50 protein-coding genes (1 of these 50 only partly in view) are annotated in these 57,477 nt (G+C 59.3%); 29 read left to right on the forward strand and 21 right to left on the reverse strand.

All coding sequences use genetic code 11. From position 1 onward, the window contains the following. A partial coding sequence (locus QKB66_RS07330; protein ID WP_414252999.1) for a hypothetical protein occupies positions 1-184 on the reverse strand: 184 nt, incomplete at its 3' end. A gap of 937 nt (positions 185-1,121) precedes the next feature. Continuing rightward, positions 1,122-2,162 (reverse strand): pseudouridine synthase, encoded by a 1,041-nt coding sequence (locus tag QKB66_RS07335; RefSeq protein WP_248093788.1) that lies wholly within the window; start codon positions 2,160-2,162, stop codon positions 1,122-1,124. Here QKB66_RS07335 and QKB66_RS07340 point away from each other — a divergent pair. The 4 genes from QKB66_RS07340 (at position 2,110) to QKB66_RS07355 (ending at position 4,298) form a co-directional block, all read left to right on the forward strand. Beyond that, the gene (locus QKB66_RS07340) at positions 2,110-2,253 is read left to right on the forward strand and encodes a hypothetical protein (protein ID WP_248093790.1); all 144 of its coding nucleotides are present in this window, start codon (positions 2,110-2,112) and stop codon (positions 2,251-2,253) included. The two genes, QKB66_RS07335 and QKB66_RS07340, sit on opposite strands and share 53 nt — an antisense overlap. A 43-nt stretch (positions 2,254-2,296) precedes the next feature. After that, on the forward strand, positions 2,297-3,196 hold the full coding sequence (locus tag QKB66_RS07345) for a universal stress protein (protein WP_248093791.1): 900 nt from the start codon (positions 2,297-2,299) through the stop codon (positions 3,194-3,196). Positions 3,197-3,350: 154 nt separating this feature from the next. Then, the gene (locus tag QKB66_RS07350) at positions 3,351-3,614 is read left to right on the forward strand and encodes a GlsB/YeaQ/YmgE family stress response membrane protein (protein WP_248093793.1); all 264 of its coding nucleotides are present in this window, start codon (positions 3,351-3,353) and stop codon (positions 3,612-3,614) included. 75 nt (positions 3,615-3,689) lie between these two features. Further along, complete coding sequence (locus QKB66_RS07355) at positions 3,690-4,298, forward strand: TetR/AcrR family transcriptional regulator (protein WP_414253000.1); 609 nt, start codon at positions 3,690-3,692, stop codon at positions 4,296-4,298. Here QKB66_RS07355 and yidC read toward each other — a convergent pair. Then, entirely contained in the window at positions 4,255-5,229 is a 975-nt protein-coding gene (gene yidC / locus QKB66_RS07360; RefSeq protein WP_414253001.1) for a membrane protein insertase YidC, read from the reverse strand. The two genes, QKB66_RS07355 and yidC, sit on opposite strands and share 44 nt — an antisense overlap. Before the next feature lie 60 nt (positions 5,230-5,289). Here yidC and QKB66_RS07365 point away from each other — a divergent pair, with 60 nt between their 5' ends. Next, the gene (locus QKB66_RS07365) at positions 5,290-6,021 is read left to right on the forward strand and encodes a class E sortase (RefSeq protein WP_414253002.1); all 732 of its coding nucleotides are present in this window, start codon (positions 5,290-5,292) and stop codon (positions 6,019-6,021) included. Further along, a complete protein-coding gene (locus QKB66_RS07370; protein ID WP_096337096.1) occupies positions 6,022-6,174 on the forward strand; it encodes a hypothetical protein in 153 nt (50 codons plus the stop codon). On the opposite strand, the gene QKB66_RS07375 is transcribed toward QKB66_RS07370, so the two are convergent. Further along, complete coding sequence (locus QKB66_RS07375) at positions 6,171-6,710, reverse strand: DUF2020 domain-containing protein (protein WP_311518021.1); 540 nt, start codon at positions 6,708-6,710, stop codon at positions 6,171-6,173. The genes QKB66_RS07370 and QKB66_RS07375 overlap by 4 nt on opposite strands. Between QKB66_RS07375 and QKB66_RS07380 the strand changes: the two genes are divergently transcribed. Next, a complete protein-coding gene (locus QKB66_RS07380; RefSeq protein ID WP_311518023.1) occupies positions 6,709-7,881 on the forward strand; it encodes a sensor histidine kinase in 1,173 nt (390 codons plus the stop codon). The two genes, QKB66_RS07375 and QKB66_RS07380, sit on opposite strands and share 2 nt — an antisense overlap. A 42-nt stretch (positions 7,882-7,923) precedes the next feature. Then, positions 7,924-8,562, forward strand: coding sequence for a LuxR C-terminal-related transcriptional regulator (locus tag QKB66_RS07385; protein WP_061925116.1), 639 nt, complete (start codon positions 7,924-7,926; stop codon positions 8,560-8,562). Positions 8,563-8,675: 113 nt separating this feature from the next. Here QKB66_RS07385 and QKB66_RS07390 read toward each other — a convergent pair whose 3' ends face one another. Then, positions 8,676-9,308 (reverse strand): DUF6474 family protein, encoded by a 633-nt coding sequence (locus QKB66_RS07390; RefSeq protein WP_248093805.1) that lies wholly within the window; start codon positions 9,306-9,308, stop codon positions 8,676-8,678. A gap of 66 nt (positions 9,309-9,374) precedes the next feature. On the opposite strand from QKB66_RS07390, the gene QKB66_RS07395 reads away from it, so the two are divergent. Beyond that, positions 9,375-10,838, forward strand: a complete 1,464-nt coding sequence (locus tag QKB66_RS07395) for a TM0106 family RecB-like putative nuclease (RefSeq protein ID WP_414253003.1) — start codon at positions 9,375-9,377, stop codon at positions 10,836-10,838. A gap of 83 nt (positions 10,839-10,921) precedes the next feature. Here the strand turns inward: QKB66_RS07395 and QKB66_RS07400 are convergent, their stop codons facing one another. Beyond that, positions 10,922-12,202, reverse strand: a complete 1,281-nt coding sequence (locus QKB66_RS07400) for a copper oxidase (RefSeq protein ID WP_414253004.1) — start codon at positions 12,200-12,202, stop codon at positions 10,922-10,924. Further along, complete coding sequence (locus QKB66_RS07405; RefSeq protein WP_414253005.1) at positions 12,195-13,364, reverse strand: MFS transporter; 1,170 nt, start codon at positions 13,362-13,364, stop codon at positions 12,195-12,197. The genes QKB66_RS07400 and QKB66_RS07405 overlap by 8 nt, the downstream gene beginning before the upstream one ends. A 92-nt stretch (positions 13,365-13,456) precedes the next feature. On the opposite strand from QKB66_RS07405, the gene QKB66_RS07410 reads away from it, so the two are divergent. Further along, complete coding sequence (locus QKB66_RS07410) at positions 13,457-14,365, forward strand: LysR substrate-binding domain-containing protein (RefSeq protein WP_414253006.1); 909 nt, start codon at positions 13,457-13,459, stop codon at positions 14,363-14,365. Positions 14,366-14,460: 95 nt separating this feature from the next. On the opposite strand, the gene QKB66_RS07415 is transcribed toward QKB66_RS07410, so the two are convergent. Then, entirely contained in the window at positions 14,461-15,063 is a 603-nt protein-coding gene (locus QKB66_RS07415; protein WP_061925107.1) for a superoxide dismutase, read from the reverse strand. A gap of 197 nt (positions 15,064-15,260) precedes the next feature. Between QKB66_RS07415 and msrA the strand changes: the two genes are divergently transcribed. Further along, the gene (gene msrA / locus QKB66_RS07420) at positions 15,261-15,911 is read left to right on the forward strand and encodes a peptide-methionine (S)-S-oxide reductase MsrA (protein WP_248093818.1); all 651 of its coding nucleotides are present in this window, start codon (positions 15,261-15,263) and stop codon (positions 15,909-15,911) included. A 27-nt stretch (positions 15,912-15,938) separates the two neighbouring features. On the opposite strand, the gene QKB66_RS07425 is transcribed toward msrA, so the two are convergent. Beyond that, positions 15,939-17,786 carry an alpha/beta-hydrolase family protein gene (locus QKB66_RS07425; protein ID WP_414253007.1) on the reverse strand — a complete coding sequence of 616 codons (1,848 nt, stop codon included), beginning with the start codon at positions 17,784-17,786 and terminating at the stop codon, positions 15,939-15,941. Between the two features lie 130 nt (positions 17,787-17,916). Here QKB66_RS07425 and QKB66_RS07430 point away from each other — a divergent pair, with 130 nt between their 5' ends. The 3 genes from QKB66_RS07430 to QKB66_RS07440 are packed head-to-tail and all read left to right on the forward strand — an operon-like array spanning position 17,917 to position 20,504. Further along, positions 17,917-18,864 carry an L-lactate dehydrogenase gene (locus QKB66_RS07430; protein WP_061925105.1) on the forward strand — a complete coding sequence of 316 codons (948 nt, stop codon included), beginning with the start codon at positions 17,917-17,919 and terminating at the stop codon, positions 18,862-18,864. Beyond that, entirely contained in the window at positions 18,864-19,562 is a 699-nt protein-coding gene (locus QKB66_RS07435) for a glycerophosphodiester phosphodiesterase family protein (RefSeq protein WP_248093820.1), read from the forward strand. Before QKB66_RS07430 ends, QKB66_RS07435 begins: the two co-directional genes overlap by 1 nt. Before the next feature lie 21 nt (positions 19,563-19,583). Then, on the forward strand, positions 19,584-20,504 hold the full coding sequence (locus QKB66_RS07440; RefSeq protein ID WP_311518030.1) for a DUF5926 family protein: 921 nt from the start codon (positions 19,584-19,586) through the stop codon (positions 20,502-20,504). 118 nt (positions 20,505-20,622) lie between these two features. On the opposite strand, the gene QKB66_RS07445 is transcribed toward QKB66_RS07440, so the two are convergent. The 3 genes from QKB66_RS07445 to QKB66_RS07455 form a co-directional block, all read right to left on the reverse strand. After that, the gene (locus QKB66_RS07445) at positions 20,623-21,966 is read right to left on the reverse strand and encodes an LCP family protein (RefSeq protein WP_414253008.1); all 1,344 of its coding nucleotides are present in this window, start codon (positions 21,964-21,966) and stop codon (positions 20,623-20,625) included. 103 nt (positions 21,967-22,069) lie between these two features. Beyond that, positions 22,070-22,819, reverse strand: a complete 750-nt coding sequence (locus tag QKB66_RS07450; protein ID WP_414253009.1) for a CPBP family intramembrane glutamic endopeptidase — start codon at positions 22,817-22,819, stop codon at positions 22,070-22,072. After that, positions 22,816-23,964, reverse strand: coding sequence for an amidase (locus tag QKB66_RS07455; protein ID WP_414253010.1), 1,149 nt, complete (start codon positions 23,962-23,964; stop codon positions 22,816-22,818). Before QKB66_RS07455 ends, QKB66_RS07450 begins: the two co-directional genes overlap by 4 nt. 33 nt (positions 23,965-23,997) lie before the next feature. Here QKB66_RS07455 and pheA point away from each other — a divergent pair, with 33 nt between their 5' ends. After that, entirely contained in the window at positions 23,998-24,915 is a 918-nt protein-coding gene (gene pheA, locus QKB66_RS07460) for a prephenate dehydratase (RefSeq protein ID WP_248093830.1), read from the forward strand. Between the two features lie 11 nt (positions 24,916-24,926). Then, a complete protein-coding gene (locus QKB66_RS07465; protein ID WP_248093831.1) occupies positions 24,927-25,592 on the forward strand; it encodes a histidine phosphatase family protein in 666 nt (221 codons plus the stop codon). 12 nt (positions 25,593-25,604) lie between these two features. Here the strand turns inward: QKB66_RS07465 and QKB66_RS07470 are convergent, their stop codons facing one another. Genes QKB66_RS07470 through QKB66_RS07480 form a run of 3 tightly spaced genes read right to left on the reverse strand, consistent with a single transcriptional unit; the run spans position 25,605 to position 27,868 of the window. Continuing rightward, on the reverse strand, positions 25,605-25,952 hold the full coding sequence (locus QKB66_RS07470) for a metallopeptidase family protein (RefSeq protein WP_096337089.1): 348 nt from the start codon (positions 25,950-25,952) through the stop codon (positions 25,605-25,607). A 45-nt stretch (positions 25,953-25,997) separates the two neighbouring features. Beyond that, positions 25,998-27,089, reverse strand: coding sequence for a septum formation family protein (locus QKB66_RS07475; RefSeq protein ID WP_248093832.1), 1,092 nt, complete (start codon positions 27,087-27,089; stop codon positions 25,998-26,000). Between the two features lie 44 nt (positions 27,090-27,133). Next, on the reverse strand, positions 27,134-27,868 hold the full coding sequence (locus tag QKB66_RS07480; protein ID WP_248093833.1) for a GntR family transcriptional regulator: 735 nt from the start codon (positions 27,866-27,868) through the stop codon (positions 27,134-27,136). Between the two features lie 65 nt (positions 27,869-27,933). Here QKB66_RS07480 and serS point away from each other — a divergent pair, with 65 nt between their 5' ends. The 6 genes from serS to QKB66_RS07510 all read left to right on the forward strand — a co-directional run bounded on the left by serS (position 27,934) and on the right by QKB66_RS07510 (position 36,539). Next, a complete protein-coding gene (serS, locus tag QKB66_RS07485; protein ID WP_061925081.1) occupies positions 27,934-29,190 on the forward strand; it encodes a serine--tRNA ligase in 1,257 nt (418 codons plus the stop codon). A gap of 141 nt (positions 29,191-29,331) precedes the next feature. Beyond that, the gene (locus tag QKB66_RS07490; protein ID WP_248093834.1) at positions 29,332-31,152 is read left to right on the forward strand and encodes a lysophospholipid acyltransferase family protein; all 1,821 of its coding nucleotides are present in this window, start codon (positions 29,332-29,334) and stop codon (positions 31,150-31,152) included. A 355-nt stretch (positions 31,153-31,507) separates the two neighbouring features. Continuing rightward, positions 31,508-33,220 (forward strand): glycerol-3-phosphate dehydrogenase/oxidase, encoded by a 1,713-nt coding sequence (locus QKB66_RS07495; RefSeq protein ID WP_414253011.1) that lies wholly within the window; start codon positions 31,508-31,510, stop codon positions 33,218-33,220. Positions 33,221-33,247: 27 nt separating this feature from the next. Next, positions 33,248-33,988, forward strand: a complete 741-nt coding sequence (locus tag QKB66_RS07500; protein ID WP_311518041.1) for an MIP/aquaporin family protein — start codon at positions 33,248-33,250, stop codon at positions 33,986-33,988. Between the two features lie 45 nt (positions 33,989-34,033). Continuing rightward, complete coding sequence (glpK, locus tag QKB66_RS07505; protein ID WP_248093837.1) at positions 34,034-35,581, forward strand: glycerol kinase GlpK; 1,548 nt, start codon at positions 34,034-34,036, stop codon at positions 35,579-35,581. A gap of 121 nt (positions 35,582-35,702) precedes the next feature. After that, positions 35,703-36,539 carry a Cof-type HAD-IIB family hydrolase gene (locus QKB66_RS07510; protein WP_062036802.1) on the forward strand — a complete coding sequence of 279 codons (837 nt, stop codon included), beginning with the start codon at positions 35,703-35,705 and terminating at the stop codon, positions 36,537-36,539. 36 nt (positions 36,540-36,575) lie between these two features. On the opposite strand, the gene QKB66_RS07515 is transcribed toward QKB66_RS07510, so the two are convergent. Next, entirely contained in the window at positions 36,576-38,735 is a 2,160-nt protein-coding gene (locus QKB66_RS07515) for an N-acetylmuramoyl-L-alanine amidase (protein ID WP_414253012.1), read from the reverse strand. A gap of 204 nt (positions 38,736-38,939) precedes the next feature. On the opposite strand from QKB66_RS07515, the gene glf reads away from it, so the two are divergent. Both glf and QKB66_RS07525 read left to right on the forward strand, forming a co-directional pair. Next, complete coding sequence (gene glf / locus QKB66_RS07520; RefSeq protein WP_414253013.1) at positions 38,940-40,136, forward strand: UDP-galactopyranose mutase; 1,197 nt, start codon at positions 38,940-38,942, stop codon at positions 40,134-40,136. A gap of 275 nt (positions 40,137-40,411) precedes the next feature. Further along, positions 40,412-41,908 carry an ATP-binding protein gene (locus QKB66_RS07525; protein ID WP_414253014.1) on the forward strand — a complete coding sequence of 499 codons (1,497 nt, stop codon included), beginning with the start codon at positions 40,412-40,414 and terminating at the stop codon, positions 41,906-41,908. Here QKB66_RS07525 and QKB66_RS07530 read toward each other — a convergent pair. Genes QKB66_RS07530 through QKB66_RS07545 form a run of 4 tightly spaced genes read right to left on the reverse strand, consistent with a single transcriptional unit; the run spans position 41,905 to position 49,998 of the window. Then, the gene (locus QKB66_RS07530; protein ID WP_414253015.1) at positions 41,905-45,123 is read right to left on the reverse strand and encodes a type I restriction endonuclease subunit R; all 3,219 of its coding nucleotides are present in this window, start codon (positions 45,121-45,123) and stop codon (positions 41,905-41,907) included. The two genes, QKB66_RS07525 and QKB66_RS07530, sit on opposite strands and share 4 nt — an antisense overlap. A 39-nt stretch (positions 45,124-45,162) precedes the next feature. Then, a complete protein-coding gene (locus tag QKB66_RS07535; protein ID WP_414253016.1) occupies positions 45,163-46,320 on the reverse strand; it encodes a restriction endonuclease subunit S in 1,158 nt (385 codons plus the stop codon). Continuing rightward, positions 46,320-47,951, reverse strand: a complete 1,632-nt coding sequence (locus QKB66_RS07540) for a type I restriction-modification system subunit M (RefSeq protein ID WP_414253017.1) — start codon at positions 47,949-47,951, stop codon at positions 46,320-46,322. Before QKB66_RS07540 ends, QKB66_RS07535 begins: the two co-directional genes overlap by 1 nt. Positions 47,952-48,003: 52 nt before the next feature. Then, the gene (locus QKB66_RS07545) at positions 48,004-49,998 is read right to left on the reverse strand and encodes a helix-turn-helix transcriptional regulator (protein WP_414253018.1); all 1,995 of its coding nucleotides are present in this window, start codon (positions 49,996-49,998) and stop codon (positions 48,004-48,006) included. A gap of 523 nt (positions 49,999-50,521) precedes the next feature. On the opposite strand from QKB66_RS07545, the gene QKB66_RS07550 reads away from it, so the two are divergent. Continuing rightward, positions 50,522-51,064, forward strand: a complete 543-nt coding sequence (locus tag QKB66_RS07550) for a three-helix bundle dimerization domain-containing protein (protein WP_414253019.1) — start codon at positions 50,522-50,524, stop codon at positions 51,062-51,064. An 8-nt stretch (positions 51,065-51,072) separates the two neighbouring features. Here QKB66_RS07550 and QKB66_RS07555 read toward each other — a convergent pair whose 3' ends face one another. After that, positions 51,073-52,383 (reverse strand): hypothetical protein, encoded by a 1,311-nt coding sequence (locus QKB66_RS07555; RefSeq protein ID WP_414253020.1) that lies wholly within the window; start codon positions 52,381-52,383, stop codon positions 51,073-51,075. A 211-nt stretch (positions 52,384-52,594) separates the two neighbouring features. Between QKB66_RS07555 and QKB66_RS07560 the strand changes: the two genes are divergently transcribed. From QKB66_RS07560 to zomB, 4 genes are all read left to right on the forward strand, one after another. Then, the gene (locus QKB66_RS07560) at positions 52,595-54,574 is read left to right on the forward strand and encodes a glycosyltransferase (protein WP_414253021.1); all 1,980 of its coding nucleotides are present in this window, start codon (positions 52,595-52,597) and stop codon (positions 54,572-54,574) included. Beyond that, positions 54,564-55,091 (forward strand): phosphatase PAP2 family protein, encoded by a 528-nt coding sequence (locus tag QKB66_RS07565; protein WP_414253022.1) that lies wholly within the window; start codon positions 54,564-54,566, stop codon positions 55,089-55,091. Before QKB66_RS07560 ends, QKB66_RS07565 begins: the two co-directional genes overlap by 11 nt. Then, positions 55,088-56,083, forward strand: a complete 996-nt coding sequence (locus QKB66_RS07570; protein ID WP_061925046.1) for a decaprenyl-phosphate phosphoribosyltransferase — start codon at positions 55,088-55,090, stop codon at positions 56,081-56,083. Before QKB66_RS07565 ends, QKB66_RS07570 begins: the two co-directional genes overlap by 4 nt. A 110-nt stretch (positions 56,084-56,193) precedes the next feature. Beyond that, on the forward strand, positions 56,194-57,477 hold the 5' portion of the coding sequence (gene zomB, locus QKB66_RS07575; RefSeq protein WP_414253023.1) for a flagellar motor control protein ZomB. Its footprint extends 495 nt past the window's final position; 1,284 of the gene's 1,779 nt are visible here — the first part of the coding sequence; it begins with the start codon at positions 56,194-56,196; its stop codon lies beyond the right edge, outside the window.

The raw sequence follows: 57,477 nt of genomic DNA on the forward strand, positions 1-57,477 counted from the left end.
CCCCCGCTTGGTTAATGCCGATGAGATCATTTCCCAAGGCGCCTAGCTCTGGAGAAGCATAATACTTCATCTTTCGTCGCATAATTGTGACGGCACTTGGGCAATCAAGCTGGTTGTTATCGGCCTTGGATCCGGGAATCCATGATTCGAGATCTTGTGATCGCAGGGATACTTGCTGTGTCAATGATTCATGAAATCCGCACCGATTTTCCAATGGTGCTCCTGTTTGTACACCGACTTTTTGCCGGTTCCCTAAGGAATGCTCAATCCCTGCGTCTTTGCATGTCGTTTAGATTGCGCTTTTCGTTGTCCGGCTAGTCGAGACCCTTTCCGTGAGTAGTCCCATTCTGAGCCGGATGGGAATTGCGTTTCTATATTTGCATAGCTGTGTAATTGGTGATTGTCCGTCTTGTGAATGTGCAGGTAGAGACGGTTTCAACGATAACGGCGCCAGGCCGGACTGAACTATCGCTCGTGGGCGACGGTGTCGGTGACTGTTCCACTTCGGCATCCTTAGTCGCGGCTTAAGGCACAATTTCGAAAAGCTTCCTACGGATGGATCGCATGAAAGTAGACATTTCGCCGCCGAATTCAATATTGCGATTGCAGCCGTGGACTGGTTCATCCTTTGGTTGCGGCGATGAGTGGGGCACGGAGTTGCTATGGCGCTCATGGTGCCGGTTTAGTTTCGGGGGATCGTTCCTCACCGAGGTAAGTGGCCTTTTCAATTTTTGTCGTTTCGTTTGCGTTGCGGCTGCTCCGCTTTCATCGTCTGCGGAGGTTTCTGTCTTAGTCGTTCGGGGTGATCTTAGGCTGCGGACTATAACTCTAAGTCTGTGGTTAGTTCGTGGTTGCTGTAACGGGTCGTGCTTGTTTGGTGGATTGCTCGCGTCTGGGGTGACTGCTTTCTGGCCGGGTACAGGGCGCGAGAGCTTGAGCATGAATGCTCTATTGCGCTCTGTATTTTTATGTGGGCGCGACTTGGCTTTTGACAGTTTCGAATGCGGGTTGGCTGTTTTTATTTCTTTTCAGTTTAGTGGGTTGGGCAAACGATGAGTTTCTGGACTCTCGTGATTTTCCTGGTGAAAAGTTCGATGGGATCGACGTACGAATTACATCATTTATGGGTGCAAGAAATTATGGGCGACGAGTGGCAAATTTGAGGAGAACTCGCGAGGCTTGCCTGAGAGTGGATCGGTGAATGCGATGTGCGTGGCTGTCAGATGCATTGGGACGCGCATGTCCTCCGCGTCGGCGGGAAAGATGACGGGGTATACGGGGTCGCCGAGGATGGGTACGCCGGCTTGCCACATGTGGAGCCTTAGCTGATGGGTCTTACCCGTCTTTGGCTTGAGCGTGTAGCGGGCGAGTGGGGGTTGCTTGCCATGAATGCTTTCGTAAGCGGTGTTATCCACAGCCGTCACGTCGGCGAGGATGGTGATCGCGTTTACGGGGCCGTCCACAATGTGCCCTTGGATTTCACCAGGGGTCTTTTCGATGCGTGACTCCCACACGGTGCCCGCCGCAACGTCGGAAAGCGGGGCGATAGCCTCGTAAGTCTTTTGCACACGCCTTTCCGCAAATAGTGTCTGGTATGCGCCGCGTACGTCCTTCGTCTTTGTAAATACCAAGATTCCGGAAGTAAGTCGGTCGAGGCGATGTGCGGGTGAGAGTTCGTCGATTCCGGTCTTGCGGCGAATCTGAACAGTGGCCGTCTGGACGATGTGCTTGGCGCGCGGCATCGTAGCCATAAATGGCGGCTTGTCTACTACGAGCAGGTGCTCGTCTTCAAAGATGATCGGGATGTCATAGGGCACCGGTGTTTCGGGCGCCGGCATGCGGTAGAAGTACACGTCAGTGTCGGTGCTGAGCAGTGTTTTCGGGTGCAATACCGTTTGGTCGCGCAGAACTACCTCATTGTTGTCGAAGCGCGCCTGGAGCGCCGCCGCGTCGTCAAGCGGATTGCGGTGGCGCTGTGCTGTAATCACTTCTTCCAAAAATGCCCAGGCTGTAATTGGTCCGGCCGGTACGCGCACCCTAGTCGGATTCAGACCATCTTTAATTGGCAATGGACTGAACCCCTTGCGCATATGTACTAGTCTGTTTCCCATGGATTTTGACTCTCTTCTCGCACCGGTAATTGAATTTTTCTCCAACGGCATTGGCGCCGTAATCGCACAGATTGCGGAGTTCTTGTACTCCGTATTTTTCCCAGCTAATGCAGACGCTGCAACTACTGCGGAGATTGGTTAGTACGTACTAGACTGAGGGTATAACCAGCTGAAAGGAAATCATCATGGCCAAGGAAGACATTGTTGTTGTTGCCGTAGACGGTTCGGAAGCCTCCAAGAACGCTGTTCGTTGGGCTGCTAACACCGCAACCAAGCGCGGCATCCCACTGCGCATTGCCTCCAGCTACACCATGCCGCAATTCCTGTACGCAGAGGGCATGGTCCCTCCGAAGGAGCTCTTCGATGATCTGCAGGCAGAAACCCTCGAAAAGATCGAAGAAGGCCGCGCCATCGCTCATGAGGTTGCGCCGGATCTGAAGATCGGCCACACGGTGGCTGAAGGCTCCCCGATTGACATGCTGCTGGAAATGTCCAAGGACGTCACGATGATTGTCATGGGTTCCCGCGGTATGGGTGGCCTCTCCGGCATGGTGATGGGTTCCGTTTCTGCTTCCGTGGTTTCCCACGCTGCCTGCCCGGTTGTTGTGGTTCGTGAGAACAATAACGTCACCGAGCTGAACAAGTACGGTCCGGTTGTTGTTGGTGTCGATGGTTCTGAGGTTTCCCAGAAGGCTACCGCGTATGCCTTCAAGGAGGCAGATGCCCGTGGCGCTGAGCTCATCGCAGTTCACACTTGGATGGACATGCAGGTCCAGGCTTCCCTCGCTGGCCTCTCCGCAGCACAGGCTGAGTGGGCAGACGTGGAAAAGGAGCAGGCGGAACTGCTCAGTGAGCGCATCGCTTCCCTTCAGGAGGAGTACCCAGGCGTTCAGGTCAAGAAGGTTATTGCTCGTGACCGCCCGGTTCGTGCACTTACCGACGCCGCCGATGGCGCCCAGCTGCTCGTCGTTGGCTCCCACGGTCGCGGCGGCTTCAAGGGCATGCTGCTTGGCTCCACCTCCCGTGCGCTGCTGCAGTCGGCACCATGCCCGATGATGGTTGTGCGTCCGGATTCCGGAGAATAGGGCGTTAGTTTCTGGGGGTTTCCTGGCAATTGGCTAACGATTCATCAACGCTTCGAGGGGCGACCTGCGAAAACGCAGATCGTCCCTTTTGTATTTATTTTTTTGCTGGCACCATAGTGCTTGTAGCTGAAAGAACTAATAGAAGGAGATAGCTATGGGCATGGGCCTTGGATTTTTCGGTTCGATCATCGTCGGCATTATCGCTGGTTGGTTGGCAGAGAAGATTATGAAGCGTGATCACGGTCTGATGACTAACCTGATCGTTGGTATTTTGGGCGGCCTTTTGGGCGCGGGCATTATGTCCCTCATCGGCGGCAGCACCGGCAACAGCTGGATTCTGATGATTGTCGTTGCAACCCTCGGTGCTTGTTTGCTGCTGTGGATTGTCGGCCTGGTTACCAAGAAGTCTCCCAAGTAAACAACGCTAATTAGCGTACATACCGGTTTGTCTATATTGTATAGATGAACCGGTTTTGTCGTTTTAGGAGAGGATATGCCAGAAAAGAAATCGCGCAGGAACCGTCCGAGTCCGCGTAGCCGACTCCTCGAGTCCGCAACCAATCTTTTCACCACCGAAGGCATTCGCGTCATCGGTATTGACCGTATTCTCCGCGAGGCGGATGTGGCCAAGGCTTCCCTTTATTCCCTCTTTGGTTCTAAAGACGCCCTCGTCATTGCATATGTGGAGTCGCTTGATGAAAAGTATCGGGCCGATTGGGAAGCCCGTACCGCAAACATGACCGATCCGCACCAGAAGGTGCTGGCCTTCTTCGATAAAGCAATCGATGAACAGCCAGAAATCGAATTCCGCGGCTCCCACTTCCTAAACGCGGCGGGCGAATATCCACGCCCTGAAACCGATGCTGAACGCGGCATCGTGGCAGCCTGCGTAGAGCACCGCACCTGGGTGCACAACACCATGACTGCGCTGCTTACCGCAAAGAACGGCTATCCTTCTGCCACGCAGGCAAGCCAGCTGCTCATCTTCCTGGACGGCGGCATGGCAGGCGCGCGCCTTACCCGTGAGCTTTCACCGCTGAAGACCGCGCGCGAACTGGCTATTCAGCTTCTTTCTGCGCCTCCTGCTGACTATTCGATTTAAGCTGCTTGCGAGCCTCCGCCACGATGCGCATGTTTTCCTTGCGCTTCGCCTTAGCCTGTTTCTTTGCCTCCTTGCCGGAACGGGCTTTCTTTTTGCGCTTTTCTTCCTTGGAACGCCAGCGGCCGATGGTCTCACGGCGGAAGGCATGGACTTCCTCTGGTAGCGGGTAACGGCGGCGCAGGATTAGCTCATAAACCACTGTCTGGATGAGCGTGTAAAGATACGTCCAGCCCCAGTAGTAAATGATTGCCACCGGGATAGGTGCGTTCATTGCGGTGCTCCACAGCAGCCATGGCACCAAGAAGATGAGCAGGACCGTAAACCACAGCATGCGGCGGTTGAACTTCTTATCAAACTGCGTGGTCAGATAAGAGCGGTAAAGCGTGATGACCATGTTCAGAACGGTGAACAAAAGCGCTAGCACCAAGATGGGAATCACAAGTTCCTTGTGCTCACGGGCGAAATCCGTAATTGGTACTCCGTTGAGCAAAGTGGTGCGGAATGCCGCGACGTCTGCGGGATTTAAAAGGCCCACATGGTCGCTGTTGCCCTCGCGGGAGGCGCGCAAAACCACCTGGTAGAGGCCCAAGAACATCGGCATGATGATGAAGATGGGCAGGCAGCCTACCGCCGGGTTGAATTTGAATCGCTCACGCAGTTCCTTTTGCGCGGTGAGGATCTCCATCGCCTCTTCCACCGTGGTTGCCTCTTTGAGGCGGGCATCGAGAGCGACCTGCTCGGGGCGCATGAGCGCGCCAATGCGCCCCGACTTCACCGAAAGCCAATTCAGCGGTGCAATAAAGCTGCGGATTGTGATCACAAGGAAGACGATTGCTACCAACCACGCCAGCGAGCTATCGAGGAATTGGGCGAAAAGTATGTGCCACAACTTCATGATTCCGGAGACCGGGTACATGAATATTTCAAGCATAGTGATCCTTCGCAGGGTGCGGATAGGGCAGTATTACTGTACAGCGGTTAAGCTTAAGACATGAATAAGAATAGAGTGAGCACCGTCATCGGTGAGCTGTTGCTGACCGTTGGCGTCATCTTGCTTCTCTTTGCCTTTTATGAGGCCTACTGGACCAACCTTGAGTCCGGCCGCCTGCAGGAAAAAGCGAGCGAAAATCTGGAAACGCAGTGGCATAACCCGCGCGGAAAGCTCCAGCCCAAGCTGGGTGAGGCCTTTGCCCGGATGTATATCCCAACCTTCGGCTCGGATTTCCAATTCGCCATCGTCGAGGGCACGCAGGAAGAGGATCTGCTGCGCGGACCAGGTCGCTACACCGATAGTCAGATGCCGGGGGAACTCGGAAACTTCGCCGTCGCCGGCCACCGCGTGGGCAAGGGTGCCCCATTTAATGACTTGGCCAATCTCGAGACCTGCGATGCCATCGTGGTCGAGACCCAGTCGGAGTGGATAACCTACCGCGTGTTGCCAATCGACGGCGCGCCAGCTGATTGCTTTAGCCCTGAACAGAAGGCTAAGCCTGAGTACCAAGGTTTGAGCGGTCGGCATATCACGCTGCCTGGCGACGTCGGGGTCATCGCCCCGGTGCCAGGCTGGGAAACTCCGGTCGAGCAGGCATCGGAAGCCTTGCTGACCCTAACCACCTGTCATCCGCAATTTTCGAATGCGGAGCGCATGATTGTCCATGCCATGGAAGTCGCACATGAACCAAAGGTAGAGGGAAAGACCCCTGCCGTACTGGAGGAGAGCTAGATGTATCGCGCACTATGGAATCTTTTGCCAGGGCCCACCGCCGTTAAAGCGGTGCTGGCTCTCGCGATTGCGGTTGGCGTATTTTTCCTCCTGATGGAGGTTGTTTTCCCGTGGGTTTCGACGATGATGCCGTATAACGACGTGGCGGTTTAAAGGCCTAAGTTCTTAATCGCCTCTTGGGCGATGAGCTCAGCCTTCAAGGTCTGGAGCTGATTCGACCACACCAGCACGGCCTTGTTGTCCTTTTGCACGGCGTATACGGAATACGCTTCGTCGAAGACGCCGCGGCCGCCGGACCAGCCTGCGAACTCGGCTAGTTCCGTGGAATCGACCGGGGCGGCCCAATCCACCACGGCACGGGCCTGTTCAACGTCCGGCATCTCGCGGACTACGACCGTGGCCTGCGGGTCTTCCGGATAGGACCAGAAGATGCACGCGGGGGTGCTAAAGCGCTTGTCGACGGCCGTGCGGGTCATCCTTTGCCCATTCGTATCAGCTACCCACTGGGTATCGAGATAGGGGCAAGCTTCTTCGGCATTCGGCTCGGCGGTGGCATCGACGGGCAGGCCGTCTCCTGGAGCCGCGGAAGACGGCGCGGCGTCGTGAGGCGCGGGTGCGGTCTCCTGGGAGCTGCAGGCGCCGAGGGCGAGCGTGACGGCCAGAAGGCCGGACAGTAGGCTTTTGCGCATGATGTCCATAATAGACCAGCGCTCCTCAGAGACTGAGGCTTTGCGCAATGGTATTCATATCCTTACCGCGACCTTGCTCGTGGTGGCCATCTTCAGCACGGTGCGCCTGCCGTTGTGGCAGGCCGTGATTAACCTGTTGCTGCTGACGGCGTTTGCGGCAATTTACTTCGCAGGCTCGGTCTTTTTGGAGCAATGGCCAAAGGGCGTGCGATACCTATGGCTGGTGATTCTATCCGTCGTGTGGATGGCAGACATGTTCGTCGCTCCTGTTGCGATTTACCTGGTCTTCGCGCTGTTCTTTTTGTATCTCTACGTACTGGACCTGTACGTGGGCATAGTCTGCGTCATTGCGGCGACGGCGATTTCGGTGATCATGCAGATCCCGGGTGGGCTGACCTTCGGCGGTGTCATGGGACCTGCGGTCTCCGCGCTAGTGACGGTGGCCATCTATTACGCATTCCGAGCCTTGTCCCTGATGAATCGCGAGCTCATCGAGACGCGTTCGCAGCTGGCGGAATCGGAACGTGAAAGCGGCATGATCGCAGAGCGCCAGCGCATTGCCCACGAGATTCATGACACCCTAGCTCAGGGGCTTTCCTCCATCCAGATGCTGCTGCATGCGGCGGATCGGGACTTGGGGAAGGAAGACATCCAGCGAGCCCAGGAGCGCATCGAACTCGCGCGGCGAACTGCGGCCGATAACCTGCACGAAGCCCGTGCCATGATTGCGGCGCTCCAACCTCCCGCGCTGGCGGAGACCTCACTGGAGGCGGCGCTTAACCGCATGGCTGAGAATTTCGCGGCCACTAGCAGCGTGAACGTCGAGGTGGAGGCAGAAGGTGAAGAACTTAAGCTGCCGATGAAGGTAGAGGCGGCGCTTTTGCGTATCGCGCAGGGCGCGGTGGGCAACGTCGTCAAGCATGCGGGTGCCACCCGCGCGCGCATCACCGTGACTTATGCCCCGGACGAGGTGCGTGTCGACGTCGTGGATAACGGGCATGGCTTTGACGTAGCGAAGGTACAGGACCAGCCCGCGGGCCTGGGGCATATTGGGCTCAGCGCTATGAGCCGGCGCGCGGAGGAGCTTGGCGGTGAGGTCGTGGTGGAGTCAACACCAGGTTCCGGTACTGCGGTGTCAGTTAGTATGCCCTTGGGCGGCACGGTAGATTAAACTTTTGGATGATTGTCTCGACCACTTTAGGAGGAAGCGCGCGTGATTAGGGTCTTGTTGGCAGATGACCACGAGATCGTTCGCCTCGGGCTGCGATCCGTACTCGAAGGCGCTGAAGACATCGAGGTTGTAGGCGAGGTGGCAACTGCGGAGGCCGCGGTGTCCGCGGCACAGGCCGGCGGAATCGATGTCATTTTGATGGACTTGCGCTTCGGCGCCGGCGTGGAAGGCACGCGCGTGATGGGCGGTGCTGAGGCAACCGCAGCTATTCGATCCTCCATGGCGCATCCGCCGAAGGTTCTCGTGGTGACTAACTATGACACCGACGCCGATATTCTCGGCGCCATTGAGGCTGGCGCAGTGGGCTACCTGCTCAAGGACGCTCCGCCGAACGAGCTGCTCGCTGCCGTGCATTCCGCCGCAGATGGTGACTCGGCGCTTTCGCCGATCGTGGCAGATCGTTTGATGACCCGCGTGCGCACTCCGCGCACCTCATTGACCCCGCGAGAGCTAGAGGTGCTCAAGCTGGTGGCTGCCGGCGCTTCCAACCGTGAGATCGGCCAAGACCTCATGCTGTCTGAGGCAACCGTGAAGTCCCACCTGGTGCACATCTACGACAAGCTGGGCGTGCGCTCGCGTACCTCCGCTGTGGCGGCTGCTCGCGAGCAGGGCGTGCTGTAGAGCTTTCTCGGCCCTACCGCCCTTTTTAAGGTTCTTAATAGGGGGCCAAAACTTGGTTGAGCCCTAATAAAAAATAAAAAAGGCGGCGTGGAGAACTGCTCTGCTGATCGGCCTTATGCGGACAGGCGCTGCTGGATTTCAGCGGTGATGGTGTCGATCTCCGCGTTGATGGTCTTGTGTACGCGGCGACGCTGCTGGTCGGTCATGTACTCAGCATTGTCGATGGAAGAGTCAACCTCGTTGAGGCGCTCCTTCACGTCACGCTTGAAGCCGGCCGGGAGATCAGAATCCTTGAGGGTGTTACGGATGCCTGCGGTGCGAGCCTTTAAGGAAGCACCGTGGCCGGAGAATGCCGCCATCTGATCGGTGGTCAGGCCGGCCTTCTTAGCGCGTTTGGTCTCAATCTGGCCCTGTGCCGCAACGATGCCGCGGTAAACGAGCGGCAGCAGCAGTGGGGCAGCGGTGCGCAGGGCGCCGGCGTAACGCTTGACATTGTCCTTGTTAAGGCGGCCGTGCTTGAGCTTATCGAGCTCGAGCTGTGCCATCTTCTTTTCGTGCTTGCGGCGCTTCTTAAGGCCCTTCTCCTCGGACTTGATAAGCGCCTTTTCCTGCTTGGCCAGGATTTTCTGCTGGCGCTGCTGGGCCTTGGATGCTTCCTTAACCTCTGCCTTGACGCGGGTCTTAGCGGCCTTGACCTCGGCGCGTGCTTCGCGGCGAGCCTTCTTAATCTTCTTCACGATGCTCATAAATTTTTCCTTTACTTAATTGTCTGGGTTCAACTTTACCTTGCTGTTCTATTAAGCTCACCCGTTGTGAAGGATGTGCTTGGTGCTGCGGACCTCGTGGGGTGCCGCTATAGGCTGGTGCAGCGGCGTGCCCATCCGGAGATCCAGCCAACTGAGGCCTCCAAGGCCCGGGCCGAAAGGCACATGGCCGCTGTAGAAGCCGCGATGGCGAACCTGCCGGTCAAAGCTCCCGGCCGCTTCCGGCGCATCGACTTGGAAGGTGACGAGTGGGAGCGTTCTATGGCCACGCTAGAAGCGTTGGCTTATGGATACACGCACATCACGGGAGCCATTTTCGCCACCGACGAATGGAAGGTAGAAATAGACCTTCTGCTGCGTGAGGGTGAGGCCTATACGCCGATCATCGTCTCGAATCACCGCGTAGCGCGCCGTAACGAAAATGCGCGCACTTTGGCGGTGCCCACCCACAGGGTAGGCCTTAGTGAACCACTAGAGGAGCCTTATAAACTGCGGCATCATTCCGTCGACGGTTATCGTCTGGCATTTGCCGCGAGTGCGCTGGAGGACCTTGATCTAAATTCGGGCCGGGGCGGAGCGATTGGCCAGGATCGCTCGCGGGTATTTTTCACCGACACCGCACGTTTCGACGTCGCGAGTGCGTTGGCGCAGCCTTTGCCCACGGGTCCACGCCGCGTCAAAGAGTGCGCAACCTGCCGTTTCTGGAAGCTGTGCGAGCCTGAGCTGCGCGACCGCGACGACATTTCACTGTTCCTGCCGGGCGATCGCGCCAAGCCCTACCGCGAAAAGGGCATCGAGACGGTACAAGCGCTTATCGACGCCCAGTTGGGCGAGCCCTCCCAGCTAGCCAAGGCCTGGCGCGTGGGCGAGCCACTCTTGCGCCGCGATGAAACTCCACAGAGCGCTCAGCCCGGACTCACCGTGCCACGTGCCGACGTCGAAGTCGATGTGGACATGGAGGCCTACCTTGACCAGGGCGCTTATCTCTGGGGTGCTTGGTATGAAGGTGAGTACCACGCCTTCGTGACTTGGGAACCGCTCGGCGGGCGCGCTGAGGCCGCTAACTTCGCGGAGTTCTGGGAGTGGCTGATGGGCTTGCGCGCCCAGGCGCATGCCGCGGGCAAGACCTTCGCGGCCTATTGCTATTCCGCGCACGGTGAGAACCACTGGATGCGCATGTCCGCCAAGCGTTTTGGCGTCCCCCAGCTCGAAGAGGTCGAAGAGTTCATCGCCTCGCCCGAATGGGTCGACATGTTTGTCCACGTCAAGCGCAACTTTGTGGGACCTTACGGGCTCGGCCTTAAGACCGTGGCTCCCGTTGCCGGGTTTCAATGGCCCGAAGACTTCGACGGCGAAGAATCCGTCAACGCCCGCCGCGAAGCTTTGGCAGGGCATATGGAAGTTCGCCAGCAAATCCTTGATTACAATTCTGGCGACGTGCAGGCCACCCGTGCCGTGCGCGACTTCATCAGTGCTGGCGCGCCGGGCGTGCCTGCGCTTTCTAGTATCTAGCCTTTGGGGCTTTATCTATTCTCTCTAGCATCCTCCGATCCTGGATACGCCGGAACCGCCGCTGTAAGCGACGAGTCTGCGTACTAGAACAGCAGCAGTGGTGCCAGGATGGCAGCGCCTATGCCCAGCTGGTGCCACGGAATGGTGGTCTCCGGGGCAGGGCCCTCGGCCTTCTTCAGCAGCACTGCCTTTTGGGCTTTCACCGCGCGTACGATGAGCACCGGGTAAACCGCGAGGGAGCCGATGCACAAGAGGGCGGCGCACAGGGTGACCCAGACGGTCGTCGAAGACATCCAGATCGCCACGCCGCCGTTGATGAAGGTGGCACGCAGTAGCCCTAAGCGGTTGAGCTCTTGCAGGCCCGCACGGGTGGCTGCCGGGCCGCCGCCCATGGTGATGGGAAGCAGGTAGCTCATCACGCCAAAGAGGAGCTGCGCGGCAAAGCCCACCACCAGTCCAAGCGTGGGAATGCCGGGTTCAGGGTTAAAGAAGTGTTGCACGGTGTAGTAGGTCAGCGCGCCCACCAGCCAGAAGGCGGAGCACAGAACGGAGATCGAAGGGTAGTTCACCCGCCCGCGCGGATCCTTAGCCACGTTTAGTACGTTGGTGACCCATCCCTCAAGGCTTAAGACCCAGCCCACGCAGTAGACCGCGAGCCCGAACTCTGGGTGGTTAACAATGGTGCCGACCAAGGTGATGACAACGCCGAGCGCCAACAAAAGGAAGCTCGGGCACATGCGCTTGTTGACGCCCTTGGTGCGCCAGATTGACGGGAACAAGATGGTCAGCGAGCCGGCCGCGGCTAAGCCCACGAAGCCGGCGACGTTGGCCGTGACGTGGGCGATGAGCAGCTGTGGGTGAGCAGGATGCACCGAAAGCAGTGCGCCCAAAGCAGCGCCCACCGCGAGGAAGAAGGCGGAGGCGACGTAGGCGGCAATGACGGGGCGGAAGCGTTTGCCCTTGCTTCCACGCCACTGGCCGAACAAGGAAACACCATGCCAGGCAATCATCGCAGCAACTATCGTGGCGCCGACCTGGGTGAGTATCCAGTGCTGTGACCACGCATGCAGAAGTAATTGACCGATAAGCACCAGCACAATGCCCGCGTTGAGAGCATAGATGCGGGTGAGCTGGGCGGGCCGGGCGGAATCCGGCAGGCGGGTTTGCACGAATTTCTCAGAAAGGTGCTGGGACCACACCACGATGGAGTTGCTCAGAATGCCCAGCGTGAAGATGTGAATGAGCACCCAGCGCGCGTTCGGGATAAAAGTGTGGATAGCGCCTGCAACGATAAAGACCATCATCCAGATTGTCACGGGACGCGAGGCCCGGCGATGCCACGTGCGCGCTGACCATTTATCCATAAAACACGAGTTTATTCGTTTTTCTCAAGGTCAAAGTCAGACCTGTCAGTACTAGCGCCGCGCCGCCGTAACAGGCGATGAAGCCGGCCCAGGGCAGGGCGTCGAAAAGCAGGCCTGCCACCGCGCCTAGGACGGAAGAGCCGAAGTAATAGCAAAAGACGTACATGCTGGAGGCCTCCGCACGGTCATGGGTGGCCAGGTGTCCCACCCAGCCAGAAGCCGTGGAGTGCGCGGCAAAGAAACCGACCGTCAGCGCCACGATGCCCAGCAGAACTAGCGGAAGAGGCCCAGCGCAGGCAAAGATGCCGAGCGTGAAAAGAAGGCAGGAAGCAAAAAGCGTCTTTCCATGGCCGATCTGCTGTACCAGCCGGCCTGCGCGAGCCGAGGCCCACGTGCCGCTCAAGTAGAAAAGGAACACCGAACCCGCCAGCGCTGGCGCCAGGCCAAAGTGCTGGATGAGCCGGAATCCTAAGAAGTTGTACATCGAGACAAAGGTGCCCATCGCCAGAAATGCCACGAGGTATAGCTCCACCAGCTTGCGGTTTCGCAGATGGCCAACGATGGCGCGTAGCTCGTTGCCAAAGCGCAGTGCCTTAGGGGTGAAGTTGCGCTGTGCAGGCAGCAACAAGATGCAAACGAGGGCGAAAAACAACGAGACGCAGGCTGAGCCGAACAACGCCCAGCGCCAAGAGCTGAACTCCACGATGCCGGTGGGCACGAGGCGGCCGGTCAGCCCGCCGATGGAGGTGCCGGCGATGTAGAGGCCCATCGCGCGGGCGAGATCGGTGGCAGAAAGCTCTTCAGATAGCCAGGCCATAGCCGTGGCTGGGGCACCGGCAATCACTGCGCCCTGCAGGCCACGCAAAGTAATGAGCAATGCTGCGTTTGGGGCCAGCGGTACGACCAAGCCCAGCAGCGTCGCGCCCACCGCCGAGACGATGAGCAGGCGGCCGCGTCCGAATCGCTCCGAAAGGATGGAAGCGGGAATCACGCATAGTGCCAGCGCGCCAGTGGCCGCTGACACCGTCAGGGCGGCCTGCGTGGAGCTGAGCCCCATCTGTTCCACCAGCGTGGGCAGTAGGGCTTGGGTGGTGTAGAGACAGGAAAAGATCGCCAGCCCCACGAAGAGCATTGCGAGCATGGCGCGCCGGGTTCTAGTCATATAAACAGCATGCGTGGCGGCAATGCATGTGTAAAATGTCTGAAAATTAGAAACTTAATGCAGACGGCGCATATAGAAAAGTGGGTGCGGGAATGAACCTGGATGACGTTCGTGGCGTCGTCGCCGTTGCGGAGCTCGGACAGGTGGGCGCCGCGGCCGATGAGCTAGGCATTTCCCAGTCTGCGCTCACCCGCCGAGTGCAACGCATGGAGCGCGCGCTGGGGGCAAGTCTTTTCAACCGCGTGGGGCGCAGGCTGGTGCTCAATACCCGCGGTGAGGCATTCGTAGTGCACGCACGGAAGATGCTCGCCGCCGAGCGCGCCGGGCGGGATATGGTGGCCCGGCTCATGGACCCGGAACGCGGCACGGTTCGCTTAGGTTTCATGCATTCGCTGGGCACCTGGATGGTCCCTGACCTGGTCAAGGCTTATCGCGCACAGCATCCGAACGTGGATATTCGTCTGCATCAAGGCGCCGCGCAAGAGCTGGTTGGCCGCGTGCTCGCGGGCGAGTCTGACCTAGCGCTGGTGGGCCCGCAGCCTACTATGCCCGAAGCGGCGGAGCCGACAACTAGCGCACAGGTAGGTTGGCATCAGATCGAGAGGCAGCGGCTGGGGCTCGCCGTGCCCGAGGGGCACTGGGCCGCAGGCCGCGCGGAGGTAGGAATCGCCGAGTTCCGCGACGAACCCTTCATCGGCATGTTTCCCGGGTATGGCACGCGCATGCTTCTCGACGCCCTGGCAGACAGTGCAGGCTTTAGCCCACGGTTGGTCTTCGAGTCGATGGAGCTGACCACTGTGGCAGGACTCGTTGCCGCCGGCCTGGGCAGCGCGCTTCTGCCCCTCGATGACCCCTACCTGCAGGTGGGGAACCTCGTTCCGCTGCAGCCGCCCGCCTACCGCGAGCTTGGCCTCGTCTGGAGGCAAGGCGATGAGGCCCCGCCGGTCGCGCAGTTCCGCGACTTCATCGTGGAAGGGGCCTGGGCAAAAGGCAGGGTCTAACAAGGGCTCGAGAAGTAGGTGAAAACAAAAAGAAAACCGGCCTTCCTGCCAATCAAAGGCGGGTAAAGGCCGGTTCTAAAAGCGTTAATTAACGCTTACTTGGAAGCTGCAGCGAAGCGCTCAGCAACGTCATCCCAGTTGAATACGTTCCAGACTGCCTTGACGTAGTCAGCCTTCACGTTCTTGTACTGGAGGTAGAAAGCGTGCTCCCACATATCCAGCATGAGCAGCGGGGTGAAGTTGATGGAGGTGTTGCCCTGCTGATCGGTCAGCTGCTGAACGAGCAGGCGGCCAGCGATGTGGTCGTAGCCCAAGACAGCCCAGCCGGAGCCCTGCAGGCCAAGAGCCGCAGCGTTGAAGGCCTTCTGGAAAGCCTCGAAGGAACCGAAGTCACGGTTGATAGCCTCTGCCAGCTCGCCGGTTGGCTCGCCGCCACCGTTCGGGCCGAGGTTCTTCCAGAAGATGGAGTGGTTGGTGTGGCCACCCAGGTTGAAGGCCAGGTTCTTGTACAGAGCGCGCAGGCGGTCAGCGTTGCCCTCACCCTTAATCTCAGCGTCGATAGCCTCGAGAGCTGCGTTAGCGCCAGCAACGTAGTTAGCGTGGTGCTTGGTGTGGTGCAGCTCCATGATCTCTGCGGAGATGTGTGGCTCGAGTGCGTCGTATGCGTAGTCGAGTTCTGGAAGTTCGTAGACAGCCATTATTAATTCCTTTCTTTGGGTACGGTGCCCAATGATAGGAGCGCTGAAAGTATTCCGCCACAATTTTTCCACCCCGCGCTACACTCGTCCGCATCGAAGAGCAGGCCTTGGCCCTAAACGGTGGTCAAACGGCCCGAAGAAAATTCGTGAAAACCATCAAATAACCATCAAATTCAGAGTGAAACGAGGAAGAAAACATGTCGTGGTTGTTTAAACCAGAACCGAAAATCGTTAGCCGGGAAGATACTCTGCCGGGGCGCGCGGAACCGATCTTGGATCCGCAGCCGCACGCTGTGTTGGGCACGCCGATTACCGGCCCCTGGAAGGAGGGGCAGAAGTCTCTCTTGATCGGCATCGGATGTTTCTGGGGCGCAGAAAAGATGTTCTGGCAGACCCCGGGGGTGGAGTCCACCTCCGTAGGTTACGCCGGCGGCACCACCCCAAACCCCACCTATTATGAGGTCTGCCGCGGGCTGACCAATCACGCGGAGGTCGTGCAGATTACCTATGACCCGCAGCAGGTAAGCCTGAAAGAGCTCGTGGTCAAGGCTTTGGAGGCACACGATCCAACGCAGGGCTTCCGCCAGGGCAATGATGTGGGAACGCAGTACCGCTCGGCCTTTTATCCAGAGACCGAGGCCGAGCGCGTGGAAATTCAGGCCATCGTTGACTCTTACGCGGGCAAGCTTGCCGACGCTGGCTTTGGTGACACCACCACCGAAGTAGTCGTGCTATCTGAGACCGACGCAGGCGAGTATTACCGCGCCGAAGACGAGCACCAGCAGTACCTGCACAAAAACCCGCACGGCTACTGCCCACATCATTCCACTGGCGTGAAGTGTGGCTAAGCGTTGCTACGCATTAGGGCGAGAGCGCTATAGCCGCTTTTTTACCTGGTGCCGGAAATCGGAAGGCTTGTTGAGCTGATCGCGCTCGACGAAGGCGCGCATGCGTTCTGCCAGTTCTGGCGTTAGCTGCGTACGCGCCTGTGAGCCGAGCACGCTATCCCAGTACCAGAAGGTTTCTTCGAAGTAGTTATGCCCGTGCCCGCCAGGGACGTTGAGCGAATTGAGTTGGTCGAGAGCTACTTGCCAGAAGGTGATGAAAGGCACCCATGGCAGGCGCCTGAAGGTATCTGCGTACAGCGTCCTTGGGGTGGGTTCCTGGATCCAGTCAGGGCGCATGAAGATAAGGCGGCGATCCCACCAGACGATGGCGTCAGAGGCGTGTTGGCCAAAGACCACACGGGGGCGCTGCCAGCGCTGGTATTCGTTGCCAAAGGCGTCGTGCTCCATGTGTTCTGGGGTGGAAGCGAACCTGACGTGTTGCCCGGCGTCGATAAGCGGTAGCCGCTCCAATGAACCGCGGTCGCGGGCGCGGGCCAAACGGCGGGTAAAAGCCGTCATCCGCGGCGGGCCGGTAAAGACCGCGCCATCGCAAGCCGCCAGCAATTCCTCCAAGTCCCGATAGTTTTCAACGATGCCGTAGCAGCCCAAAGATTCCCCGGCGAAGTAAAGCTTCGGCCGGTTATCCTCCGGCATATCGTTGATGCGTGATTGCACCGCGGCGATGAGTTCGCGTGCAGCATTGATTGGTGCTTTGCGGTCCACGACGTAGCAAAAGACCGAAGGAAGATAGGAAAACTGCAGCGTTACGGTGGCGCAGTCGCCATGGGTCAAAAACTCATACGCGGACACCGAGTAGTTGTTGATCCACCCGGAACCTGCTGGCAACTCAATTACGATGGTGTCGCGGCGGAAGGCACCGGTGCGTTCCAGCTCGGCGAGCGCCTGTTGAGCGGCAGTGATGGGGCCGCGGCCTTGGACCAAGCCAATGAAAATGCGGATCGGCTCGTGCGCATCAGAGCAGAGCATGACGTCCTTGATGTCGTGCGCGCGGGGGCCGCGATCCAAAAAGGCGCGGCCTTGTGAGCCCACGGCAGTCCATGGCTCCAGGGACCACGGGCTGCCGGAGCGCTCAGGCTCCCACGGCATCACGGAGCCGGGATAGACCAGCTTATTTAGCTGCAGCGCCTGCATCGAGGCGTCGTGGATGAAGCGCCGCCACAGCATGCGGTCACTAAACAAAGCCATGAGATAGCCCACGGTTGATCCGGCCAACGGCCACGCCAGCCAGCGTGGCAGCCAGCGTTGGGCCTGGCGGGAGAGCTGGGTGACGGTGAGCTGGGCGGCCTCGCCGATGACGAGCAGGCTGCCATAACCTAGGGTTCCGATGGCGATGCCGAGTGCCGCTGACTGGGGGCCGCGCTCGTTGTATTTGTTGACTAGCTTGGCCTGCTCGCTCTGATTACGCAGAGAGCGCACGCCCATCAAAAGAGTGACTGCGCCCAGTGCGAGGTGGGTGCGGTTACGGGTGGTAGGCCCAACCCTGTCTTGCGGGCGCTTACCGATGTGGTGCAGCCCGCGCTTAGTGATAAACGCAGCGGTGGTTGCCGTGAAATGTCCGGCTGCCTGACCGATGGCGACGTTGGCTGCGGTGACCCACCAAGGGCGTGGCAAAAGCGACGGGGAGACTGCGGCCCAGGTAGCAATTTCCGCCACAAAGATGCCGGGCGCCATATTTTGTGGCAAACGTCTCCTGCCCGTCATGCGTACTCCAGGGGTAAGATCGCTGAGCACTTCCAGGCCGAAAACCGCAGCTGACAGGGTATGTATGGCTGCGGTACGGGCGAATCTGCGGGCGATATCACGCATGCGAACCATTCAACCAGCATCCTCACCCTCGTGCAGGGGATGTTTGATCGGGCATAAATGATGTGAAATCGGACAGTCCCTTGTGTGAGATCGGGCGTACAACAGGCAAAGTTGGGAGACTCGGGGCACAATAGGGCTCATGGGAAATCATGTAGGAAACAAAGTCGTACTCATCGGCGCAGGTGATGTTGGAGTTGCCTACGCATTCGCACTCGTTAACCAAGGAACCGTCGACCACCTGGCCATCATCGACATCGACGAGAAGAAGCTCGCCGGCAACGTGATGGACTTGAACCACGGCGTGGTCTGGGCACCTTCGCGCACCCGCGTCACCAAGGGCACCTACGCGGATTGCGCTGATGCCGCAATGGTGGTCATTTGCGCCGGCGCCGCGCAGAAGCCGGGCGAGACCCGCCTGCAGCTGGTGGATAAGAACGTCAACATCATGAACTCGATCGTCTCCGACGTCATGGCCAACGGCTTCGATGGCATCTTCCTGGTTGCTTCCAATCCAGTGGACCTTTTGACCTACGCAGTGTGGAAGGCTTCCGGCCTGCCGCATGAGCGCGTCATCGGCTCCGGCACCATCCTGGACTCCGCGCGTTATCGCTACATGCTCTCGGAGATGGATGACATCGCTCCGACGTCCGTCCACGCCTACATCATCGGCGAGCACGGCGACTCTGAGCTCCCGGTTGTCTCCTCTGCCAACATCGGTGGCGTCTCGCTCTCGCACCGCTCCGAGGAGGACCCGGGCTACAACGAGCGCATCGAGAAGATCTTCGAAGATACTCGCGACGCTGCCTACACCATCATCGACGCCAAGGGTTCCACCTCTTACGGCATCGGCATGGGCCTGGCACGCATCACTCGTGCAGTCATCCAGAACCAGGCAGTTGTGCTTCCGGTTTCTGCGTACCTGCAGGGCCAGTACGGCGTTGAGGATGCCTACATCGGCACCCCAGCGGTGATCGACCGCTCCGGTATCAACAAAGTCGTTGAGCTGGCGCTCGACGAGCACGAAAAGGAGCGCTTCCGCGCTTCGTATGAAACGCTCAACAAGATCAAGACTGAGATCTTCGGATAGTGAAAATCGTCGCGCACAGGGGATATTCCGGTAAATATCCGGAGTTGTCCCCTCTTGCATTTGCTAAGGCGCTGGAGCTGCCGATTCATGGCCTCGAGTGCGATATCCGCCTGTCCCGGGACGGCAAGGTGGTGGTCAACCATGACGCCACCCTTGACCGCACCGCGGGCCGCCCGGGCCGCATCGCGCAGATGGATTGGCAGGAGTTGCGCCAGGTCGACATCGGCGGCGGCCAGCACATGCTGCTGCTCGATGAACTGCTGGAGATGCTGGGCGATAACCCGCATCACCTTTACATCGAAACCAAGCATCCCTCCGGCCAGGGCGATGTCCTTGAAGAACAGCTGGTGCTGCGCTTGCGCTACGCCGGGCTTCTCGACGACCCCCGCATCCACATGATTTCCTTTTCCCACAAAGCAGTCCGGCGCATGCAGTCTCTTGCCCCGCAGGTCGATCGCTTCTATCTACGTCGCGACTGGGAGCGGCACTTCCCGGATGTTTTGCTTTCCCGCCCAACGGGCCTGGGCATGTCGTTGTTGCGTGCCAAATTGCGCCCCGATGACATCGGGGCCTTTGGGCTTCCCACCTATCTGTGGACGGTGGATAAACCGGATGACATGAAGTGGGCGTGGTCCAACGGGATAGACATTTTGGCCACGAATCAACCAGAAGTGGCCCTACACGCCATCGAGCTCTAGCCAGCAGGTAGATTGGTGAACATGGCCAAGAAGAAAAAGAACAAGGAACAGCTGCCTGAGGGAATGTCTCGCCGTCAGGCCAAGCTAGCTGCTCGCGCCGCAGAGCGCGCGGCCCTAGAAAAGGACGCCCGTCCGTTTGGCGGCTTGAGCGCTGAGGCTTCCCTCGTTGCGATGCAGGAATTCGTTCCTTCCGCGACTGCAAAGCTTTCCCTCAAGGGCTTTGACAAGGACGTTTATGTCGCCACCGTTCTGCCGGGCGCTTCTGCCGCACTCATCCGTGACGATGAGTTCGGCGGCGACGCATTCGTGGGCTTGCAGGTACAGTCCCACACCCACAACCCGGGCCGCGACCTCGCATTCGCCCTGAACTGGGTAAAGAATAATGAGCCGGGCTCTACCCTTGAGTCCACCGCGGCAGACGGCTCCGAGCCGGCTCTTAGCGAGCTGCTTGAGGAATCTGCAGACTTGGATATCAACGTCTACCAGGACTTCTCCTGGTGGATGCCAGAGGGCGCTCAGATCACCCCGCAGGTGGCGCAGTCCATGCAGATGGCAAACGACTCCGTCATCGAGTCCCACCAGGTAGGCAACGACATCGAGGGCATCGCCTTCTGGGCAAACGCCGGTGGCGGCAAGGCGCACATCCGTTGGGTACGCCCGAACGATGATGAGAACGCCTTCTTGAACGCCCTAGCCCGCGTTGCAGCACGCGGCGAGCTGAACCTTGGTGATAACACCAAGTTCGCCGGCGTCTTCCGCACCCACGGCCTCATCGCGCCGGTCTTTGACCTGCAGCCAGAGGTAGCATTCGACTCCTACGAGGCAGAGCTTGCCCGTGTCGACAAGGCGCTCGCCGCAGAGATCGACAACGACGAGAACCTGAACTCCGACGAGCGCAAGCAGCTCGAGAACATCAAATCCCGCCAGGTCACCCTGCGCTAGAAAGCAGCTGTCTAGTACTTCCCGCGCGTACGATGCGCCTACAAAAGACACAAAGAAGGGGAGGCACCTCCGATGAGGTGCCTCCCCTTTCATGATCGCTGCTTTATCGGGACCGGTCTTACTTCAGCGAATCCCACAGCTGCTGGGTTGCTTCTTCATCCCAGAGCACCACGTTGCCCACCGTGGTGTCCTCGAAGCCGCCGATTGGCACGGTCTCGGTCTCCACGCCGCCGGCCATGGCCAGCGCCACGCGGGCCAGGTGCCAGACGTGGTCTTTTTCGCCCACGATGAAGGAGCTGGCGGTGTGGTTGACCAGGGAGATGGTCCTAAACGGATTGATCAGCGTGCTCGGCGAGGTGATCTTTTCCAGCAGCGCTGCGAAGAATTCACGCTGGCGCTGGACGCGGTCAAGGTCACCCATGGCGGTAGCGCGCGTGCGCACGTAGCCCAGCGCCTGCGGCCCGCGCAGCTCCTGACAACCCGGCTGCAGGTTGATGCCGGCGAGCGGATCATCAATCGGCTCCTTGACGCAGATATCTACGCCGCCAACAGAATCAACCACGTTGGCCAGGCCGCCCATGCCGATTTCCGCATAGTGGTCGATGCGCAGGCCAGTGGATTGCTCCACGGTTTCCGCCAACAGCTGCGGGCCACCATAGGTAAAGGCAGCGTTGATTTTGTCCATGCCGAAGCCAGGTACCTCGACGTAACTATCTCGCGGAATGGAGACCAGCTTGGCCTTGCTGGAAGCTGGAATGTGCAGGACCATGATGGTGTCGGTACGGCCAACGCCCACGTCACCACCGGTGCCGAGCTCTGCCTGCTGTTCCTCCGTCAGCCCTTGGCGGGAATCGGAGCCCACCAACAGCCAGTTGGTGCCCGCCGTATTGGAGACCTGCTCCTCCGGCATCGCCTCGATGCGGGTCAGGCGCGAATCCGTCCACAAGGTAAAGACCAAAGTCAGCACGAGCAAGATCGCCACGAACCAGCCCAGGCAGCCCAAAGACTTCTTAACCGGGCTTACCTTTTTGCGGCGGCGATGCGGACGCTGCGGCTTTACGCCTCTTGTGCCTGCAGGTGAGCGATAGCTGCGCGGTACATCCGGCGTTGCGCGCCGGGGCGCACGCTGGGGCACAGGCTGCTGCTCGGGCCGGGGCGGCGTGCGCCGTGGCGCGCCCTGATTGCGCTCCATGTATGCGCCCACATCAAAACGGGTTTCTTCCGGGCGGGGAGAGGTTGGGCGGGAGCTAGGGTTACTCGCTGCAGTTCCTGCCCGCGGTGGGCGCGGCGCTGCTTGGCGACGCCGCACTGGGCGCCCAAAGCGGTCCCTTATAGGTTTGCCGTCAGCACCGAGCACGTAGTCTGCGGCCGAGCCTGCGCCGGAATCTGCTCCGGAGGCGGGCACAAGGCTATCACCTGCGCGGCGTGCCTCGCGATGCGGGTCTCGTCCAGATTGAGTCATGCGCTCAACTCTACAACGAAATCACACCTGTCCCATAGGTACACATGCGTTTGTTTACATGCGTGTGTCCCGAACTGGGCTGTGAATAAACAGAATGCGCCGTTTAGAAAAGCAGGGCATATCCCACGAAAGCCACGGCGTCGATGAGAAAGTGCGCGATGACAAGCGGCCAGACCTTGCCGGTCTTGGCATAGAAGTATCCGTAGATCAGCCCCATCACGATGTTGCCGAAACCTGCCGATACACCCTGGTAGAGATGATAGGAACCGCGCAGGATTGAAGACGCCGCGAGGGTGGCCGGCAGCGCCCAGCCTGATTGGCGCAGGCGGGTCATAAACCAGTAGACCACCACGACTTCCTCGGCAAAGGCGTTCGCGGCTGACTTCAAAAGCAGCACTGGCATTTCCACCCAGGCATTATCGAAGGAGGTTGGGACGACTTCCTTGGTCCAACCAAAGTGCAGCGCAGAGTAGTACAGTGCGAGCCCCGGCAACCCGATGAGCGCGGCCAGGCCTGCGCCCTGCAGCCAATCCCTTACACGCGGGAAACGCTCAAGCATCGCCGCGGGTTTGTTTCGGACCGAAAGCAAATAGAGCGCCAGCGCGCCCCAGGAAAACAGCACGGCGGCGGAGCAGAGCTGCAGGCCCAGGTCCAGCCACGGGGAGACAGATTGGCTCGAGTTGATGGTCACCGATTGCTCGTTTAGCGGTGCTGGATTGAGCAGGTCATCGATGAGCCGCAGCACCGAGCGCACGCCCGAAATACCAAAACTCAAGGCCAAGACGATGAGGATTTCCGTCAGCGTTGCTCGCATCGCCTGGGGTCGAGCATTCTTGTGGAGATTGCGCGTCATGGGTGAAGTACCTTTGCCAGGCCGAGCAGCTCGGCGTCGTTAAGCGTGATGCCTCCCAAATGCACTCCCACCGGCGGATGGTCTGGCACCTTCCAGGGAATCGAAACCGCGGGCAGCATCGCGACGTTGAACAGCGAGCCCCACGGCGACCACCGCGTTTGTTCGTCGAAATTCTCCTGGTGCGGGAGGGAGGTGAACGCGCCGCGTCTGGGCGGATCATAGGCCAGCATTGGCGTGAGAATGGCGTCTACCTGCCAGTACTCCGCTAACAACGCTGGCAGCTGCACCGCGTGCTCGCGCGCCGCCGCGTGCTCGGCGTTGCTTACCTGCATCCCCCGTTGGCGAATCCACTCGGCATAGCCGATGGTCTCCGGGAGTTTGGCCAGCTTGCGCATGAATAGGTTCTGGAAAGCCTGAAATGTCTCGCCTGCCTGCGGATAGGGCGAAATCGACACCGTTTCAAAACCCTGGCCTTCCAAGGACTGCGCTGCTTCATTGACCGCCTGCAGCATGTGCGGGGCAACGGCCGTGGAAGCAAAAAGCGGATCGATCAGCACGCCTACCCGTGCGCGTGGCGTCCGTGGGCGCAGTTCGTGGAGAAAAGCGGCGTCGTCAACAGTGCGCGCAATAAAGCCCTGCACTGCCAGCTCCTCGCCGGAGGGCTTGAAGCCCACCACGCCACAAGCCGCAGCGGGCACCCGGATGGAGCCGCCGCCGTCCGAAGCATGGGCCGCACGCAGCAACCCTCGGGCCACCTGCACGGCCGCACCGCCCGAGGAACCACCCGGCGTCTTTCCTGGATAGAGTGGGTTATCCGGATGTGGCAGGCCCACCGGCTCCGTATCTATCCGTAGGCCCAGCTCCGGTGCCGCGGACTTACCCACGATGCGCGCTCCCTGCTGTTCCAAGCGCTCGATGAAAGGGTCGCTGAACTCTGGGAGATAGGTGCGCTGCGCATGCCCCATGGTGGTAGGCATGCCCGCTACATCGTTGAGATCCTTGGCGGAGAGTATCCACCCGCTCAACCGGCCTTCCGCCTGTGGTGTGCGCTCCAAGTCGAGGTGGGTAAATCCATGTTCTTCGGCGCTTAAATGCCCAAGCGATTCGCGGAGAGCCGCCAAGCTGAAATCCGGGGAAAACTCCATGGCGCCACAGTCTAGTGGGCTAGGGTTGCCAGCATGAGCAACGCAACAAAAATTGCTTTCCTTGGCCCCGCCGGTACTTTCACCGAGGCTGCCCTGCAGCAGATGGCCAGCGAATTCGCCGCCGTGGAGCCGCTGCCAGTGGACTCGCCCGCGGCGGCTTTTAACGCGGTGCGCGCAGGTAAAGCGGACTATGCCTGCGTTGCCCTGGAAAATTCGGTCGACGGTGCGGTGACCGCCACGTCCGACGCCCTGGTCGATGGCGACGCAGTGCAGATCTACCGCGAAGTCGACCTGTCTGTTGCGTTTAGCATCATGGTTCGGCCCGGCACTAAGCCCAATGACGTGCGTACCTTCTCCACCCATCCGGTGGCCTTTCAGCAGGTCCGTGGCTGGTTGGCAGAGAATCTTCCCGCTGCCACGTTTGTTGCCGCCAGCTCCAATGGCGCCGCAGCCCAGGCGGTAGCTGCGGGGGAAGTTGATGCGGCAGCAGCACCGGCCCGCGCCGCAGAGCTCTTTGCGCTGGACACGCTTGCCGATGCCGTGGCCGACGTCCAGGGCGCCACCACCCGCTTCGTCCTCGCGGGGCTGCCCGGAAAACCAACGACCCGCACCGGTCGTGACAAGACCGCAGTGGTCTTTACTCTGCCCAACGAACCCGGTTCGTTGGTCGGCGCACTGGAGGAATTCGCCCACCGCGGCGTGGATCTTTCCCGTATCGAATCGCGGCCTACCCGCACCGGACTCGGCACGTATAGGTTCCACGTGGAACTAGTAGGCCACATCGATGACGAGCCCGTGGCCGCGGCACTGCGCGCATTGTGGTTGCGCGCGGAGGAACTCGTCTTCCTGGGTTCGTGGCCCTCCTATTCAGATAAGGGCACGCAGCCGCGTGATCTATCGCGCTTGAAAGCGGCAGATGAATGGGTAGCGCGGGCACGGAAGGGCCAATAGTGTAGGAAACTATGAGCGGAAGAATCTTTCTCGTGCGCCATGGCCAGACCTACTCCAACGTCGAGCACCTGCTTGATACACGCCCGCCGGGAGCCGAGCTTACCGAGCGTGGCCGTGGTCAGGCCACGGACGTGGGCCAAGAGCTTGCGGAGCTAACCGCAGGCCGCAAGGTGCGCTTTTATTGCTCTATTGCGCTGCGCGCCCAGCAAACCGCGATGCTGGCGGCGGAGTCTTTTGCTAAGGCCACTGGCCAAATCCGTGTGCCTGTGGAGGTGAAGACGGGCATCCACGAAGTTTTCGCCGGCGACTTCGAGATGGACGGCAGCGAGGATGCCCACCGTTCCTACATGGTGGCGCTGCGCGGCTGGCTCGACGGCGACGAGAACGCCTGCATGGAAGGCGGCGAGACCTACCGCAACGTTTTGGAGCGCTATCAGCCGGTGATTGAAGAAATTGCCGCTAACTTAGGCGAGGACGAGGACGCGGTCGTTGTCAGCCATGGCGCTGCCATTCGTGTGGTCAGCCGTCACGCCACCGGAGTCGACGCGGACTTCGCCTACACCGGGTACATGGCAAACGGACGTTTTACGGTGATGGAACCCAACGGCCAGCCCTTTGGCAAGTGGACACTGAAGCGCTGGGCAGATACCGATATGGAAGAGGCAGGCTCCCGCTAACTTCCCCCCCCTTTAGCCCCAGCCCAGATGGTGTAGCTCGTGTTCTTCTAGCCCGAAGTAGTGGCCTAGCTCGTGGAAGACGGTCACCTCGACTTGGTGCGCCAGCTCTTCTTCCGTGTTGCACCATTCCTGCAGCGCACCGCGGTAGATGAAGATGGTGTCGGGTAGAAAGCCCGTGTGGTCGAAAGTGCGATCTGGAAGGGCCACGCCCACGTAGAGGCCCAACAGGTGGGGATTTTCTGCGTTGAAATCCTCCACCAAGATGGCCAGGTTGCGCATCCGCTGGACGAACTCGTCCGGGAGTTTATCGAGCGCATCGTTGACCATCTCATCGAAGCGCTCTTCGCTTACTAAATACACCTGCTGCTCGTTATCGCCTTTTGTATTGCCGAATTGCTCGGCTTATTACTGCGCGGCAGGTGCCGGAGCGTTAGCCGCCGAGCTATTGTCTGCTGGGGCGCCCTGTGCGTTAGGCGCTGGGCTGGGCGCTGCGGAAGGGTTGCGCACCGGATTGCGCTCTGGCTGGACTGCTGGTGGCGCGCCGTCGATAGTCAGAGCGTTACGGCCGCCGGTGGCAGAGCCGGTGATGGTGGAGAAGTGGCCATCGTTTGGGTGCATCAAAGAGCAGTTCACGGAGCGGCTGCCACCGTTCCATGCGGCCTCGCTGACCGAGCCCCAGAAGGGTTGCAAGGTGGACTGATAAAGGTTTTCTTCCTCGCCCAGGTACTCGATGGCGGCGGCCGTACAAGTTTCGTTGAGGTAGGAATCCAGCTCCTCACCGTTGGGGTAGCCACCGGTGAAGTGTTCGCCTAGGTTCACGATGGATACGGTCTCCAGCTGGTGCGGCTGCGCACAGTCCACGGTGCGCACGACCTGTTTGTCATCGATGCTGCGGCATTCGCCAGGCTTGGCGACGACCGACTGATCCACCGCTTCCACGTTGCCGGTATTTAGCTGTGGAACGCCTGCCTCATCGGTGGTCTGTAGGCCACAGAGTAGGGTGCGATCTCCTTGCTGCCATGCTGCCTGTGGCGGCAGGACGGATGCAATGTCGAACTTGCCGTTTGGATCCCATTTGCCGTGCAGGTAGCCCAGGGTGCTGGACTCGCACAGCTCATCGCGCAGCGCGTTCTGGCGGGTGACGTCGGGCCGCTCAGCGTCGGGGCCGAACTCACTGGTGGGGTAGGTGCTGAGATCCTCGCGAGCAGCAACCTCAAAGCGGTGCGGCTTATCGCAGGAAATCTCGGCGAAGTTGGAGATTTCTCCCTTGCCGTCGATGTCCCAGGATAAGCAGGTGCCGGACTCGGCCGAGGTAAACGCAACTACCTCTGGCTCGGCGGAAGGCTCTGCTTTTTCGGGAGCAGAAGACTGGCTATTTGTGCTGCCAGTATTCGGGCTAAGCAGCCCGTATGCACCGAGAAACGCGGCGGCTGCGAGGGTGGCCACTAAGAATAAGCGGACGGCAAATGATGAGCGCCAAGGAGAATTCTTACTCATAAGGCTTCCCATAGTACCCGTCTGCCTGGGATTCTTCTTATCCCTTAGGAATCGAGAGCGCGGCTTACCCGCGTGGTAAGCCGGTAGCGGTCGGTGCGATAGACCGAAGAACACCACTCAACTGGGCGATCGCCCGAGCGGGACTTGCGGATGATGTGCAGCAGTGGGGTGCCGGGCTCGACGTCGAGAAGCTGCGCTATCTCCGCATCCGCCGCAATCGCCGTGACCGTCTGATCCGCCTCCGTGATTGGCAGATCGAAGTTGGAGTCCAGGATGGCGTAGACCGAGTTGTAGATGTCATTTTCCAGAAGGTTGGGAACAAAGGCAGAGTTATACCAACCGTCATCGATGGAATAGGGCTCCCCATCGCCCAAGCGAAGGCGGCGCAGGTGGGTATGCGTCACGGAAGGATCGGCGCCGAAGAACTCGGACACCTCATCCGGGGCTGACGCGCGGCCGCCCAAGAGGATTTTGCTGGAGGCCTGGACACGTTGGGCACCCATTTCATCGGAGAATGAGGCCAAATGCAGACGAGATACTAGGGGATTAGGGGCGACGAAGGTGCCTTTGCCGCGCACGCGCCGCAGGCGTCCGGCGGCAACCAAATCACCGATGGCGCGGCGCACCGTGATGCGAGAGACGCCATAAGTCTCTTCCAGAATACGCTCACCTGGGAGGATGTCCCCTGGTTTCAAAGTGGTGTTGCACAGCTCGGTGAGGATGTCACGCAGCTGGGCATGCTTTGGGACGGGTCCATCGGTGATTATTTGTGCGGTCATAAACACATAATAATTCGCTGGTTATTACCACTGCAAGGGCAGCTTAGTGCGCTAAACTTTTAAGCGTGATTGATCTAAAGTTCCTCCGCGAAAACCCAGACGTTGTCCGTGCCTCCCAGGTAACCCGTGGTGAGGATCCAGCTCTTGTTGACGAGCTTCTGGCCGCCGACGAAGCCCGCCGTTCTGCCATCCTGGCAGCCGACGAGCTACGTTCCGAGCAGAAGGCCTTTGGCAAGAAGATTGGCCAGGCCTCCCCAGAAGAGCGCCCAGCCTTGCTGGAGGGTTCTAATGAGCTGAAGGAAAAGGTCAAGAAGGCCGAGGCGGAACTGGCTGCTGCTGAAGAAAAGGTAAACGAGCTGCAGTTCCAGCTCTCCAACGTCGTGGAGGGCGCGCCGGCTGGCGGCGAGGATGACTTCATCGTCCTCGAAGAGGTTGGCACGATCCCAGAGTTCGACTTCGAGCCGAAGGATCACTTGGAACTCGGCGAGTCCCTTGGGCTTATCGACGTAAAGCGTGGCGCCAAGGTGGGCGGCGCCCGCTTCTACTACCTGACCGGTGACGGTGCCTTCCTGCAGCTGGGCATGCTCATGCTCGCGGCACAGAAGGCGCGCGAGGCTGGCTTCCAGCTGATGATCCCGCCAGTTCTGGTTCGCCCAGACATCATGGCCGGCACCGGCTTCTTGGGCCAGCACTCCGATGAGATCTACTACCTGCCGGCAGATGATCTCTACCTCGTCGGTACCTCCGAGGTTGCGCTCGCGGGCTACCACAAGGATGAAATCCTGGATCTCAGCGACGGCCCAATCAAGTACACCGGTTGGTCCTCCTGCTTCCGCCGCGAGGCTGGCTCCCACGGCAAGGACACCCGCGGTATCCTGCGTGTTCACCAGTTCGACAAGCTGGAAATGTTCGTCTTCTGCAAGCCGGAAGAAGCAGAGCAGATGCACCAGATGCTGCTGCAGATGGAAAAGGACATGCTCGCTGCGATGGAGCTGCCTTATCGCACCATCGACATCGCTGGTGGCGACCTTGGCTCGTCTGCGGCCCGCAAGTTCGACAACGAGGCATGGGTTCCAACCCAGGGCTGCTACCGCGAGCTGACCTCCACCTCGAACTGCACCACCTTCCAAGCGCGTCGTCTGCAGACCCGCTACCGCGACGAAAACGGCAAGACCCAGTACGCCGCAACCCTCAACGGTACCCTGGCCACTACCCGCTGGCTCGTTGCCATCTTGGAAAACCACCAGCAGGCCGACGGCTCCGTGGTTGTCCCAGAAGCGCTGCGCCCATTCGTGGGCAAGGATGTTCTGCGTCCGCGCTAAAGCAGATTAGTTAACAGTTATATATACGTCCCCCGGGTTTTCCTGACCCGGGGGACTTGTCGTGCTTAACTAGTAGTTGTTTTGTCCGAGCTACCTTTAGCCTTCACAAAGTCCCGCATATTTTAACCAGGGGGAAGAACTATGAACGCCGTTAAAGACTTCTTTTATCAACGCATTGTCACCCTGGCACGGGGCGTTACTATTGCGCAGGGGCTTAAGTTTCGCACCTGGGGCGAGGAGAATATCCCGGACAAGGGCGGCGCGGTGCTCGTGGTCAATCACACCGGTTACATGGACTTTGTCTTCGGAGGTTTTCTACCGCATAAGAAGAAGCGCCTGGTGCGCTTTCTGACCAAGGCCGGCGTCTTCAAGACCCCAGTCGTGGGCCCACTGCTGAAGATGATGGGCCACATCCCGGTAGACCGTATCGATGGTGGAGCTTCCATCCGCCAAGGCATCGAGCTGGCCAAGGCCGGCGAGCTGGTCGGCGTCTTCGCCGAGGGTACGATTTCCCGCAGCTTCGAAATCCGCAGCATGCGTGGCGGCGCAGCCCGCATCGCTTATGAAGCCGGCGTGCCGATTATCCCGACGGTCACCTTCGGCTCCCAACGGTTGTGGACCAAGGGACAGAAGAAGAACCTGGGCCGCAGCAATACCCCGCTGCTTATCCGTGCCCTCGAGCCTTTTAAACCGACTGGCGACGTCGAGGCAGACACCGCCGAGATTCGTCGCCGCATGCAGGAAGGCCTCGAGATGCTCTGGAAGGACTACGAGGCGGAGTTTGGTCCAATGCCGAAGGGCGCTTTCTGGGTTCCAGCCCGCATGGGCGGCGGAGCGCCGAGCCTGGAGGAAGCAGAGCGCGAGGATAAGGCGGTCGAGTCGGAGCGCTACCGCGTGCGCCGCCTGCGCGATGACCTGATGGGGCTCAAGACTCGTATCTCCGAAGCCACCTCTGAGCTGGTCAAGGACCGTCTGGCCATTACCGCAAAGCCGGCCAGCGGCGAGGTGGAGGAGCTCAAGCGCACCACCCCGGAGACACTCGAGTGGATCAAGGAAAACCTCAACATCGTCATCGAGGAGGCCACTCGTGGCTTGGGTGAAGGTCGCGACAAAGTCACCGAAATCATGGGACAGCTCAAGGTTGATGTGGCTGAGGCGCAGGCCAACCTCGCCACCAGTAGCAAGGAAGTCTTCGCGGGCTCCAAGGTGGAGCAGGGCTTGTTGAGCGCTGCAACTCAGTCGCGCCTTATCGTCTCCCGCCTGCCGCACCGCATGAAGGCGCACTTCACGCAGATCCCGCGCATCGTTGTGGCAGATGAATCCACCTTGAATTATGAGGATGGTTCCGTGACCAAGCGCCTGCACGATGCATTCGCCGGCGTTTATCCGGAGTCGCAGATGCTGGTGCTGATGTCCCCGCAGGCGGCAGCTCACCCAGACTCCACCTTTGCCAATATCCAGCAGGAACTGTGGAGGATTGAGCATCAGGGCGGCGTCGTCAAGCATGGCTCCGAGGTTATTGCCATGCACCCGCTTTCCGACGCCGCCGTTGCTGCCATCGAAGCACACAGCGACATTGTCGTCGAATGGGCCTACGAAGGTGGGGAAGTGGTCTCTGGTCATATCAAGCGCGAGCTGCGTGAGGTGAAGGACGTCCTGGGTGAAGTACCCGGTGCCCGTTTCGTGGACACCCCAACGGGGCTAATCGTGGTTGCAGATGAGGCATGTCGTTGGGTTGCTACTGAGCAGATTCTTGAGCTAGTGGGGGCGGCCCCGCGTGAGGTGACCGTCTTTGCTGGTGAGGCAGGAGACGAGGTTTTCTTGGACCACACGCAGGTGGTCGCGCTGGAGACTGCACCCATTGAGCTGGTCAAAGAAGCAGGTTCCGTGACCTACTCGGCAGAGCGCGCTGGCGTCTCCGAGGTGCTGGAGGCGATGGCGAAGTTGAATAAGAAGAAGTAGACCTTAAAAAGGTTAGGGAAACCGCAAGGAGCGTCTGGATATGACCAGACGTTCCTTTTTATTTGTCTGTCTACACCCCCCCTATAGGGGTATAATAAGTTTCTTTCCTTTATAAAAACTCATGGAAAATGCTGGTTACGGTGGCGAAACTTACGAGTGAGTAGTGCAACAGCGCGCTTTCTGTCGTGACCCCTAACATAAGATTTAGGAGAAAAGATCTTCAAGGCCCGAGGCGGGGAATGGACCACTTTGGGCGACCATGAGGCTCCACCTGTCACCGTAGCGCGCGCCGTGCGAGAGCACGGCGACTGTATTGCGATGGCATAAGGGGCAAGTTAAGGAGATGAGTTTAGTAATGACAAAGCTAAGCAATCAGAGTTTCAACCCGGAATACTTTGAAAAGGCATGGGAGAACTACTCCGATGAGGAATATGACGTCGTCATCATCGGCGGTGGCTCCGTTGGCGCAGGCGCAGCAGTCGACGCCGCTACCCGTGGCCTGAAGACCGCAGTTGTCGAGTCCCGCGACTTCGCGGCAGGTACCTCTTCCCGCTCCTCCAAGATGTTCCACGGTGGCCTGCGCTACCTGGCGATGTTCGACTTCCGCCTGGTCGCCGAGTCTCTCCATGAGCGCGAGCTCAACATGTCCACCCTGGCTCCGCACCTGGTCAAGCCGCTGAAATTCATCTTCCCGCTAACCCACCACGTGTGGGAGCGCGTGATGATGTTCGGCGGCTTTACTTTGTATGACCTCATGGGCGGCGCAAAGAGCGTTCCGATGCAAAAGCACCTGACCCGCAAGGGCGTGCTGAATGTTGCCCCGGGCCTGAAGGATCACGCAGTGGTTGGTGGCGTGCGCTACTACGACACGCTTGTCGACGACGCTCGCCACACCATGACCGTCCTGCGTACCGCCGCCGAGTTCGGCGCCAGCGTCCGTACCGGCACCGAGGTCGTGGGCTTTGAAAAGGACCGCGGCGGCCGCATCACCGGCGCGCATGTCCGTGACGTTGCAACCGGCCGCGAGACCACCATCAAGGGCCGCGTCTTCATCAACGCCACCGGCGTGTGGAATGACAAGATCCAGGAGATGGCCGGCGTGGAGGGCAAGTTCACCGTCCACGCTTCCAAGGGCGTGCACATCGTCGTGCCGAAGGACGCCCTCGACGCCGATGCTGCACTGTGCTTCGTCACCGAGAAGTCCGTACTCTTCGTTATTCCATGGGGCGAATACTGGATCATCGGTACCACCGACACGGACTGGGAAAAGGGTCTATCTCTGCCGGATCCGGCACCAACCAAGGCCGACATCGACTACATCCTGGATCAGGTTAACCAGCGCGTTTCCCGCACCATTACCCGCTCCGACATCGTCGGCGTTTACTCCGGCTTGCGCCCGCTTTTGACCGGTAAGTCCGACACCACCACCAAGCTGTCCCGCAACCACGCCGTGGCCAAAGTTGCTCCGGGCCTCGTCTCCGTTGCCGGTGGCAAGTACACCACCTACCGCGTCATTGGTAAGGATGCCGTTGACCTGGCCGTCAAGGAGCTGACTTTCGACGCTCCAGAGTCCGTCACCGAACGCACCCCAATCCTGGGTGCCGAGGGCTACCACGCTCTGGCTAACCAGGTACCGACCTTGGCTAAGCGCTACGGAGTGCACCAGGACGTCATCGAGCACCTGCTTGGCCGCTACGGCTCCCTGCTGGGCGAGGTCCTCGCTCCGGCAGAAGAAGACGCTGAGCTGCTGAAGCCGGTTCCAGGCGCAGAGCAGTACCTGTGGGCTGAGGTGCGCTACGCCGTCACCCACGAGGGTGCACTGCACCTGGATGACATCCTTTCGCGCCGCCTGCGCATCGCCATTGAGTACGCACACCGCGGCGTCGATTGCGCCGATGCGGTGGCCAACTTCGTCGCTCCGCTGTTGGGCTGGGACGATGCTGCCAAGCAGGCAGAAATCGCCGCATTCAAGCAGCACACCGAAGCCGAGCTGCAGGCAGAAGCAGCACTGACCGACCAAGAAGCAAACGACATCCTCGTGCGCGCGGCAGGCAAGCCGCAGGTATAAGGACCATTCAAGAGAAAGACTAAAAGCATGACCGCAATGGATGCTTTCCTCTGGGAGTTCATCGGAACTGCCCTGCTCCTCCTGCTGGGTAACGGCGTGTGCGCCTTGGTTACCCTGCGCACCTCCGGTGCCAAAGGATCTGACTGGATTGTCATTGCCCTGGGCTGGGGCATGGCAGTTTTCGTGGGCGCCAGTGTGGCGGACCCTTCTGGCGGCCACCTCAACCCGGCCGTGACCTTGATGGTTGCCATCAACGGCGGCCTTGAGTGGAACCTCGTTCCTGCCTACATCGCAGGCCAGCTTTTGGGTGCAATGCTCGGCGCATTGCTTGCTTGGGCGGCCTTCAAGCAGCTTTTCGACGCCAATAACCTCGACGAAGCTGGCAATGAAACCGGTGCGAACGCCTCCACCGGTGGCATCTTCTTCACTGGCCCTGCTCACCCGAATAACTTCTGGAATGCGGTCACTGAGTTCATCGGTACCTGCGTGCTGCTGATGTTCATTGCGTTTGGTCCTTCCGGCGGTGAGATTGGTGCATTGAAGTATTTCGCAGTCGCATTCGTCGTCGTTTCGGTTGGCCTTTCCCTGGGTACCCCAACCGGCTACGCCATCAACCCGGTCCGTGACCTGGGTCCGCGCTTGATGTACGCATTCGTCCTTCCCATCAAGGGCAAAGGAAGCGCCAACTGGGGCTATGCCTGGGTACCAATCGTCGCCCCGCTGCTTGCTGCAGTAGCCATCGGTTTCCTTTCCATGGCTTTGGCTTAAATACGCATCTCTCCGCATCTTTGAAAATACGCAAGGAGTAAATCCATGAGCGAAAACAAGTTCGTAGCAGCAATCGACCAGGGCACTACGTCCACCCGCTGCATCATCTTCAACCACGACGGCGAGCAGGTCTCCGTCGGCCAGTTCGAGCACGAGCAGATCTTCCCGGAAAAGGGTTGGGTTGAACACGACCCGAAGGAAATCTGGGACAACACCCGCCGCGCCGTCGGCGAGGCTTTGGCCAACGGCGACGTCGCCGTCGAGTCAATCGTTGCGCTGGGCATTACCAACCAGCGCGAGACCACCGTCGTGTGGGATAAAAACACTGGTGAACCGGTCTACAACGCAATTGTTTGGCAGGACACCCGTACCACCCAGATCTGCAAGGAGCTGGCGGGGGAGGAGGGCCCGGACAAGTGGCGTCGCCGCACCGGCTTGGTCATCAACTCCTACCCGGCAGGCCCGAAGGTCAAGTGGATCCTCGATAACGTCGAGGGTGCTCGCGAGCGCGCCGAGGCTGGCGACCTGCTCTTCGGCACCATCGATTCCTGGCTGCTGTGGAACCTGACCGGTGGCGCCGAGGGCGACGGCGACCAGCCGCCAGTTCACGCGACCGATGTCACCAACGCATCCCGCACCTTGCTCATGGACATCGAAAAGCTCGAGTGGGATGAGGAACTGTGCAAGGAGATGGGCATTCCTACCTCCATGCTGCCGGAGATTCGTCCTTCCCTCAGCGACTTCCGCACTGTGCGCGCCCGCGGCTCCCTGGCTGGTGTGCCGATTCGCGCCATCCTCGGTGACCAGCAGGCAGCAATGTTCGGCCAGGGCTGCTTCCGCCCGGGTTCTGCAAAGAACACCTACGGCACCGGCCTATTCTTGCTGCTGAACACCGGTACCACCCCGAAGTTCTCCGAGAACGGTCTGCTGACCACGGTGTGCTTCCAGCGCGAGGGTGAACGCCCTGTCTACGCGCTCGAGGGCTCGGTCTCCATGGGCGGTTCCCTGGTGCAGTGGCTGCGCGATAACCTGCAGATGATTCCGAACGCGGCCTCCATCGAGAACATGGCCCGCTCCGTCAAGGACAACGGCGGTGTTTACTTCGTGCCGGCCTTCTCCGGTCTCTTCGCACCGTACTGGCGCCCGGATGCCCGCGGCGTCATCGTTGGCCTTACCCGCTTTGCCAACCGTAATCACATCGCCCGTGCGGTTCTGGAGGCAACTGCTTACCAGACTCGCGACGTCGCAGATGCCATGGTTGCCGATTCCGGTGTGGAGATCACCGAGCTGCGCGTCGACGGCGGTATGACCCACAACGAGCTGCTCATGCAGTTCCAGGCGGACATCCTGAACGTCGAGGTGCACCGCCCGAAGAACGTGGAGACCACCGCAACCGGTGCTGCCTTCGCCGCTGGCCTGCAGGTCGGCTACTTCGAGGATCTGAAGAGCCTGGACACCGGCAGCGGTGAGTTCAAGGTCTGGAGCCCGAAGATGGATGAGGAGGAGCGTTCCAACCTCTACAGCGAGTGGAAGCGCGCCATCAAGCGTTCCCTGGCTTGGGAAGATTCTGAAGATGACGACGTCATTCAGTAGGCAACCCTCCCGCTAGCTCCCGCTTAGCTAGCGCGCTCTAGGTCCCGCATCTTTTTGGTGCGGGACCTTATTTCTTGCAGGAGGCACTAATTGCCTGCGGGCGCGAAGTAGACTGTGGGGCATGGTTGATTCCTTATGGGCGCCGCGCCTTATTGCCAGTGACATCGACGGCACTTTGTTAGATAAGAACCATCGCGTCACCAAGCGTAACCGTGAAGTAATAGCCCGAGCCGTGGCGTCGGGTGCGTACTTTGCGCTTTCCACCGGGCGCCCGTTCCGCTGGATTGCGCCCGTGCTGGAGCAGCTGCCCGTCCGCCCGGTATGCGTGACGTCGAATGGCGCCGTCATCTACGATTCCGCGGAAGATAAGCTCCTCAATGTTCACGCGCTCTCGCCCGCCGCCATCACAGACGTCATCGCCGTGGCGCAGGAGGTACTGGAGCCGCTTGGGGGAGCAGGCTTCGGCGCGGAACGCGGCGGGACCTCGCTTGCCGACCCCGTCGAAGAGCTTTTTGTGGTGGAGCCCCACTATTCCGAGAACGCGCTTTTCGACGGCTTCGGGGTCGTTTCCATCGATGAATTAGCGGCTGAGCCCGCGGTGAAATTGCTTATCCGCAACACGCAATTTAGCGCCCCTGAACTCTACGATCTGATTGCTCCGCGGGTGGACCCAACGGTTGCCCATGTTACCTATTCGATGACGGAGGGCATCCTCGAAGTCGCTGCCCCCAACGTGACCAAGCGCAAGGGCGTGTCCTGGCTGGCGGAGAACTTCGGCATCGAACGTAGCGACATAATCGCTTTTGGGGACATGCCCAATGACATCGAAATGCTGTCGTGGGTGGGGCGCGGCGTCGCCATGGGCAATGCGCATCCTGCCGTGAAGGAGGCCGCTGACGAAGTCACCATGGCCAACCATCAATCGGGCGTGGCAAAGGTGCTAGAACAATGGTTCTAGCACCTTAATCCTGCAGGGGCTGACACCCCCTGCCAACTAGTCGGTGAAGACGTTAATCTTCTCGGTTGCTGGGTCGTATTGGATGTAGCCACCCTGGAAGTCCACGCGGATTTCGCGGCCGTTGCCGGTGGAGACCTCGTCGGAGGTCGGCAGGCCGAGTTTGGTGGAGTTGTCGCCCTCGGACCAAGCCTTAGCGACCTTGCCCGTCAGGGCGTGGGTGCCGGTCTCCTTGGAAGAGAGAACGACGCCGTTTTCAAAGAGCTGGGAGACAACGCCCGCCTTGAAGTCCGGGCCGCCTACTGCGAGGCCGAGAACAGGGCCGAAGGCGTTCAGGATTGCCGTCCAGGACTGCTGCAGGCCCGGGTTGCCGGAGATCTGGATGACCTTGGAGACAATGTTTGGAATCTCCGAGGTGGTCAGGCCACCGACGACGGTCTTATTGCCGTCGACCTTCTGGCCCGAGCGAGACAGGAAGATGCCGACCAAAGTCGCGGCGATACCGGCAACCGCCTGAATTACTGCAACCGGCACCTGGACGCCGCCCAGAGAGGAGGTAGCGCCGTTCGTACCGGGGTTTCCGCCGGTGGTTCCGCCGGTGTTTCCACCCGGATTATTGGTACCCGGCGTCGTGGTGCCGGTATTCGTCCCAGTGTTCGTGTTGGTGCCATCGTTGGATGGCAGCTGCGCACCGGAGCCGGCAGTGCCGTTCTTGATGGACTGGTATTTGCGGTAGGTCGCATTGCGGATATCGCCCCAACGTGCCACGGTGTACTTGCCTGGGCAGGCGGTGTAGTGCAGGTCATTGTGGCCGTGGAAGGTCGGAACGTGAGCAACCGTTCCTGCTGGGAAACGGGAGCCGTTGAATCCGCCGGAGACCAGGTCGGTGGAGCCCTTCGGGTTGATGTTGGAGATCGCGGCCTTCCAGCCAGCGATTTCCGCCACGGAATTCAGCATGGCTTCCGTCGGTGCTGCGGTCTCGTAGTTACCAATCATGGAGATGCCCCACGTGTTGGTATTGAAGCCGCCAACGTGTGCGCCCTGCACGGCCTTATCGAGGCCGCCGTAACGGCCCTCGTAGATGGTGCCGTACTTATCCACCAGTGCGTTGTATCCGATATCGCACCAGCCTAGGTTCTGCGCGTGGTACTGGTAGATTCCGCGCACCTGCGCTGCAGCATCAGCCTTGGTGTAGTTGTTGTTGCCCGCGGTGTGGTGCAGGGTCAGTGCCTTCACGCCGTCGTCGTAGTCTGGCCCCATGCAGCGCTTCGACTCGTCCGCACCCCAGCCCGCGCGGGAGACGACCTTTGGCATGCCGTCGGTGACGGCGGTCTGCTCGATAGCCTCGCCCGCCTGCGCATTGCCGTCGATGAAGACAGCCTCCATGCCCTCGGTGCTGGTGTTGTTTGCCGACGCGCCAGATTCCTGTGCACCGGATTCCTGTGCGCCGGAATCCTTAGCGTCCATCTCCTGCACGTCAGCCACCGGTGCAATGTCACCGACGTTGTACGGCAGCGGCGCCGGGTGCGGGTTGGCTGCTGCTTCCGCGGCCTGTTCAATCACGGACTGATTGGAGTCCTCCGCCGGTGCGGAAGCAGGCGACTGGCTTGCCGACGCCGCCGGTGCCGAGGTTTCCGGTGCCGCGGACTCTGGGGCCTGCGTACCGTCTTCTTCCACGGGGGTTTCCTCGAAGCTCTTGTCCAGGTTGGTGCCCGAGACAAGATCTACGTTGTTGATGGAAACCTGCACGTCGTTGGTGGTTCCTGTGTAAATCAGCTCGGTGCCGTTAGTGGCGTTCGGATCGTCGTTGGTATAACCCGAGTTGTCCATGTCGTACCACTCGGACCAAGAACCGTCAGCCTGCTTGGCGCGCACGAAAGCAGCAACGTCACGAGCGCCCTTCCAGGTCACGGCGAACATGGAGAAAGGCTCGTCCCGGTGGAACTGCTTGACGGCGCGGGGGCCGTCGCCTTCGCCCTGGGCAGAGATGGCAGCGTCGTCGACCACAACGGTTTCTCCGTCGCCAAAGCTCGTCGAGGCGGAAGCTACTTCGATGGGGCCGGAGCCGTTTTCTTGGGTGCGCAGCACTTGGTGGCCACCGAAGGCGGCAGCCGCAACCATCGAGACAGAGGTGACAGCAGCGATGATCGGAGTGGACCACTTCGACTTGGTAGGAACGAGACGGCGTCGTAGTTGCACGTTATCTCCCTTGAGGTTTTGCGTAACGCGTGCGGGTGGTTTAGACAGCTCAAACCGAATTACGAAAGTTAACAGTTGCGCAAAATGTTACTTATGTTGTTTTTGTTAATTCTGTTCCGACACGCGTCAAAAGTGCATTCTTGATGAAGTTCTTTGTGGGTGTCATCCCCGGCGACAAGGGCGATCTCCAATAAGGTGGGGTACATGACTTCTTATGACCTCATCGTTGTTGGATCCGGATTCTTCGGCCTGACCGTTGCAGAACGTGCGGCCTCTCAAATGGGCAAGAAGGTGCTCATTGTCGAGCGCCGTAACCACCTGGGCGGCAACGCCTACTCGGAGGCGGAGCCGGAGACAGGAATCGAGGTGCACAAGTACGGAGCGCACCTGTTCCACACCTCTAACGAGCGCGTGTGGAACTACGTCAATCAGTTCACTGATTTCACCGACTATCAGCACCGCGTCTTTGCCATGCACAACGGCACCGCGTATCAGTTCCCAATGGGTCTGGGCCTTATCAATCAGTTCTTCGGCAAGTACTACTCGCCGGATGAGGCACGCCAGCTCATCAAGGATCAGGCCGGCGAGTTCGACGTTGATGAGGCGCAGAACCTGGAAGAGAAGGCCATCGCACTTATCGGCCGTCCGCTCTACGAAGCATTCATCCGCGATTACACCGCAAAGCAGTGGCAGACCGACCCGAAGGAGCTGCCGGCAGGCAACATTACCCGTCTGCCGGTTCGCTACACCTTCAACAACCGCTACTTCAACGACACTTACGAGGGCCTGCCGGTAGAAGGCTATGCAGCATGGCTGGAGAACATGGCAGACCACGAGCTTATCGACGTCCAGCTGGACACCGATTGGTTCGAGGTTCGCGAACAAGTTCGCGAAGAGAATCCGGATGCGCCGGTTGTTTACACCGGCCCGCTGGATCGCTACTTCGACTTCTCTGAGGGCGAGTTGGGCTGGCGCACCCTGGACTTTGATCTTGAGGTCTTGCCGACCGGCGACTTCCAGGGCACCCCGGTGATGAACTATAACGATGCTGACGTTGATTACACCCGCATCCACGAGTTCCGCCACTTCCACCCGGAGCGGCAGGATAAGTACCCGAAGGATAAGACCGTCATCATGAAGGAGTACTCGCGCTTCGCTGAGTCCGGTGACGAGCCTTACTACCCAATCAACACTCCAGAGGATCGCACCAAGCTGGAGGCTTACCGACGCCGCGCTGCCGCCGAAGCACGCGAGAACAACGTTCTTTTCGGCGGTCGCCTGGGTACCTACCAGTACCTCGACATGCACATGGCCATTGCCTCCGCGCTGAGCATGTTCGACAACAAGCTGGCTCCGTTCTGGAACGAGGGCAAGGCGCTTGAGCAGGAGCGCGGCCACTAAGCCGAACTCCGTCAGCAGAACGCTTAACACTCAACACACCACCCAACACACCACTCAACACACCACACTATGGAGTGTTGGGTGGTGTGTTGTATGTAGTGTTGTGTAGTGTTGCGCAGACCGGGAAAATTATGTTTGAACTGCGAAAGCATACCGTACTGTGAGAATTTCGGACGAGGAACACGTGCGAACACTACACACAACACCACAGTATGTGTAGTGTTGTGTGTAGTGTTTGAAGGTGTTCAGGAGCGTTGAGCGCTGATAGGGGGTGAGTGATTGTGGTCTGGGACGATGACCAGGCGGAAATCGCCGAGATCATTGGAAGCCTGCGATCTCAGGACACCGATACGCGCGCCGTCGAGGTCAAGGCAGCTGCGGGAGGTTTTCCCAAGAAGCTCGTTCGCTCTATCTCTGCCTTTGCTAACGGGACCGGTGGAATCATCATCTTGGGGCTGGATGAAGACAACGGGTTCGTTACGGTACCAGACTTTGATGCTACTGCCATGGCGGATGCCCTGGCTGGCGCATGCGCAGACCTCGTGACCCCGTCGGTTCGCGCCCAGATCGACATTGTTGAGTGGGAGGGCGCGAGCATTGTCGTTGGCACCATTCCCGAATGTGCTCCTTTTGAGAAGCCTTGCTGGGTCGTTTCCCAGTCGAAGTATCACGGCAGCTATATCCGGGTCCATGATGGGGACCGCGTACTAAAGCCATACGAGATCGACAGGCTGGAGGAAAACAAGACCCAGCCGGAATGGGATCTGGAGCCGGTTCCGGCTGCTGACATCGACGATCTGGATCCTGACATTGTGGCCGAGATCTTGGCCCGCGAGCGCTCCATCCATGAACGCATTTTTGGACGGTTGAGCGATGAAGAGGCGATGTTAGCGCTCCACCTGATTACCCGGAATGACAACGGAAAACTAGTGCCAACTCTGGGCGGACTTATGGCAGCGGGCACTTACCCGCAACAGTTTTTCCCGCGGCTCAACGTGACCTTTGCAGCATATCCCGGCACCGATAAATCGGCCGGAATAGGCAAGCAGCGCTTCCTCGACAACGAAAGTCTGGTGGGGCCCATTCCGGTGCTGGTCGCGGATGCCGTGCGGGCAGTCCGACGCAATATGCGCGTCGGAGGCGTAATCGAGGGAGTCTTCCGTAAGGACTTGCCGGACTATCCTCCGGAGGCTGTGCGTGAGGCAGTCGCTAATGCGCTTATGCACCGTGATTATTCGCCGCAGGCGCGGGGCACGCAGGTACAAGTGAACCTGTATGTCGACCGGCTGGAGATCCTCAACCCCGGTGGTCTTTATGGAACGGTCACCGTTGATCGATTGGGCACTGCGGGTATGTCTAGCGCGCGCAATCAGCATTTGTCTGCGTTGCTGGAGGTGACTCCTGCCGGTGACGGAGATGGGTACGTTGCGGAAAACCGTGGTACCGGATATATCGAGATTCTCGACCAACTGGAGCGGCAGCTGCTGCCGCCGCCGGTACCAGAGGATTCATTAACCGAATTTGAACTCACCTTTGCGCGGCGAAATCCGACTACCCCGGAGCGCACCGCGGCGTTGGGTGGCGGAACCCGCGGGCGCGTGCTCGACTATCTTCGCGAACACAGGACAGCGTCCAGCCGCGAATTGGCAGGGGCTGCAGGGCTGTCCCTCAACGGCGTGCGCAGGACCATCAACGAACTTGTTGAGGAAGGCGTCATCGTGCGCACTGAGCCGCTGAAGAGCCCGAAGCAGCGCTATCGGCTGCAGGGCTAACCACGGCGTTCAACGTCACCTTGTTCGTGCGCCGCCGCTGAATACCTCGGCGCGAATTTCTCCATCTGTTCAAGCACGAGCTTGATGGCCTCCGGCGCCTTGTCCGGTGGATACTTGTAGTCGCGTAGCAACCGGCGCACGGAGCGGCGTAGTTTCGCACGCACGTCATCGCGCACTGTCCAGTCGGTCTTCGCATCGCGGCGCAGCATGGAAACGAGCTGGCGTGCGATTTCAGCAAGAACTTCGTCGTCCATGAGCTCGGTTGCGGATTCGTTTGTCGATACCGCGTCGAAGAAGGTGAGCTCGTCATTGCCTAGTGGCGGGGTGAATTGTTCACCGCGTTTGCTTTCCTTGACAATCTCCTTGGACAGGCGGATGAGTTCGGCGATGATTTCGGCGGCCGTGAGCTGCTGATTGGTGTACCGATTCATCAGCTCGGTGATCCGCTCGGAGAATTGCTTGGAGCGCAGCTCGTTGTTTCCTGTGGCGGTGCGGGCTTCCTGCTGGAGCTGGCGGCGCAACGCATCGATGAGCAACGAGACCTCAGAGGGGGATTGTTTGTCCTTGAACAGGTCGACGGTGAGATCTTGCAAGTTCGGAATCTCAATCCCGGCCTGGCGGTAGATGTCGATGACACCGGTGGCCTCAGCCGAATCAACGACTAGCTTGCCTAGGGCGTTGCGGATGGAGTCGCTAATCGGCTCGCCATTGGCCACACGGTCGCCCGCTTCGAGCTTGATGAGCCAGTTCTTGACCTCGGAATAGAACTGCACGCTCGGACGGAATTCATCGGCGGCCGGGCTGTTGGACGCAAGCGCCCATGCACGTGCGAGCCTTCCAGCCTGACGCTTGAACTCATCAGCGACGGGACGCGCGTTTGGCTTCTCGGGGTCGTAGTTGCCTTCGGTTCTTGGATTGCGAAGGAAACCAGTGACATCGAGCAGGGCACGGCGAAGGTTGGCGTCATCGATGGAAGCGGTGTTCTTCCATTCGATTCCCACAATGTCGTCGAGACGAGCCAGGAATCCCTTCGCCAGAGTTAGTGCTTCCTCAACGTCCTGGCCTGTGACCTTGGTTCCGTCGTCGGAGGGGTTGAGCGTGAACTCAGCCAGCGCCTTCTCCAAGTTCTCCACCAACGGTGCGTAGGCGACAAGGAGGCCATCCTGCTTGTCGCGGAACGTGCGGTTGACACGGGCGAGCGTCTGCATCAGCAGCGCGCTCTTGAGCGAGCGGTCAATGTAGAGCGTGTGTAGCGGCGGTGCGTCGAAACCGGTGAGCATCATGGACTGAACGATGGCGATTTCCAGCTCGTCGTCGACGTCCTTGATACGGTTCTTCACTGCCTTGAGCGCGCTCGGACGGCGCATATGGACCTTGAGCTCATCCGGGTCGGACGGCGCGGCAGAGTAGATCACCTTGATTTTTCCCTTGTCATCGGCATCCGAATGCCACTCAGGGCGCAGCGCTACGATCTTGGAGTAGAGGCGCGCTGCGATGGAACGCGTGGCGGTGACAATCATGGCTTTGCCCGGTGCACCGATGAATTCCCGCATGTTTTCGCGGCGGTCTTCCCAGTGGCGAACAAAGTCCTCAGCGAGCGCATCCAAGCGGTCGTCGGAACCGTAAATGATTTCCAACGCGGCGACAGAGCGCTGAATCCGGTCGCGCTCCACCTCGTCGAGACCCGTGAGCACTTCCTCGGCAGAGTCATCAATATCGTCATCCGTGATTCCAGCAATGCGCTTGAGCGGGATGAGGCGCGGCTCGAAGTAGACGGGAACGACGGCACCGTCCTCGACGGCGCGGTTCATGTCGTAGACATCCACGTCGTCACCGAAGACCTTGCGCGTATCGCGGTCCCACTCCTTGAGCGGGGTACCGGTAAACGCCAGCATGGTGGCATTCGGCAGTGCATTACGCAGGTGCTGTGCGTAACCATCGGCGGCGGTATCGCCAAAGCCATAGTGGGAACGGTGTGCCTCGTCGACGATGACCACGATGTTGCTCCGGTCAGAGAGCAACGGGTGCTCGGTCTCACGCAATTCACCCTGGCCGTTCAAGCCAAACTTCTGGAGCGTGGAGAAGTAGATGCCGCCGGAGGTCTTCTGCGACAGCAGCTCACGCAACTCAGCACGCGACTCGATATTGCGCGGTGCCTCCGGCAGGATGGTGGACCGGTTGAAGGTTTCGAAGAGCTGCTCATCCAGCTCGGTACGGTCATTGAGCACGATGACGGTCGGGCTGAGCATCTCCCGCCGACGCATAATCTTGGCGGTGTAGAGCTCCATCTCCATGGACTTGCCCGCACCCGTCGTGTGCCAGATGACGCCAGCGCGCTTGTCGCCGCGCGCCGCCGTGATCGTGGAACCCACAGCCTTGGTCACCGCGAAGTACTGGTGCGGCTTCGCGATGCGCATGACCAGGCCTTCGGCGGTGTCATCAAACGCCGTGAAGTCGCTGTAGAGCTGTCCAAAACGCTCCACATTAAACAGACCATCAAGCAACAGGTCCAGCTGCGTGACCGGCTCGCCGGCCACAACCATGTTGTTGGGGTCTACCGGGCTGCCGTCCTCATCTACATTCCACGGCGCAAAGTGGTTCCACGGAGTAAACGGCGTACCGTACTTCGCGCTGAGGTCATCCGAAGGAATCACGATATTGGCAAAGCGGAAAGCCATGCCGAATTCCTTGACGTACGTCTGCAGCTGGTTGTGGGCTCCTTCGATTGAGGTATTCGCGCCCGTCTTCTTCAGCTCAATGAATGCCAGCGGCATGCCGTTGACGTAGCAGACCACATCAAAGCGACGTTCCCCATCAAGGTTCGCAACGGTGACCTGGTTGAGCGACAAATAGTCGTTCTGGTGCGGCTGTGAGGACAGGAAATAGATGGTGGGGTTCTGGACGCTGCCCTCGTGGTCGATGTACTCGATACCACGGTAGCCTTCCACCAGAATCTGGTGAATGCGCCGGTTCTCCGCAATCGCGGACTGCGACTTCGGCGTGATGACCTCACCAATCGCCTGGTCGAGGTACTCCTCCGGCACATCTGGGTTGAGGTTGCGCACGGCATTGCGCAGTCGCCCGCGCAGCACGATGTCATTCCACGTGTCGCGCTCGCCGGAGCCCGGCGCAAAGTCCGGGCCATGCCCAGACACCCACTCCAGTTCAGCCAGGTGGTCCTGGACAATGAGCTCGAGGGCCTCTTCACTCAACATGATTATCTCCTCTGATGGTTATAGGGGGATAGGGGTTGCTTAGCTTTCCGATGCCGCCGTGCCCGCAACGTCCGCAGCGTCCTCCGCTTCACCGACCGTGATCCGGCCGCTCATGAGGAGGGGCAGGAGCTCGTCGCGGGTGCTGGCGAGGGTTTGGTTTTCGCGTAGAGCGTGCATTGCGCGTTCGTGGATGGGAGTGAGCTGCTGTTCGAGTTTTTCGAAGTCACGCAGCACAGGAATTACTGCGTTGTGAAGGTCAGACTTGTTAATACCGGCAAAGACAGTTCCACTGGATTGGTACGTTTCCCAGAGCTCGGGATGGCCCTTCAGCAGATAGAACAAGCCTAGATGCGATTGTTTACCGCGAATTGCTGCGATGCCGCGGCCAATGACGCAGGGGCGTTCAGCGATATTTACTTCACCAATTGGTGCACGGACTGCAAACAGGATGTCGCCTTCTTGGGCAGTGCGCACGGCCTTCTCCGCAAAGACGCGTTCAGATGGAAAGAGCTCGCCAAAGTCACGTACGCCTTGGAAGAAAGGCTCACCAATACCTTCTTCATTCAGGAACTCTCCTTTGGGGGAAGAACCCATTGTGATGTCTGCGAGATTCTGCAGATGCTCAAGTTTTTTTGTCACGGACTTCTCAACAAGGTTGATATTTAGATGAGTGGCAATTTTGATAATGCGTGAATTTGTGGAGATTTTGTCGTCGAGTGCTTTCAAGACGGACGCGATCTTTTGTTGTTCGCGTATTTCGGGCAAAGAGAACTGGAAGTCCATCATTGCCGCAGCACTGAGATTCGGTTGTGCCGACTTGGAGTGAGCGTTGGCAAAAATAAACTGCTTCCATGCTGGGGAATTCAATACATATGAAACAAAGACTGGGTCGACGTCTGAGGTCTTTGGTCTGAATCGCACTAGATAAGAAGCGAAGACTGTTGGCTCGGTACCTCTAAAGAGATGGCTAGCCCCCACGGTTGCACCTGTTCTGGCTACAACGATGTCATTTTGTTTAAGTAGCTTTTTTCTCCGATCTTCGTCATCGATGTCGACGAAAGGTACACCGGAATAGTCAGTGAAGTTAACTATGTCAGTGATACGAAGGAAATGGGTGCCTGTAGGCTGTTCGGTCGCACTGGCGGTGACTCCGTAGTCAGACTCGCATACTTCTTTTAGCGAAACGATTTTTTTCATTACTTCAACCTCCCCAGCTGTTCGCGCACAGCCTTGTCCAGGTGGGCGGCGTCGTCAAGCGCTGCAGTGAGCTCGTTGGTGAGTCGGGTGATTTTCTCGTCGATGGGCTCGTCATCTTCCTCGGCTTCGGCGAAGCCGACGTAGCGGCCGGGGGTCATGGCGAAGTCAGCGTCGCGGATGTCATCGAGGGAGGCGGACTTGCAGAAGCCGGCGATGTCCTCGTAGGCCTCGTCCTTTGGGGCGGAGGTGCGGCCGCGCCACAGGCGGAAGGTGTCGGCGATCTTCTGGATGTCTTCGTTGCTGAAGGTACGCTCCGTGCGGTCAATCATGTGGCCGAGCTCGCGGGCATCGATGAAAAGCACCTGATTGGTGCGGTCAATGGAGCCCTTGGAACCAGCCTTCTTGTCCTTGGCGAAGAACCAGACGCAGACCGGGATCTGCGTGCCGCGGAAGAGCTGTGCAGGAAGTGCGATGACGCAGGAAACGATGTCGTCTTCGACCATGGCCTTGCGGATATCGCCTTCACCGGAGGAGTTCGACGTCATCGTGCCGTTGGCCATGACAACGCCGGCCTCACCCTGAGAAGTGAGCTTAGAAATGATGTGCTGCATCCACGCGAAGTTCGCATTGCGCTTGGGCGGGACGCCGTACTTCCAGCGAGTGTCTTCCTCGTTGCGTGACCAGTCCTTGATGTTGAACGGCGGGTTGGCCATGACATAGTCCATCTGCTTGCCCGGATGGATGTCGCGAGCGAAGGTGTCGGCCCAGCGCTCGCCGAGGCCAGCAGAGCTAATGGCGTGGATGGCCAGGTTCATCTTGGCCATGCGCCAGGTGCGTTCGTTGAGCTCCTGACCGTAGATGGCCAGAGCAGTGCGGTCCTTCTCCGTGGTTTCGAGGAACTTCTCTGCCTGCACGAACATGCCGCCTGAACCACAGCATGGGTCGTAGACGCGACCCTGGGTCGGCTCCAGGATTTCTACGAGAGTGCGGACGACGGGGCGCGGGGTGTAGAACTCGCCGCCACGCTTACCCTCAGCACGGGCAAACTTCTCCAGGAAGTATTCATAGACCTCACCCAGCAAATCGCGTGCGCGTTCCGGGCCCTCCGCGGTGAAACGCGTGGTGCTGAACAAGTCGATGAGTTCGCCCAAACGACGCTGGTCAACGCTATCCGAGGCGAAGTTCGTGGGCAGGGTACCTAACAGCGACTCATTGTCCAGCATGAGCTGCTTCATCGCGTTATCGATGAGCTTGCCAATGGACTGGTACTCCTGGCCGGCGTCGGCCGACTTGCCCTTCGAGTTGTCACGCAGGAAGGTCCAACGAGCGATGGGGTCGACCCAGAAAACGTTCTTCTCACGGTATGCGTCGATATCCTCCAGGTCTTCCTGGATGTACTCTTCGCTATCGCCGCGCTCCTCGCCTTCGGCACGCAGCTCCGCGCGCCGGGCGTCGAAAGCATCAGTGACGTATTTGAGGAACACCAGTCCCAAGACGATGTCCTTGTACTGGGAGGCGTCCATGGAACCGCGCAGCTTGTCTGCTGCCTTCCATAAAGTGTCCTTGAGCTCTTTGAGGGTCGTGGCGGAGGCAGACTCTACGTTCTGCTCATCCTTGACTGAGTTAGTCATTTTTCTCCTTACATATAACGGTGTTTGTGTGTTTGAATGTTGAACTTTGTTATTAGCCTGGCGGGGATTGTGCACGAGATTCAGCGATGGTGACAGCACCGGTACCTATCGACATGACGAGGCCGTGCTCAAGTTCATCGAGGCTATGTAACTGTTCTAAGAGCTGCTGGCGTCGTGCGCGGAGTTGGTGCTCCACCGAGCTGAGGTGCTTCGCATTCCCACGTGGAAAGACGGGGAAATACAACGAGCTCAGCTCCGAGGATGTGGCCTCGTTGAAGGCTTTCGCCACGAGGTACGGGACGCAAACCTTCTCAAGGGGAGTGTGGCTGCGTCCACGGAAGGTACGGCATCGTAGTGCTTGAGCCGGCGCAGTGACTAGCTTGCCGCCTTCCTCATCGATGAGCGCGCGTGGTCTTGGGCTCTTGATGAAGACCACGTCCCCTGGCTCTGTGAGGGTGCCGCGCGGTGCAATGTCTTCCAACCGGAGACGATCGATGCAACGCGCGCCCTGTGGAATGCTCCCCAGAATTTCGGGTTCACCGATGAGTTCCAGTTTTGCTACTGCTTCAGGGGCGAGATCACGTTCGGCAATGCGGGAGCCGCTGAGTTTCTGCAGTACTCCAGTGCGAGCGTTGGTTGCGGCCTTCCACGGTAGGTACTCAAGGCGCGTTGCCCCCGATTCAGCGCGCATACCAATCTTTGGCTGCGCGTCCTCCAACCCTGCTGAACTGATGTCTAATCCTGCTTGATGCGCGGTGTGCATGAGATTGGCGGCGGAGGACGTCGACGTAGAAGAAAAGACCGAGTCATCGAGAGAATGAGTACGACTGCGCCAGGCATCAGCGGCGCGAAGAATACGACCGCGGATGAAGGTGTGCTTGCGCGCTTCATCCGGTGTGGTGAGCATGGTTGCCCAGTCTGAGACGAGACCGGGTGTCTTAAGGTCCGGCACGTCCGCGATAACGGCAGCAGCATCGGCAGAGTTGCCTTTGGCCTTGAGATTAGGGCGCTTGAGAATCCATAGTGCGCCCTGCTGCTGTCCGCGGTACGGAAAAATGCCTCGGGGCAGCCGTGCGCTGTAACGCAGCGGTGCAATTGCGCCGGTTTCAGTCGGTGCGAGGAAGCGCCGTCGGACAACCTGCGCTACAGAGTCCTCGATAAGCATGTCTGCGGTGGAAATGCAGAACATTGCGCCGCGCTCGTCCAAGTTGTCGAGCAAGTCCTGGAGGTGCTCGAAGTATTCGGGCGCATTCTTGAGAGGGAAAGGAGCAGCGTGGACGATGAGAGAATTCGCTGGGATCTCCTCGCTAGCGTCGATGAATTCCACGTTTCGGCACGCTAGTTCGGCCCAATAGAGAGAACCTGGTGCGCAGTCCTTTCGATATCCGATGTTGACCGCCAGAGTTTCTTCGAGTTCCCGGGCGAGTCCGGTGACGAAACCTAGGCTGTATTCATCAGTAGGGATGATAGGTGGAGTTGGGTTCTCTAGCGTGAGGGCTTCCGATACTGCTTGCATAGCGCGGGAAGTAAATCGGGAAGAGAGTGTTACTTGACGCTGAGCACTGAGGTCATCTGCAAGACGGGCGAGCGCGGCCGCGGGCCCGAAAGCTGCCTCGGCTACCTGCTCTGCTGCTTGTGCGATGTCAGCTTCAGGGTCATCAGAAGGAATGTTGTCTGCTGCGCGCTGGTACGCCGCAGTAAGAGAGTCGATTACTGCAGCAGAGGGCGAAAAATCCTGAGGGGAGGAAGCCGTGTTGCAGTTCAAAAGACCCAAGGCCGCGCGTGCCGGATTGCGGAGCAGCATTCGGTAGAGCGAAGAATAGAAGAGGGCATCTTCAACGGCTGTGTCGCGGTGGCCGAGCTTAGTTGCTCGCAGCCAGTCTTGAATTTCGGTGATGGCGTAGTAGGGGTGGCCATCATGTTCGCCGTGAGGGGAGGGGAAGGGCGCGATGGATTCTGGGTTAAAGCGCTGAATCCACTCGTTGACCGCGGGGCGCGTAACGCCGGTCAGCCGGGCGACATCGGCGAGTGTCAGTGTTGCGGTCACTTGAGGCCTCCTTTCATAGGGTAGTGATGGGGAATAAGGGCGAGCGGTCATCGCTGATCGCTCTGTCCAATACGTTAAATGAACTCGAGTAAAGTACCCAGCTTTTAGTCTGGTAATCGTCCTGAAGGGGGCTTAAGGCTGGTTAATTAATACTAAAAGAGTGTTACCCGAGATTGGTTTGGTTTTCGTGGGAATCGGGCTTTAAAAGCGCATGACTTGCTGACGTGTTCGGTCCGGTCTGGTGCTAAAGCGGGGGGATTGATGTGCACTTTGTGGCCGATTTTCTGCTTGTGAACGTGTTGGCTCGGGCTGTCTGTCGGCGTCGACATGTGCATGGTTATCGTCGCCGCGCTGAGCATGTTCGACAACAAGCTGGCTCCGTTCTGGAACGAGGGCAAGGCGTTTTGTCGGTGCTTTGTCGGTTCTGTGCGAGCTGCGAGTTGGTGTTGAATGCAGGAGTGAAACTCCGTAAGGTTAACACTAGGTTAACAAACAGAGAACAGAAAGTGATTGGGTGAGTACCATGACGCATCTCAATGATCACCGCCTCGCGACCCTGCGCCAGGACCTCCACGACCTGTACGGCAGCACTCACGCTGCCGCGGAAATCGACGCCGAGGTAGACGCGGCAATCGCGCGCCACACTGCCGGTGCAACGGTCGAAGAATTCATCCCTGTTCTGGTTGAACGTGAGGTAAAAGAATACTTCGGCGAGCACCGCCTTCACGTGCGCTTTTCCGCTGGCGCAAATCAGGCCTTGGCACAGGAAGTTGTAGAGCTCGCCAAGAAGTATGCTGGCGACGCCTTGCTTGTCGACGCCGCGGCACCCCACGAGGAAGCCGACCCCGAAGGCCGTATGGTCGAAATGCCTGATTTCATCGTCTACCTAGGCCGCGAGATTCCGCGCGACGAGCCGGGCAAGGACATCAAGATCTGGGACATCGCAGAGGCTAACACCGAGGAAGAAAAGCGCGAGCTGCACGACGACCTCGGCGCTCGCGTGCTTTATATGTTGGGCAAGCTGGGTATCGAGCCAGTAAGCGATAAGGCCCCTGTCGAGGCCTAATCTCACAACTAGAAGCGATAGGCCGATGGCAGTTTTGCATCAATAGCGCTGTTGGCTACCCAGAACTCGGCGTAATTATAAGGCATGTAGTGCGTGCCCATGCCCGGGTGCCAATCCTGCTCGCCTAGTTGCGGCGGGACTGCCCGCTGGTGATTGAGTTCGCCGTGGGCATAAAGCCGCTCGGGCAGCGCGCCGATGATGGGCCGGTAGTCGGCGAGAAGGCGCGCGAACTGCGCCGAGAAATCCGCGCGAGAAAGATCCTTTTCCAAGATCTCAATGCGCTCGAGAAGGGCGCTGATCGCGCTCGTCGCCGGAAGGTCTCCGCTTTTTGCCACTGCAGAAGCTTTCTGCATATCTGCTTTCAACCATGCCAACTCAGTTGACCGCGTGAGTTTTTCGCCCTTAGCCATGCGCTGGAGATCATCCAGCTGCGCCTTCGCAGTGCTGAGTCGGCGCAACTGGCGGTAACCCTGCGTAATCGACCTGCTGTGTTGGGAAAGTAGGGAAGTGCTAGCCGAAGGATCCATCGAATCCAGTGCCACAATATTCGGCTTTACCCGGCGATAGTCAGCCTTGATCTGTTCCCATTGAGCCTTGAAGGCTTCGTTAATCAGCGGGGTATTAAGTCCCGCGACGATTTTGTCGCCCTCGATGATGAACTTCGTGGCCGCTGGTAGAGCACTGCGGTTGAAATCCAGCTGTTCGAGGAGTCGACGGGCGGTTACCCTGCGCGAATACAGAAACGAAGCCACGAGCATCGTGACCGCCAGCACTGATATCGCGATGAAGATGCTCCAGCCTGGAAGCCCCGTGGTCGATTCGCGGGCGATAGAGGGATCGCCCGCAGCCTTGGCCGCTAAAAGCAGGCCGACGGTGTAGTTGCCGCCCCGCATCGGGGCTTCCATCTGGTCCAGAATACCGTCCAGGCGTCCCGGCGCCTCGATGGAAATCGCCTCGCACACGTCAGTACTGCAACGGGCAGTCGATGACACTGGCTCCAAACCAACGCCGATGAGCAGCGTTCCTTCCCTAAGACTGCGTCCATCCGGGTTCAGCAGGCCGCGGGCGTTGTCTCGCAGGTATTCCAATGCATCAGTCGATACATCCTCGTGGTTGTGCTCATAGGTGAAGTACAGAATCCGGCTTACCTCAGGAGGTAGGTCGAGTGCCTCCGATTCCTGGCGCAGAGTTGATTCATCCGAGGGAGAAAGCAGATTACCTTCATCAAGAATTTCCACCGTGGGCGTAGCGGCGTGTGCCGTTGCTGGCAGCGTCACCAGCAAGAAAGCTACGGTAAGTAGCTGGAAAAGATATTTCATTTGATAAAAGAGTCCGCTCTTAAAGAGATAGAGAATGCGAGCGCATTTATGGCTCTTTAGGCTCAGATTAATCGTAATGCTCACGGCCGGATTGTGTTAAATACGCGTCACTGCAGCCATGAATCCGTGTGGGAGCGAGGTTATCGGCCACAAACCACTAGGCTGTTTGACTGAATATTGTCATAAAACCGTTTGGAGAATCGAAGTAATCGTGACTGCCAACAATCCCTCCGCCAGCGCCGCTGGCAGCGAAACCCACGTTTTCGAACCTGTTCAGCGAATCTTGCTGCCCAAGCGCGGCGAGCCTTTTGACGTCCGGATGCTCTACCTCATCGAGTCCGAGCAAAACCGCGAGCGCCTGAGCTGGACCAACCGCACTGCGGTGACGATTCCAGCGGGTGAAGAAGCTTCTTTCGAGACCTACTTCAACGCTTTCCCTGCTTCCTACTGGCGCCGCTGGTCCCAGCTGAAGTCCATCGTGCTCTCCCTCGAGCTCGAAGGCCAAGCCAACGTCTCCATTTACCGCTCCAAGCAGGACGGTCAGCGCATCTCCGTGGCTAACCACCTGGTCGGCAGCGGTCACCACGACTTCGAACTGCCGCTGAAGAATTTCGAAGACGGCGGCTGGCTGTGGTTCGACATCACCGCTGAAAAAGAGACCGTTCTCTCCAACGCTGCGTGGTGCGCTCCACACGAGCCGGGCCCGCAGATCATGCCGGACGGTACGGAGATCCCGGCGTCGGAAAAGCGCGTTGCCGTGGGCATTCCTACCTTCAACCGCCCAACCGACGCCGTCGCAGCTCTGCAGGCTCTCGCCGAGGACCCAGTGGTTGACGGCATCATCGACTACGTCCTTATGCCGGACCAGGGCAACCAGCACCCAGCAGACGAGCCAGGCTACGAGCAGGCCGTCGAGCACTTCGGCCCGCGCTTCCGCGAGTTCCGGCAGGGCAACCTGGGCGGCTCCGGCGGCTACTCCCGCATCATGTACGAGGCGTTGGAGAACACCGATTCCCCGTTCATCCTCTACATGGATGATGACATCGCCATCGAGCCTGACTCCATCCTGCGAGCAGTTCAGGCCGCGCGATACGCCGCAAAGCCGATCATCGTTGGTGGACAGATGCTGAACCTGCAGGAGCGCTCCCAGCTGCGCACCACTGGCGAGCAGGTCAACAAACACGACTTCATGTGGGGCGGGGCGCCGCACGCGGTCTACGACCACGACTTCGCCAAGTACCCATTGCGCGCTATTGGCGACGCCCAGTCGCACCTCGACCCACGTAAGTACGACTCCCGTGCTCTGCATCGCCGCGTCGACGTCGAATACAACGGCTGGTGGATGTGCCTGTTCCCACGCGTAGTTGCCGAGTCCAACGGCCAGCCGCTGCCGCTGTTTATCAAGTGGGACGACACCGAGTACTCCCTGCGTGCAGCCGCTAATGGCTTCCCAACCGTGACTTGGCCAGGCGCTGCCATCTGGCACATGGCCTGGGCAGACAAGGACGACGCCATCGATTGGCAGGCGTACTTCCACCTGCGCAACCGTCTCATCGTCGCTGCGATGTACCACGACGGCGACGTCAAGGGCATTACGAAGTCCATCTTCAAGTCCACCCTCAAGCACACGATGTGCATGGAATACTCCACCATGGCCATCCAGCTGGAAGCTATGAAGGACTTCCTCGCCGGCCCGGATCACCTCTTCGACATCCTGGAATCCTCCCTGCCGCGCATCGCGGAAATCCGCAAGAACTACTCCGATGCCGTCATCATCGAGTCTGCCGACCAACTGCCGGCTCCGACCGGCGCGCCGGGCGTACCGACCCGCAACATCGGCGGCCGCCTCGGCAAGGTCAAGAAGCTGCCATGGCTGCTGAAGTCCGCAAAGCACCTGGTCACCAAGGAAGACCGCGCGCACTACGAGGCGCCGCAGCTCAACCTCACCCCAGACGAGGCGCGCTGGTTCACCCTGTCCCGCGTGGACTCCGCAACAGTTTCCACCGCAGGTGGCACCGGCGTGGCCTTCCGCAAACGCGACCGCGATCTGGCCACCGACCTCGTCAAGCAGACCCGCGGCCTGCTTAAGGAAATCGAGGAGAACTTCGACGATCTGAAGGCGCAGTATCGCGCCGCGATGCCGGAGCTGACCTCCCGCGAATCCTGGAAGAAGGTATTCGATGCCCAGTAAACTTTCTGTAGCTGAATCACACGTTCTGGAAAGCATCCAGAACGCAGCTTTCGACGTCCCTGGAGTTGTACCTGCCGCCCGCGGACTTAGCCACTTGGGTGAGCATGCCCTGGGTTGGATGGGCACTTCCGCTCTCATGTGCGCGGTCAATCGTGCGGACAAAGCGAAGGCTCGCCAGTGGGCATACGTCGGCGCGAGTGCTTTTGCCGCCCATGCGGCCAGCGTTGTGTTAAAGCGCATCGTTCGCCGCAAGCGTCCCGATTACCCGTACGTGCGTGTGGGCGTGGCAACGCCGTCTAAGCTGTCGTTTCCTTCTTCCCACTCGACGTCGACAACCGCGTTCCTCGTCGCCGTCGCACATCTTTTGTCCACCCCAGCGCCGCTTGTCGGCGTGCCCGTGATGATGGCTTCGCGTATGGTGCTCGGAGTGCATTATCCAACGGATACCGCGGTTGGAGCTGCGATCGGCGCAGTCACCGCAGAGGCATTAACCCGCTACGAAAGGAAGACCGCGTGAGCGATTCCCACCACGACGACGGTACGCAGCGCGTGTTCCACTCTGAACCGCATACCTCAGGAATCGACACTGGCCGCAAGCGTAAGCCGCCGAAGAACCTCGCCGACGGAATGGTAAAGGCCCTCCGCCCAAAGCAGTGGGTCAAAAACGTCCTCGTCCTCGCTGCTCCAGCAGCAGCGGGTGCGGACGCACTGTTCCATTCGCGCGTGCTTCTCGACGTCCTCCTTGCCTTCATCGTCTTCTGCATGGGCGCGTCCTCGATTTACCTCATCAATGACGCACGCGATGTCGAAGCTGACCGCGCGCACCCGACCAAGCGTTTCCGCCCGATTGCCGCTGGCGTCCTACCAGTTGGCCTGGCCTACGCCATGGCGGCAGTGCTCATCGTTGGCTCCATTGCTTTGTCCTTCCTGGCCACCGCTGGCCCACAGCTGGCAATCGTGATGGCTGTGTACATCGCTTTGCAGCTGGGCTACTGCTTTGGCTGGAAGCACATGCCGGTTATCGACATCGCGCTGGTTTCCTCTGGCTTCATGCTGCGCACAATGGCCGGTGGCGTTGCCGCGGGCATCGTCTTGTCGCAGTGGTTCCTGTTGGTTGCGGCATTCGGCTCGCTGTTTATGGCTTCCGGTAAGCGCTACTCGGAGATTCTTCTTGCGGAGCGCACCGGCGCCAAGATTCGCAAGTCCCTCGAGGGCTACACGCCGACCTACCTACGCTTCGTCTGGACCCTTGCGGCTACCGCTTTGGTCATGTCCTACTCGCTGTGGGGCTTCCAGCTTTCCAACGCCGCCGATGGCCCAGCTGGCGTCTGGTACCAGGTTTCGATGGTTCCGTTTACCATCGCTGTGCTGCGCTATGCCGCTGACGTCGACCGTGGCAATGGCGGTGCACCTGATGAAATCGCCCTGGAAGACCGCGCACTGCAAGTCCTTGCGCTCGCGTGGCTGGCCTGCATCGCTATGGCGGTCTACATCATGCCGATGCTGTAGAGAACAGGGTTCTCTACAGGGGCAGGGCGCTCTACAGGAACGGAATATGACACCATAAGGAATGTATTCTGGCAGTACAAAGCTAGGAATATAACCAAATAAGATGGGTAATGTTAAACTTTTACCCCGTGAATAACACTAATAACAAGAATCTGGTCCGGCTCAGCGCCGCGGCATCGGTGATTGTTATTGGTGTTTTTTCTTTTTGGGGTGGCTTCGTACGCCGCTGGATTTCCGACGATGGCCTCATCGTCCTGCGCACCGTACGCAACCTCGAAGCCGGAAATGGCCCCGTGTTCAACATGGGCGAGCGCGTCGAGGCTAACACTTCCACGCTCTGGCAGTACCTGATTCTGCTGCTGCGCTGGATCACTGGCGCCGACCTCGCAGGCATTGCCATCTACTTAGGGCTTTTCCTTGCTGTCTGTGCGATGGCGCTCGGCGCATTTGCCACCGCTGGTCTTGTTTCGCGGGGCAAGAGCGCAACCCTCGTCGCTCCTGCCGGCGCACTGGTCTACCTCGCGTTGCCACCAGCTCGCGACTTTTTCACCTCCGGCCTCGAATGGGGCCTAGCCATCTTCTATCTGGCCGTGCTGTGGTGGATGCTGCTGAAGTGGGCTCGGGGCGTCGACAAGCATGCGGCGAATGCCAGCGACTCCATGCCATATTGGCTGGCTGTCTGGGCTGGTCTGTCCTGGCTCGTGCGCCCAGAGCTCGCTCTCTATGGCGGGTTGGTTGGTGTGCTGCTGCTGGCTGCCCACCGTAATTGGAAAGCATGGCTCGGCATTCTCGCTGCGGCGCTGCCTTTGCCGCTGGGCTACCAGATTTTCCGCATGGGCTACTACGGCCTACTTACCCCGCACACTGCGGTGGCGAAGTCCGCATCCGGCGCAGTGTGGAGCCACGGCTTTAACTATTTGGGCGACTTCGCTCTGCCTTATGCGCTCTACGTACCGCTCATTGTCCTCGCTGCGTGGGCGCTGTGGAGCCTGCGTCGTGAACTGCGTCCCAGTGGGTTTCGTACTCCGGCCACCGCAGCCTACCTTTTGCTCGCGGCCGGTCTTTTGCATCTGATTTATGTCCTGCGCGTCGGCGGTGACTTCATGCATGGCCGAATGCTTTTGTTGCCGCTTTTCGCTTTGCTGTTGCCGGTCTTCGTCCTCCCGTTGCGTTCGATTCTTGGGGGTCTAACCGCTGCTATCTGCGCAGTCTGGGCATGCGTGATTGTTCTGCGTGGGCATTCCGTTGACTGGGATGATTTTTCTGGCCCGCTAAACATCGTCGACGAGCGTGAGTTCTGGACGCATGCCACCAAGCGCCAAACCGGCCACCCGCCGCGCTCGCTGGAAGACTTCGGCCACATGCGCTTTATTGAGCACTACAAAGAGGGCATG

It is taken from the genome of Corynebacterium sp. c25Ua_89, assembly GCF_047459735.1.
Taxonomy (GTDB): Bacteria; Actinomycetota; Actinomycetes; order Mycobacteriales; family Mycobacteriaceae; genus Corynebacterium; species Corynebacterium simulans.

What these genes read in the sequence shown, in the direction of transcription:
- QKB66_RS07340 (WP_248093790.1), top strand. Translation starts at nt 2,110, where the DNA reads ATGGATTTTGACTCTCTTCTCGCACCGGTAATTGAATTTTTCTCCAAC.
- QKB66_RS07335 (WP_248093788.1), bottom strand. Translation starts at nt 2,162, where the DNA reads ATGCCGTTGGAGAAAAATTCAATTACCGGTGCGAGAAGAGAGTCAAAA.
- QKB66_RS07345 (WP_248093791.1), top strand. Translation starts at nt 2,297, where the DNA reads ATGGCCAAGGAAGACATTGTTGTTGTTGCCGTAGACGGTTCGGAAGCC.
- QKB66_RS07350 (WP_248093793.1), top strand. Translation starts at nt 3,351, where the DNA reads ATGGGCATGGGCCTTGGATTTTTCGGTTCGATCATCGTCGGCATTATC.
- QKB66_RS07355 (WP_414253000.1), top strand. Translation starts at nt 3,690, where the DNA reads ATGCCAGAAAAGAAATCGCGCAGGAACCGTCCGAGTCCGCGTAGCCGA.
- yidC (WP_414253001.1), bottom strand. Translation starts at nt 5,229, where the DNA reads ATGCTTGAAATATTCATGTACCCGGTCTCCGGAATCATGAAGTTGTGG.
- QKB66_RS07365 (WP_414253002.1), top strand. Translation starts at nt 5,290, where the DNA reads ATGAATAAGAATAGAGTGAGCACCGTCATCGGTGAGCTGTTGCTGACC.
- QKB66_RS07370 (WP_096337096.1), top strand. Translation starts at nt 6,022, where the DNA reads ATGTATCGCGCACTATGGAATCTTTTGCCAGGGCCCACCGCCGTTAAA.
- QKB66_RS07380 (WP_311518023.1), top strand. Translation starts at nt 6,709, where the DNA reads ATGATGTCCATAATAGACCAGCGCTCCTCAGAGACTGAGGCTTTGCGC.
- QKB66_RS07375 (WP_311518021.1), bottom strand. Translation starts at nt 6,710, where the DNA reads ATGCGCAAAAGCCTACTGTCCGGCCTTCTGGCCGTCACGCTCGCCCTC.
- QKB66_RS07390 (WP_248093805.1), bottom strand. Translation starts at nt 9,308, where the DNA reads ATGAGCATCGTGAAGAAGATTAAGAAGGCTCGCCGCGAAGCACGCGCC.
- QKB66_RS07400 (WP_414253004.1), bottom strand. Translation starts at nt 12,202, where the DNA reads ATGGATAAATGGTCAGCGCGCACGTGGCATCGCCGGGCCTCGCGTCCC.
- QKB66_RS07405 (WP_414253005.1), bottom strand. Translation starts at nt 13,364, where the DNA reads ATGACTAGAACCCGGCGCGCCATGCTCGCAATGCTCTTCGTGGGGCTG.
- QKB66_RS07410 (WP_414253006.1), top strand. Translation starts at nt 13,457, where the DNA reads ATGAACCTGGATGACGTTCGTGGCGTCGTCGCCGTTGCGGAGCTCGGA.
- QKB66_RS07415 (WP_061925107.1), bottom strand. Translation starts at nt 15,063, where the DNA reads ATGGCTGTCTACGAACTTCCAGAACTCGACTACGCATACGACGCACTC.
- msrA (WP_248093818.1), top strand. Translation starts at nt 15,261, where the DNA reads ATGTCGTGGTTGTTTAAACCAGAACCGAAAATCGTTAGCCGGGAAGAT.
- QKB66_RS07425 (WP_414253007.1), bottom strand. Translation starts at nt 17,786, where the DNA reads ATGGTTCGCATGCGTGATATCGCCCGCAGATTCGCCCGTACCGCAGCC.
- QKB66_RS07430 (WP_061925105.1), top strand. Translation starts at nt 17,917, where the DNA reads ATGGGAAATCATGTAGGAAACAAAGTCGTACTCATCGGCGCAGGTGAT.
- QKB66_RS07440 (WP_311518030.1), top strand. Translation starts at nt 19,584, where the DNA reads ATGGCCAAGAAGAAAAAGAACAAGGAACAGCTGCCTGAGGGAATGTCT.
- QKB66_RS07445 (WP_414253008.1), bottom strand. Translation starts at nt 21,966, where the DNA reads ATGACTCAATCTGGACGAGACCCGCATCGCGAGGCACGCCGCGCAGGT.
- QKB66_RS07450 (WP_414253009.1), bottom strand. Translation starts at nt 22,819, where the DNA reads ATGACGCGCAATCTCCACAAGAATGCTCGACCCCAGGCGATGCGAGCA.
- QKB66_RS07455 (WP_414253010.1), bottom strand. Translation starts at nt 23,964, where the DNA reads ATGGAGTTTTCCCCGGATTTCAGCTTGGCGGCTCTCCGCGAATCGCTT.
- pheA (WP_248093830.1), top strand. Translation starts at nt 23,998, where the DNA reads ATGAGCAACGCAACAAAAATTGCTTTCCTTGGCCCCGCCGGTACTTTC.
- QKB66_RS07465 (WP_248093831.1), top strand. Translation starts at nt 24,927, where the DNA reads ATGAGCGGAAGAATCTTTCTCGTGCGCCATGGCCAGACCTACTCCAAC.
- QKB66_RS07475 (WP_248093832.1), bottom strand. Translation starts at nt 27,089, where the DNA reads ATGAGTAAGAATTCTCCTTGGCGCTCATCATTTGCCGTCCGCTTATTC.
- QKB66_RS07480 (WP_248093833.1), bottom strand. Translation starts at nt 27,868, where the DNA reads ATGACCGCACAAATAATCACCGATGGACCCGTCCCAAAGCATGCCCAG.
- QKB66_RS07490 (WP_248093834.1), top strand. Translation starts at nt 29,332, where the DNA reads ATGAACGCCGTTAAAGACTTCTTTTATCAACGCATTGTCACCCTGGCA.
- QKB66_RS07495 (WP_414253011.1), top strand. Translation starts at nt 31,508, where the DNA reads ATGACAAAGCTAAGCAATCAGAGTTTCAACCCGGAATACTTTGAAAAG.
- QKB66_RS07500 (WP_311518041.1), top strand. Translation starts at nt 33,248, where the DNA reads ATGACCGCAATGGATGCTTTCCTCTGGGAGTTCATCGGAACTGCCCTG.
- glpK (WP_248093837.1), top strand. Translation starts at nt 34,034, where the DNA reads ATGAGCGAAAACAAGTTCGTAGCAGCAATCGACCAGGGCACTACGTCC.
- QKB66_RS07510 (WP_062036802.1), top strand. Translation starts at nt 35,703, where the DNA reads ATGGTTGATTCCTTATGGGCGCCGCGCCTTATTGCCAGTGACATCGAC.
- glf (WP_414253013.1), top strand. Translation starts at nt 38,940, where the DNA reads ATGACTTCTTATGACCTCATCGTTGTTGGATCCGGATTCTTCGGCCTG.
- QKB66_RS07530 (WP_414253015.1), bottom strand. Translation starts at nt 45,123, where the DNA reads ATGTTGAGTGAAGAGGCCCTCGAGCTCATTGTCCAGGACCACCTGGCT.
- QKB66_RS07535 (WP_414253016.1), bottom strand. Translation starts at nt 46,320, where the DNA reads ATGAAAAAAATCGTTTCGCTAAAAGAAGTATGCGAGTCTGACTACGGA.
- QKB66_RS07540 (WP_414253017.1), bottom strand. Translation starts at nt 47,951, where the DNA reads ATGACTAACTCAGTCAAGGATGAGCAGAACGTAGAGTCTGCCTCCGCC.
- QKB66_RS07550 (WP_414253019.1), top strand. Translation starts at nt 50,522, where the DNA reads ATGACGCATCTCAATGATCACCGCCTCGCGACCCTGCGCCAGGACCTC.
- QKB66_RS07555 (WP_414253020.1), bottom strand. Translation starts at nt 52,383, where the DNA reads ATGAAATATCTTTTCCAGCTACTTACCGTAGCTTTCTTGCTGGTGACG.
- QKB66_RS07565 (WP_414253022.1), top strand. Translation starts at nt 54,564, where the DNA reads ATGCCCAGTAAACTTTCTGTAGCTGAATCACACGTTCTGGAAAGCATC.